47 protein-coding genes and 1 riboswitch (1 of these 48 only partly in view) are annotated in these 57,671 nt (G+C 50.9%); of the genes, 22 read left to right on the top strand and 25 right to left on the bottom strand.

Translation table 11 applies throughout. The features are described from left to right. The first annotated feature begins 66 nt into the window (after positions 1-66). Complete coding sequence (locus tag ACFVRY_RS23135; RefSeq protein ID WP_387502652.1) at positions 67-1,581, top strand: aminotransferase class V-fold PLP-dependent enzyme; 1,515 nt, start codon at positions 67-69, stop codon at positions 1,579-1,581. Positions 1,582-1,664: 83 nt separating this feature from the next. On the opposite strand, the gene ACFVRY_RS23130 is transcribed toward ACFVRY_RS23135, so the two are convergent. Together ACFVRY_RS23130 and ACFVRY_RS23125 are read right to left on the bottom strand one after the other, a co-directional pair. Then, the gene (locus tag ACFVRY_RS23130) at positions 1,665-2,582 is read right to left on the bottom strand and encodes an aldo/keto reductase (protein WP_387502720.1); all 918 of its coding nucleotides are present in this window, start codon (positions 2,580-2,582) and stop codon (positions 1,665-1,667) included. A 43-nt stretch (positions 2,583-2,625) separates the two neighbouring features. Continuing rightward, on the bottom strand, positions 2,626-3,243 hold the full coding sequence (locus tag ACFVRY_RS23125) for a TVP38/TMEM64 family protein (protein ID WP_379466532.1): 618 nt from the start codon (positions 3,241-3,243) through the stop codon (positions 2,626-2,628). Between the two features lie 320 nt (positions 3,244-3,563). On the opposite strand from ACFVRY_RS23125, the gene ACFVRY_RS23120 reads away from it, so the two are divergent. Both ACFVRY_RS23120 and ACFVRY_RS23115 read left to right on the top strand, forming a co-directional pair. Next, positions 3,564-4,409: a DUF72 domain-containing protein gene (locus tag ACFVRY_RS23120; protein ID WP_387502651.1), complete on the top strand. Its 846-nt coding sequence runs from the start codon at positions 3,564-3,566 to the stop codon at positions 4,407-4,409. A 120-nt stretch (positions 4,410-4,529) separates the two neighbouring features. Beyond that, positions 4,530-5,999, top strand: coding sequence for an alpha-amylase (locus ACFVRY_RS23115; RefSeq protein ID WP_387502650.1), 1,470 nt, complete (start codon positions 4,530-4,532; stop codon positions 5,997-5,999). A gap of 158 nt (positions 6,000-6,157) precedes the next feature. Here ACFVRY_RS23115 and mprF read toward each other — a convergent pair whose 3' ends face one another. The 8 genes from mprF to ACFVRY_RS23075 form a co-directional block, all read right to left on the bottom strand. Then, a complete protein-coding gene (gene mprF, locus ACFVRY_RS23110; RefSeq protein WP_387502649.1) occupies positions 6,158-8,809 on the bottom strand; it encodes a bifunctional lysylphosphatidylglycerol flippase/synthetase MprF in 2,652 nt (883 codons plus the stop codon). Between the two features lie 515 nt (positions 8,810-9,324). After that, positions 9,325-10,986, bottom strand: a complete 1,662-nt coding sequence (locus ACFVRY_RS23105; protein WP_387502648.1) for a glycerol-3-phosphate dehydrogenase/oxidase — start codon at positions 10,984-10,986, stop codon at positions 9,325-9,327. A gap of 233 nt (positions 10,987-11,219) precedes the next feature. Beyond that, complete coding sequence (glpK, locus tag ACFVRY_RS23100; RefSeq protein ID WP_387502647.1) at positions 11,220-12,713, bottom strand: glycerol kinase GlpK; 1,494 nt, start codon at positions 12,711-12,713, stop codon at positions 11,220-11,222. A 15-nt stretch (positions 12,714-12,728) separates the two neighbouring features. Next, positions 12,729-13,292, bottom strand: coding sequence for a glycerol-3-phosphate responsive antiterminator (locus tag ACFVRY_RS23095; RefSeq protein WP_387502646.1), 564 nt, complete (start codon positions 13,290-13,292; stop codon positions 12,729-12,731). A gap of 223 nt (positions 13,293-13,515) precedes the next feature. Further along, entirely contained in the window at positions 13,516-14,118 is a 603-nt protein-coding gene (locus ACFVRY_RS23090) for an alpha/beta hydrolase (protein ID WP_387502645.1), read from the bottom strand. Beyond that, positions 14,115-15,065: a ring-cleaving dioxygenase gene (locus tag ACFVRY_RS23085; RefSeq protein WP_387502644.1), complete on the bottom strand. Its 951-nt coding sequence runs from the start codon at positions 15,063-15,065 to the stop codon at positions 14,115-14,117. The genes ACFVRY_RS23090 and ACFVRY_RS23085 overlap by 4 nt, the downstream gene beginning before the upstream one ends. A 17-nt stretch (positions 15,066-15,082) precedes the next feature. Continuing rightward, positions 15,083-15,484: a DoxX family protein gene (locus ACFVRY_RS23080; protein WP_387502643.1), complete on the bottom strand. Its 402-nt coding sequence runs from the start codon at positions 15,482-15,484 to the stop codon at positions 15,083-15,085. Positions 15,485-15,639: 155 nt separating this feature from the next. After that, complete coding sequence (locus ACFVRY_RS23075; RefSeq protein WP_387502642.1) at positions 15,640-16,116, bottom strand: MarR family winged helix-turn-helix transcriptional regulator; 477 nt, start codon at positions 16,114-16,116, stop codon at positions 15,640-15,642. Between the two features lie 361 nt (positions 16,117-16,477). Here ACFVRY_RS23075 and ACFVRY_RS23070 point away from each other — a divergent pair, with 361 nt between their 5' ends. From ACFVRY_RS23070 to ACFVRY_RS23055, 4 genes are all read left to right on the top strand, one after another. Further along, the gene (locus ACFVRY_RS23070) at positions 16,478-17,158 is read left to right on the top strand and encodes a futalosine hydrolase (RefSeq protein WP_387502641.1); all 681 of its coding nucleotides are present in this window, start codon (positions 16,478-16,480) and stop codon (positions 17,156-17,158) included. Next, positions 17,158-18,009 (top strand): 1,4-dihydroxy-6-naphtoate synthase, encoded by an 852-nt coding sequence (locus tag ACFVRY_RS23065; RefSeq protein ID WP_387502640.1) that lies wholly within the window; start codon positions 17,158-17,160, stop codon positions 18,007-18,009. Before ACFVRY_RS23070 ends, ACFVRY_RS23065 begins: the two co-directional genes overlap by 1 nt. Before the next feature lie 437 nt (positions 18,010-18,446). Then, the gene (locus ACFVRY_RS23060) at positions 18,447-19,268 is read left to right on the top strand and encodes a class I SAM-dependent methyltransferase (protein WP_387502639.1); all 822 of its coding nucleotides are present in this window, start codon (positions 18,447-18,449) and stop codon (positions 19,266-19,268) included. A 385-nt stretch (positions 19,269-19,653) separates the two neighbouring features. Further along, positions 19,654-20,325 (top strand): DUF559 domain-containing protein, encoded by a 672-nt coding sequence (locus tag ACFVRY_RS23055; RefSeq protein WP_387502638.1) that lies wholly within the window; start codon positions 19,654-19,656, stop codon positions 20,323-20,325. Positions 20,326-20,896: 571 nt separating this feature from the next. On the opposite strand, the gene ACFVRY_RS23050 is transcribed toward ACFVRY_RS23055, so the two are convergent. From ACFVRY_RS23050 to ACFVRY_RS23030, 5 genes are all read right to left on the bottom strand, one after another. Beyond that, positions 20,897-21,052, bottom strand: a complete 156-nt coding sequence (locus tag ACFVRY_RS23050) for a hypothetical protein (protein ID WP_387502637.1) — start codon at positions 21,050-21,052, stop codon at positions 20,897-20,899. A 135-nt stretch (positions 21,053-21,187) separates the two neighbouring features. After that, positions 21,188-22,261: an ABC transporter substrate-binding protein gene (locus tag ACFVRY_RS23045; protein ID WP_387502636.1), complete on the bottom strand. Its 1,074-nt coding sequence runs from the start codon at positions 22,259-22,261 to the stop codon at positions 21,188-21,190. Next, a complete protein-coding gene (locus tag ACFVRY_RS23040) occupies positions 22,258-23,085 on the bottom strand; it encodes an ABC transporter permease (RefSeq protein ID WP_387502635.1) in 828 nt (275 codons plus the stop codon). The genes ACFVRY_RS23045 and ACFVRY_RS23040 overlap by 4 nt, the downstream gene beginning before the upstream one ends. After that, positions 23,082-23,888 (bottom strand): ABC transporter permease, encoded by an 807-nt coding sequence (locus ACFVRY_RS23035; RefSeq protein WP_066378370.1) that lies wholly within the window; start codon positions 23,886-23,888, stop codon positions 23,082-23,084. Before ACFVRY_RS23035 ends, ACFVRY_RS23040 begins: the two co-directional genes overlap by 4 nt. Beyond that, positions 23,878-25,002 carry an ABC transporter ATP-binding protein gene (locus tag ACFVRY_RS23030; protein ID WP_387502634.1) on the bottom strand — a complete coding sequence of 375 codons (1,125 nt, stop codon included), beginning with the start codon at positions 25,000-25,002 and terminating at the stop codon, positions 23,878-23,880. The genes ACFVRY_RS23035 and ACFVRY_RS23030 overlap by 11 nt, the downstream gene beginning before the upstream one ends. 293 nt (positions 25,003-25,295) lie before the next feature. On the opposite strand from ACFVRY_RS23030, the gene ACFVRY_RS23025 reads away from it, so the two are divergent. Both ACFVRY_RS23025 and ACFVRY_RS23020 read left to right on the top strand, forming a co-directional pair. Then, positions 25,296-26,396: an FUSC family protein gene (locus tag ACFVRY_RS23025; RefSeq protein WP_387502633.1), complete on the top strand. Its 1,101-nt coding sequence runs from the start codon at positions 25,296-25,298 to the stop codon at positions 26,394-26,396. A 311-nt stretch (positions 26,397-26,707) separates the two neighbouring features. Then, a riboswitch (cyclic di-GMP riboswitch) is annotated at positions 26,708-26,798 on the top strand. Positions 26,799-26,901: 103 nt separating this feature from the next. Then, positions 26,902-28,758, top strand: a complete 1,857-nt coding sequence (locus tag ACFVRY_RS23020) for a FapA family protein (protein WP_387502632.1) — start codon at positions 26,902-26,904, stop codon at positions 28,756-28,758. 75 nt (positions 28,759-28,833) lie between these two features. On the opposite strand, the gene ACFVRY_RS23015 is transcribed toward ACFVRY_RS23020, so the two are convergent. Then, on the bottom strand, positions 28,834-29,718 hold the full coding sequence (locus ACFVRY_RS23015) for a DMT family transporter (RefSeq protein ID WP_387502631.1): 885 nt from the start codon (positions 29,716-29,718) through the stop codon (positions 28,834-28,836). Positions 29,719-29,822: 104 nt separating this feature from the next. Between ACFVRY_RS23015 and ACFVRY_RS23010 the strand changes: the two genes are divergently transcribed. After that, entirely contained in the window at positions 29,823-30,704 is an 882-nt protein-coding gene (locus ACFVRY_RS23010; protein ID WP_387502630.1) for a LysR family transcriptional regulator, read from the top strand. Positions 30,705-30,709: 5 nt separating this feature from the next. Further along, on the top strand, positions 30,710-31,684 hold the full coding sequence (locus ACFVRY_RS23005) for an aldo/keto reductase (protein ID WP_387502628.1): 975 nt from the start codon (positions 30,710-30,712) through the stop codon (positions 31,682-31,684). 60 nt (positions 31,685-31,744) lie between these two features. Here the strand turns inward: ACFVRY_RS23005 and ACFVRY_RS23000 are convergent, their stop codons facing one another. Beyond that, positions 31,745-32,926, bottom strand: a complete 1,182-nt coding sequence (locus ACFVRY_RS23000) for an MFS transporter (protein ID WP_387502627.1) — start codon at positions 32,924-32,926, stop codon at positions 31,745-31,747. Between the two features lie 129 nt (positions 32,927-33,055). Between ACFVRY_RS23000 and ACFVRY_RS22995 the strand changes: the two genes are divergently transcribed. From ACFVRY_RS22995 to ACFVRY_RS22985, 3 genes are all read left to right on the top strand, one after another. Further along, positions 33,056-33,973 (top strand): LysR substrate-binding domain-containing protein, encoded by a 918-nt coding sequence (locus ACFVRY_RS22995; RefSeq protein ID WP_387502626.1) that lies wholly within the window; start codon positions 33,056-33,058, stop codon positions 33,971-33,973. Positions 33,974-34,116: 143 nt separating this feature from the next. Next, positions 34,117-35,094 carry a LacI family DNA-binding transcriptional regulator gene (locus tag ACFVRY_RS22990; protein ID WP_387502625.1) on the top strand — a complete coding sequence of 326 codons (978 nt, stop codon included), beginning with the start codon at positions 34,117-34,119 and terminating at the stop codon, positions 35,092-35,094. A gap of 31 nt (positions 35,095-35,125) precedes the next feature. Beyond that, complete coding sequence (locus ACFVRY_RS22985; RefSeq protein ID WP_387502624.1) at positions 35,126-35,608, top strand: DinB family protein; 483 nt, start codon at positions 35,126-35,128, stop codon at positions 35,606-35,608. An 82-nt stretch (positions 35,609-35,690) separates the two neighbouring features. Here ACFVRY_RS22985 and ACFVRY_RS22980 read toward each other — a convergent pair whose 3' ends face one another. The 4 genes from ACFVRY_RS22980 to ACFVRY_RS22965 form a co-directional block, all read right to left on the bottom strand. Further along, entirely contained in the window at positions 35,691-36,782 is a 1,092-nt protein-coding gene (locus tag ACFVRY_RS22980) for a carbohydrate ABC transporter permease (RefSeq protein WP_066378348.1), read from the bottom strand. Continuing rightward, entirely contained in the window at positions 36,782-37,864 is a 1,083-nt protein-coding gene (locus ACFVRY_RS22975; protein ID WP_387502623.1) for a carbohydrate ABC transporter permease, read from the bottom strand. Before ACFVRY_RS22975 ends, ACFVRY_RS22980 begins: the two co-directional genes overlap by 1 nt. Positions 37,865-37,997: 133 nt before the next feature. Next, positions 37,998-39,419: an ABC transporter substrate-binding protein gene (locus ACFVRY_RS22970; protein WP_387502622.1), complete on the bottom strand. Its 1,422-nt coding sequence runs from the start codon at positions 39,417-39,419 to the stop codon at positions 37,998-38,000. 341 nt (positions 39,420-39,760) lie between these two features. After that, positions 39,761-40,765, bottom strand: coding sequence for a LacI family DNA-binding transcriptional regulator (locus ACFVRY_RS22965; RefSeq protein ID WP_387502621.1), 1,005 nt, complete (start codon positions 40,763-40,765; stop codon positions 39,761-39,763). Positions 40,766-41,012: 247 nt separating this feature from the next. On the opposite strand from ACFVRY_RS22965, the gene ACFVRY_RS22960 reads away from it, so the two are divergent. The 6 genes from ACFVRY_RS22960 (at position 41,013) to ACFVRY_RS22935 (ending at position 49,467) form a co-directional block, all read left to right on the top strand. After that, positions 41,013-42,026 carry an LLM class flavin-dependent oxidoreductase gene (locus ACFVRY_RS22960; RefSeq protein WP_387502620.1) on the top strand — a complete coding sequence of 338 codons (1,014 nt, stop codon included), beginning with the start codon at positions 41,013-41,015 and terminating at the stop codon, positions 42,024-42,026. A gap of 407 nt (positions 42,027-42,433) precedes the next feature. Beyond that, the gene (locus ACFVRY_RS22955; RefSeq protein WP_387502619.1) at positions 42,434-43,633 is read left to right on the top strand and encodes a hypothetical protein; all 1,200 of its coding nucleotides are present in this window, start codon (positions 42,434-42,436) and stop codon (positions 43,631-43,633) included. A gap of 31 nt (positions 43,634-43,664) precedes the next feature. Then, on the top strand, positions 43,665-44,312 hold the full coding sequence (locus tag ACFVRY_RS22950; RefSeq protein WP_387502618.1) for a sortase: 648 nt from the start codon (positions 43,665-43,667) through the stop codon (positions 44,310-44,312). Positions 44,313-44,409: 97 nt separating this feature from the next. Further along, on the top strand, positions 44,410-45,642 hold the full coding sequence (pepT, locus tag ACFVRY_RS22945) for a peptidase T (protein ID WP_387502617.1): 1,233 nt from the start codon (positions 44,410-44,412) through the stop codon (positions 45,640-45,642). A gap of 322 nt (positions 45,643-45,964) precedes the next feature. Further along, positions 45,965-47,353 carry an MATE family efflux transporter gene (locus ACFVRY_RS22940; protein WP_387502616.1) on the top strand — a complete coding sequence of 463 codons (1,389 nt, stop codon included), beginning with the start codon at positions 45,965-45,967 and terminating at the stop codon, positions 47,351-47,353. A gap of 176 nt (positions 47,354-47,529) precedes the next feature. Beyond that, a complete protein-coding gene (locus ACFVRY_RS22935; RefSeq protein WP_387502615.1) occupies positions 47,530-49,467 on the top strand; it encodes a glycoside hydrolase family 30 beta sandwich domain-containing protein in 1,938 nt (645 codons plus the stop codon). 187 nt (positions 49,468-49,654) lie between these two features. Here ACFVRY_RS22935 and ACFVRY_RS22930 read toward each other — a convergent pair whose 3' ends face one another. Continuing rightward, positions 49,655-49,933, bottom strand: a complete 279-nt coding sequence (locus tag ACFVRY_RS22930; RefSeq protein WP_175373374.1) for a hypothetical protein — start codon at positions 49,931-49,933, stop codon at positions 49,655-49,657. 351 nt (positions 49,934-50,284) lie between these two features. Between ACFVRY_RS22930 and gdhA the strand changes: the two genes are divergently transcribed. Then, positions 50,285-51,670: an NADP-specific glutamate dehydrogenase gene (gene gdhA, locus ACFVRY_RS22925; protein WP_066378306.1), complete on the top strand. Its 1,386-nt coding sequence runs from the start codon at positions 50,285-50,287 to the stop codon at positions 51,668-51,670. A 138-nt stretch (positions 51,671-51,808) separates the two neighbouring features. Here gdhA and ACFVRY_RS22920 read toward each other — a convergent pair whose 3' ends face one another. Together ACFVRY_RS22920 and ACFVRY_RS22915 are read right to left on the bottom strand one after the other, a co-directional pair. Continuing rightward, a complete protein-coding gene (locus tag ACFVRY_RS22920; protein ID WP_387502614.1) occupies positions 51,809-53,128 on the bottom strand; it encodes a DUF3999 family protein in 1,320 nt (439 codons plus the stop codon). After that, complete coding sequence (locus ACFVRY_RS22915) at positions 53,097-55,664, bottom strand: DUF2339 domain-containing protein (RefSeq protein WP_387502613.1); 2,568 nt, start codon at positions 55,662-55,664, stop codon at positions 53,097-53,099. Before ACFVRY_RS22915 ends, ACFVRY_RS22920 begins: the two co-directional genes overlap by 32 nt. A 202-nt stretch (positions 55,665-55,866) precedes the next feature. On the opposite strand from ACFVRY_RS22915, the gene ACFVRY_RS22910 reads away from it, so the two are divergent. Next, positions 55,867-56,922, top strand: coding sequence for a copper amine oxidase N-terminal domain-containing protein (locus tag ACFVRY_RS22910; protein WP_387502612.1), 1,056 nt, complete (start codon positions 55,867-55,869; stop codon positions 56,920-56,922). Positions 56,923-57,012: 90 nt separating this feature from the next. On the opposite strand, the gene ACFVRY_RS22905 is transcribed toward ACFVRY_RS22910, so the two are convergent. After that, positions 57,013-57,671 carry the 3' portion of a histidine kinase N-terminal 7TM domain-containing diguanylate cyclase gene (locus ACFVRY_RS22905; protein WP_387502611.1) on the bottom strand. Its footprint extends 916 nt past the window's final position, so 659 of the gene's 1,575 nt are visible here — the last part of the coding sequence; its start codon lies off the right edge, out of view — the gene reads right to left on this strand; its stop codon occupies positions 57,013-57,015.

Raw genomic sequence — 57,671 nt, 5'->3', positions numbered from 1 at the left:
TTGGGCGTTAACCTATTGGCGGGGCGGGGCATATACTGAGGCCAAAGAAACTACAGGCTGGAGGGAATGTCCGTGCTGAATATCATCCCCGCCTCTTCCCCGGAGATGCCATCTTCGCTGCAAACTTATTTTGCACCCTTTCGCGAGCACACCATCGGAACAGGATTTACGCTTACGACGCCCTATGGCAGACAGCCTCTCTTGTACGCTGACTGGACCGCCAGCGGGCGTCTCTACGAGCCCATCGAGCGCCGAATGCTGGAAACTTTCGGCCCCTATGTCAGCAACCCTCATACTGAATCCAACACTACCGGGCTGACAATGACCTTGGCCTATATCGAGGCCCGGAATATTATTAAAGCCCATGTCCACGCCGGGCCGCAGGATGCGCTGCTCTTCTGCGGCAACGGCACCACCGGGGCAATAAACAAGCTTCAGCGCATTTTAGGCCTGAAGATGCCAGAATGGCTGCAGGGCAGGAGCCTTAACCCCGAAGACCGCCCGGTCATCTTCGTAAGCCACATGGAGCATCATTCCAACCTCCTGCCCTGGCAGGAAAGTCTTGGCGATGTCGTTACTGTAACACCGGGAGCAGACGGAAACATCGATCTGAATCAGCTTGAATACCTATTGCGTCTATACCGGCACCGGCGCCTGAAAATCGGCGCCTTCACGGCCTGTTCCAATGTGACAGGCATCCGCACACCTTACCATCAGCTCGCCGCAGCCATGCATCGCCACGGCGGGGTCTGCTTTGTTGATTTTGCCGCCAGCGCCCCCTATGAGCCGATTGATATGCATCCGGCTTCACCGCAGGAGAAGCTCGATGCGATCTTCTTCTCCCCCCATAAATTCCTCGGCGGGCCAGGAAGCAGCGGCGTGCTGCTGTTCGACTCCGCCCTTTATCGCAGCCGCCTTCCCGACGAGCCTGGCGGCGGCACCGTGGTTTGGGTCGATGCCTGGGGCGGCCGCCGCTACATAGAGGATATAGAAACCCGCGAGGATGGCGGCACGCCGGGCTTCCTGCAGGCCTTCCGCACTGCACTGGCTATTCATCTGAAAGAAGCCATGAACGGGGGCGGTGAATACATGCTGCTCAGGGAGCGGGAACTGTGCCGGCAGCTACTGGATGGATTGCAGACTATACCCGGCTTAACCATATTGGCCGGAGAGCAACAGGAACGACTCGGAATTGTTTCCTTTACAATGCGCGATATCCACTATAACCTCGCGGTGCAGCTGCTGAACGATCGATTCGGCATTCAGGCCCGCGGAGGCTGTTCTTGCGCGGGTCCTTACGGCCATCATCTGCTGGGGCTCGGCCCTAAGGACTCCGCTGGCTTCATCAAGGCTATCTATGCTGGAGATCAGTCACTCAAGCCGGGCTGGGTCCGGCTTTCGCTCCACCCCATCATGACAGATAAAGAAGTGGCGCGAATGGTCTCAGCCATCCGCGCCATCGTAAAGCATATTGAAGAGTGGAGACAGGATTACAGGTATAACCCCGAAACTAACGGTTGGCAGCACATTACTGCTGCCGCACCGGCGATTAAGGATGCTGCCGGATGGTTTCGCCTGTGAGGAACACTTAACCCCGCTGACCTCCAGCATAACTAACATCTGGACTCCTGATCAGTAAGACAGCCTATTAGCGAAACAGTCTACTATTGGGACTGCCCGTCCTTTACCATGTCCAGATCAGCGGCAGACGCATTGGCAATGACCTGTGCGACATCCTTGCAGCCAGGAATTACACTCGTTACTACGGGATGCTGAAGACACCAGCCCAAGGCCCATTGCGCCATAGGAATGCCTTCAGGCACTTCATTTTCTGCAATCTTAGCAACTTCCAGTAACTGCTTCTGACGCGTATCCGCATTATGATTCGCCCGGACATCACCCGCCGGGAAGGCAGCATCCGGCTTATACTTGCCGCTAAGATAGCCGCTGGCCAGCGGCACCCGTGCTAGCACACCCAGGTTATGCTTGGCGCACAGCGGGAAGACTTCTTCTTCCGGGCCGCGTTCCAGACGATTATATACGACCTGAATGGCTTCTGCCCCGACCGCCTGAGCAGAGGCTGTCTGGTGAACACCTGTGCCAGAGGCACTAATGGAAACTCCTAAATGCCGGATTTTCCCGGCCTGCACCTGTCTATCCAGCATGCTCCACAGTTTGTCGTTCTCGAACTCGGCATCGGTTCCCGAATGGAACTGGTAGAGATCGACATACTCGGTCTGGAGCGATTTAAGCGAATCATCCAGTTGCTTCAGCACCTGGTCGGCGCTCCATAGCTGTTCCCGCTGGAGATGCCCCTTGAATCCGTGGCCGAACTTGGTCGCCACAATCCAGTCCTCGCGTTTGCGGCGAGCTAGATAGTCCCCGATGAACCTCTCGGACAAGTGGTCCCCGTAACATTCTGCTGTATCAATCAGATTGATACCAAGTTCCCCTGATTTATCCAGCATGGCATCAACTTCGTTCTGGGTGAAATCCTTGCCCCATTCCCCGCCAAACTGCCAGGTCCCAATTCCGATCACAGACACATTCAGTCCGGTACTTACAAGCTTACGGTATTTCATAATGGCACCTCTTCCTTTCATATCTAGAGTTTAATTGTTCAATTTATTTGCCACTGCCGCCATCACTGGCTGTTCTGGTAAAATATCTTTCTATGGCTTTGACGCCCCAGAAAGACAACGCTATAAAGAGCAGTACGTATAGTCCTTCCGCGGGACGACGGATAAATCGTTCCAGATCATTGCCGATATAAGAAACCGCAAACACCATAATGGCTTTGCCCGCGATCAAGGCCAGTAGATAGGAACGCAGCCGCATTCCGGCAAGTCCGGCAGCCATATTAATGACGACGAATGGCCCTACGGGAAACAAACTAAGCAGAAACACATAGCTGAAGCCCCGCTGGCGTACCCAAGTCATGCTCTTCGCCACCTTTGGGCGCAAGGCCCATTTGCGCAGGTAGGGGTGGGAAGCAATTTTGCGAACAATCAGAAAAGTCGTTACACAGCCCGCGACCAGACCAATCCACGAATACAAAAAGCCGAGCCACAAACCATATACCGCACCGTTCAAACCAACGATAGCTATGGTAGGCAGGGGCGGCACAAATGATTTCATAAAAGTTAATGCAATGCCCGGAAAAGGTCCGAACGAACGATATTGTTCCAGCATGTGCCGCAGATTATCCTCTGTCAGCCATGATGCGATATCCAGATAGTACATAACGTGCCGCTCTCCTCATCCATCCTATAATAAGTAGCTCCATGCCACCTCAGGTTAATCACCTAGCACTAAGCTTTAATTATACAATACATTGGGACAAAATTGACGCGGCGAATTCGGTACAGTCGCTATCCTCCCACAAGTGGATATCCCTCATTTCAATGTTATAATGCACTTAAAAACCTTGCTTTTGGATGCCCTGCGACTCCCAGCTGGTCATTTATTGGCCGACTGTTTGCGAACTTGTATTTTTAGTTTAAATAGAAGATACATGTATTCTAGCGAACATCCAGAGAAAGCAGCCAAGGAGGAGAAAGCCTTTGATCAAGATAGGGCTGACTGGCTTCGGCGACCATGAGGAATTGTATGGAAAAATCAAACCGGCCGAACGGTTGTCTACATACAGCGCCCATTTTTCCATTGTAGAAATCGACAGTTCCTTCTATGCGGTTCAGCCGGTCAGAAATTATGCGAAATGGGTCAACCAGACCCCAGAAGGATTCCAGTTCATCGTGAAGGCCTATCAGGGAATGACTGGTCATCTGCGTGATAAAAAGAATTACTTCGATACAAAAGACGCCATGTTCGCGGCTTTCCATGAATCCATCCAGCCCGTTATCGAATCCGGCAAGCTGGCCATGACCCTGTTCCAGTTCCCACCCTGGTTCGACTGTACCAAAGATAATGTGGATATGCTGCGCGACATCAGGCAGCGGATGAAAGACGTACCCTGCGCCCTTGAATTTCGCCATGAGAGCTGGTACAGCCCGGCGTTCCGTGACAAGACGCTGCAATTCATGGCGCGTGAGGGCTGGATTCATACAGTAGTGGACGAGCCACAGGCCGGGACTGGCTCGATTCCGATTGTAGCCGTAGCCACCTCCCCGGACATCACTTATGTGCGACTGCACGGCCGCAATGTCTCAGGTTGGAACCAAAGCAACCACCCGGATTGGCGCAAGCTGCGCTATCTATACCGGTATGATCAGGAAGAACTCGGCGAGTGGAAGGAACGTCTGTTAAAGCTGGAGAAAAACTGCCGTAATCTCTACGTTGTCTTCAATAACAATTCCGGCGGCGATGCTACAGACAACGCCAAGGAGCTTCAGAACATGCTCGGCATAGACGGCGGTCTGGCTCCGCGCCAGCTTGATCTCTTTCAATAGCTTGAAAAAAGATCATTGCATCTGCAAATAACTGGTATTCCCTCCCTTTAAAAAGTGAAGAATAACCGAAGAGCCTGAAGAACGATCTGAAAGCACTGCAGCAGCGAAGGAGGCAGAGAGATGAAGAGAAATCATACGATGATGCAGTTTTTCGAGTGGCATGTCGCAGCAGACGGTAAGCACTGGAAACATCTCGCGGAAATGGCACCAGAGCTGAGTAGCGCCGGGATTGACACCATATGGATTCCGCCCGTGACCAAGGCTGTCTCCGCAGAAGACACCGGATATGGTGTCTATGATCTCTATGATCTCGGTGAATATGACCAAAAAGGTACAGTACGCACCAAATACGGTACCAAACAAGAACTGGTCGACGCCATAGCCGAGTGCCAAAAGAACGGCATTGCTGTATATGTTGATCTCGTCATGAACCATAAGGCCGGTGCGGACGAGACCGAGATATTCAAGGTAGTCGAGGTCGATCCCCATGACCGGATGAAGGAAATTTCGCAGCCGTTCGAGATCGAGGGATGGACCAAGTTCACTTTTCCGGGACGCGGAGACGAGCATTCTGCCTTCAAGTGGAATTTCGATCATTTCAATGGCACGGACTTCAATGCGAAGGAGGACCGCTCTGGCGTATTTCGTATTGTAGGTGAGAACAAGACCTGGAATAAGAATGTGGATGATGAGTTCGGCAACTATGATTATTTGATGTTCGCGAATATTGATTACAGCCATCCCGCAGTCAAGGAGGAAATGCTCCAGTGGGGAAGCTGGCTGGTGGATACACTGCAATGCAGCGGCTACCGCCTCGATGCCATCAAGCACATTAACCATGAATTTATAAAAGAATTTGCGGCGGAGATGGTGCACAAGCGCGGAGAGGATTTCTACATCGTAGGCGAATTCTGGAATCCTGATCTTGCCTCTTGCCGCGAATTTCTGGACACGGTGGATTATCGGATTGATCTCTTTGATGTATCGCTGCATTATAAGCTATATTCTGCCGCCCTTGGCGGGCGGGATTTTGATCTCAGCACCATTTTTAATGATACATTGGTACAGAGCCATCCCGGCAATGCGGTTACCTTTGTCGATAACCATGACTCCCAACCGCATGAGGCGCTCGAATCATGGGTCGGTGACTGGTTCAAACAAATTGCCTATGCTCTCATTCTGCTGCGCCGCGACGGATATCCTGTCGTCTTTTACGGCGACTATTACGGGATCGGCGGCCCAGCCCCGATCGAAGGCAAGAAAACCGCGATCGACCCGTTGCTGTATGCCCGCTACCACAAGGCTTACGGGGAGCAGAAGGATTACTTGGATCACCCCAACACGATCGGCTGGGTACGGCTCGGTGTGGATGAGATTGAAGGCTCCGGCTGTGCAGTAGTTATCTCCAATGGTGACAAGGGTGAGAAGCGGATGCAGGTAGGCAAGCACCGCGCCGGTGAAGTGTGGGTGGATTTCACTGGCACTCGCAAGGAGAAGCTTACCATTGGGCAGGATGGCTGGGCGGCCTTTTCTGTGAACGGCGGAAGCGTCTCTGTCTGGGCTCTCCCCCACGAGGAAAATGAAGAGTAGCAGGGGTAAGCTTATACGCAGAAAACAGAAGACCCCATTCTCCACGTAATTGTGAAGAATGGGGTCTTTTTGAATTATCATATTTTATCGTGCTGTGACTTGCTTTCCAGCGATAGAGTGCAGACCAAGCCCATCCTTCCCACCATCGAGCCCAAAGTCTACTCTTCCGCCTCTGGATGCTTGGATACGAGCCGCACCAGATCCAGGGTCAGAATCGGCAGTTGCAAGGAAGCAGGATACGCGAGATAACGCGGCTCCCACTCCGGACTGAACTTCTCCTTGTAGCGGCGCAGACCAGAGAAGCCATACCAATGGCCACCCTTCTTGAAGACCAGACGAGCGAGCTTCTCTTCCCGCAGCGCACCGGCATTCTGACCGACACTTGAAAGGGGGGCATTACCAAGATTGAATCTTTGATAGCCCTGCTCCTTGGCCCATTCCATCAATCGGATAAATAAATAATCCATCGTCCCGTTCGGTGCCTGCTTCCGGTGACGCATCAGATCTATGGAGAGTGTCGCCCCTCCGTCATACCCGGGGACAAGGGTAGCGAAGGCCACTACCTCGCCGGAGGCCTGTCTCAGCAGAGCAATCGGAGCGAGCTGCAGATAGGATTCCTTGAACCAGCCAAGCGAATATCCTTTCTCCGTCCGACCGCTCAGCCACTCTCCCGAAATCGAGCGCAGTTCTTTGATTAGGACGGCTGAATGCGGCTGTTGCGATATTTCAAATTGGTAACCTTCCCGTTCAAAACGGTTGTTGACACTACGCAGGTCGGCATTCTTGCGGCCACTGAGTGTGAACGTCTCCAACGATACCATAGCTTCTTCGCCAAGCTTGAAGAAATGATAGCCCTGTTCATGATATACCGGCAGGAACGCAGGAGTAGCCTGATAAAAGACCACGGACAACCCATACTTGTCCGCCGCCTGCCGGAACTCGCTGATAGCGTTGTTAATAAGCTCCTTCGCGCCCAGCGGATCACCAAGCACAACAAGCTTATCACGCACCCGAGAATAAGGGAGCAGCACTTGCCCATCCTGTGCCCAATAGAAACTTTTGTCGCCCAGAAACAGCATATGGGTTAGGGAGTTGCCAGGCACCTTCTTCAGAAACTGTGTCAGCCGGTCCATGTCCGGAGGGCCTGACAGCTCCTCGGAATCACGGTGAGGCCGGAGCGTAACAAACATCGTCAGCAGGAGCCAGGAGAAGATCAGCCCACTGGCCGCAGTAAAGGCAACATTACTGTGTCGTTGCAGCCACTCCGGATGAATGCCTGGCGGAAGATGCTTCAGAAAACCACGATGCACATGACTGCCGAGCAAGTAATAGATCACGGCGATCACCGAAGTCAGCGCCAACCACCTAGCCGTACTCTGCCGGCTGACCGGCGCACTGACCCGGTAGAACCGCGCTCTGGATATCCAAAGGATCACCCCGACTACCAGCAGGAAGATAGCCTCCTCGTAATCAAAACCTTTGGTAAAAGCAAACAGCGCGCCGCCCAGCAGCGAGAGGCTGGTCCAAATATAGGCCCTACGGATCCGCAGAGAGATGCCTCGTGACAGCAGGATGAGCATAAAGCCGATCAAGACCGACAAATGATGCGACAGCCGCATGATCGGAAATGATAGCAACTCTTCTGTGATCTCCAGCCGGTACAGCAGTTCCGGCGTTGCTGCGGACAGCAGCAGAATGAGACCGCTGGCAAAGACCAGTTTGCCTAGCGCCCATACCCCAAGATCGCTGAGGAAATTGTACTGTCCTGGCCAACGCCAGATTTTCTGCCACAGATTCAGCGAGGGCTCTAGCCCCACAGCGGCGCGTTCCAGCATTTTTCTACCCTGCAGCCCGATCTCCAGCGCAGCCAGCACGAGACCGATCAGCCAAGGTATCAGATAATAGAACAAACGGTAGATTACCAGCACCGCCATAGCCTGATCCGTCTGATAACCCATTTGAGTCAGCCCCAGAAGCGCGATAAGGTCGAACGCCCCGATTCCCCCGGGAGCCATACTGAGAATGCCAGCGATGGCCGCAATCGTATAAATACTGAAGATGGTCACAAAATGTACTCCACCCAGCAGGTGATGACCAATCGACCAGAATGTAATGCCGGCAAACAGCCATTCCAGGAACGACGCACCGACCGAGCTCCCTACCGTGATCCACGGTGTTCGTCCCTGACCGCGGTTAATCCATTTCGTATACAACGCCGATCGCTGCACGAACACAAAGAATGGCAGGTAGAGCGCCATGCCCCAGACTGCGAACACCAGCCAACGATGCTCATGCATCAGTCCCGCCGCGGGAAGAATACCAAAGATATTTCCCCAGGATAACAGGGATAGCCCCGTAATCATAAGTGGTGACAGGAAGACGATCGCTGGTGTCAGAACAGCCGAAGATACGCCGCTCTTCTTATATAACAGTGTCCGTAAGCCTACACCAGCCAGCCCGGCAAAGCCAATCAGGTTATTGAATGTATTGGCAATCCATGCATAACGGAACGTGCTCCATAAACTAACCTTCAGCTTGAAATGGGCACGTATCAAATAATCATAAGCACTCATTACCGCCACCGCTAGCAATGCAATCCCCATCATCTGAAAGATGGATGACGCCGGAACATCCTTCAGCTCGCGAAGCGTACGTCCCAGATGCACCTGCTTCAGTTCATGCTGTCCTTCCCAATATACAAGCGCTATAATCGCCAGCGGAAAAAGAGCGCGTACCGCCCGAATCCGGTAAATGGATACCAGTAGCCTTACAATCTTGAACCGCTCCAGCGCCTCTTTCATTGAATGCATAAATCCACCTGCCCTTGCTACTGCCACATGTTCCGCCGGCAAAACCTACCGCACTGTCCTTGGTCCGGGCAGCGGCTCATGTGCGAGAATTTCAACTTGTCCATTATAACAATACGTAAACCGGCTGGCATGTAACAAACAGCACCGGTAACCATCACATTACCTCTAATATATAAGACTGAATCCAGAGCATATACCCTGCAATATAGCCTTATTTATTTTACCCAGAAACTAGATCTAATCTCCCCTTTACCATCTATCTTAGACGAGTCTGCTTCCATAGTTTACTAAGAGCGTAACCAAAAAAGTACGCCTGTGCAACTTTATGATGGAAACTCAGGTATTGATAGCTACGTAAAAATTTCCCGTTACTTGATTCCAAGAAAAAAGGACGGAGTCAGGGATGTCCCCTTGCTTCCGTCCTGAAACGAACTGGAGGTACGCCCCCTTGTTCAGATTTCCGGCAACATCGACTATTTTACGATCGCCGCTTCTTCTGTTAACCTGCGTTACGCTTAGGCATCCTTAGCCTGAATTGCTTCGGCCAACCGGTCTTTTAATTCTTCGGAGTACTGAACCGTCAGTTCTATCGTCCATCCGAAATATTTTCCCATATAGGTGGTTACAGCATCCTTCCACGACTCTACCCAGGCTATATTGAAGAAAAGCGCACCCGTGCGTCGGATAAAGAAGTCCACCGGCTTCAAAGACATCTCCTCTTCAATGGAATACAGAAGAGCGGCGAGCAAGGATACCGGCATTCCTGCCGACTCTGCTTCAAGAGCGTGCTTCTCCATTAACGCATAAACCGCGTCGATGTTAGAACCGTATCTCCGTACCAGTTGCTCGGCCTCAAGCGGCGACAGTCCCAGCTTCGTTCCATCCGGAATACGTTCTTGCACAAACTTCTTATACTGAATGGAGCCCCCAACATCACCGCCGGAGATCGGCATGTGCACAGTCTGGCATCCAGAAACGGCATTAAGTCCGGCAGCACTCCGTTGCCTTGCGACCAGATCCACCACCGTCTCCGCCATTTTGCGGTAGCCGGTCAGCTTGCCTCCAGCCATAGAGATCAGACCTGAGGCCGAGACGAAAATTTCATCCTTGCGGGAAATCTCGGACGGGCTTTTACCCTCTTGATGTATCAGAGGACGAAGTCCGGCCCAGCTGGATTCCACATCATCGTCCGTCAGCTTCATGCCAGGGAACATCTCATTGGCCGCCTGAAGGATATACACCCTGTCAGCTTCAGTAACCAGCGGATTTACCAGATCTCCTTTATAATTCGTATCGGTCGTCCCTACGTAGGTTTTATTGTCCCGCGGGATCGCGAACATCATGCGCCGATCCGGAGTATCAAAATAAATTGCCTGCTTCAGCGGAAAACGCCCCTGGTCGAACACCAGGTGAACGCCCTTGGATAAATGCAGCATTTTACCCTCTTTGGAATGGTCCTTCTCCCGCAGCGTATCTACCCAAGGTCCGGCGGCATTAATGATATGCTTCGCACGAAGCTCATAAGAACGTCCGCTGAACTGATCTGTCACTTCAACACCCGTTAAATGCTTGTTCTCATAAATAAACTGTTCCACCTTGGCGTAGTTCACAGCCAGCGCCCCGTGCCTCACAGCCTCCTTCAATACTTCAATCGTCAGACGGGCATCGTCCGTGCGATACTCCACATAATAGCCCCCGCCCTTGAGACCTTGCTGCTTCAGCAGCGGCTCTTTGCTCAGCGTCTCCCCGGCACTCAGCATCCTTCGGCGCTCTCCCTTTTTGACACCAGCCAAATAGTCATAGACCCGAAGTCCAAAGGATGTCGAAATTTTCCCGAAGGTACCTCCCTCGTAAATCGGCAGCAGCATCCATTCCGGCGTAGTGACATGAGGCCCATTCTCGTACACAATCGCCCGCTCTTTGCCCACCTCTGCCACCACCCCAATCTCTAACTGCTTCAAATAGCGGAGTCCGCCATGTACAAGCTTGGTCGAGCGGCTAGAGGTCCCCCCGGCAAAATCCTGCATCTCCACCAGTGCGGTCCGCAGGCCGCGGGTTTGTGCATCCAAGGCAATTCCCGCTCCTGTAATGCCCCCGCCGATCACGAGTACATCCCATTCCTGTTCCGTCATTTGATTCAGATATTGTTCCCGTTTGCCTGCCGAAAAAGTTCCCATGTCTGTTTCCTCCCATACAAGTAGAAACGGCTTTGCCGTCCTCTAAGAGGCGGTATCCGTTTCAGTGAGAAATATAAGGATGATTTATAATGTAAAACATATAAATTTCTTATATTTGCAAAAAAAACCACAAACATGCCGGCTGCGATAGCTTGCGCAGCGGCTGTTGTGGTTTCTCCAGTTCTCCAACCTATTGTATTAACTTGTTGAGGTAAGTATACCATGGTGACTTTTCAGTGAAAAGCCTGTGCGGCACGTACCGCTTTTTTCCATCCGCCGTACAGAGTGTCTGCGGCCCCTTCATCCATCGTTCTGTCGAAGGCGCGCTGAATCTGCCATAACGCAGAGATCTCATTCTGATCCTGCCAGAACCCTACCGCCAGACCCGCCAGATACGCCGCTCCGAGCGCTGTGGTCTCGCTAATCACCGGTCGTTCTACCGTAACACCCAGCATATCGCTCTGGAACTGCATCAGAAAGTTATTACGGGCCGCGCCACCACCCACCCGCAGCTTCTTGAGGGAAATGCCGGAATCCTCCTCCATGGCCGCAAGTACATCCCGTGTCTGATAAGCCAGCGATTCCAAAGTCGCACGAATCAGATGCTCCTTCGACGTACCCCGTGTCAGGCCGAACACCGCACCCCGGACTTCACTGTCCCAATAAGGTGTGCCCAGGCCAACAAAGGCAGGCACCACGTAGACGCCTTCTGTTGAACTCACCCGCGAAGCGTATTCTTCACTAACTGCCGCATTCTTGATCATCCGCAGCCCGTCACGAAGCCACTGAATGGCCGAGCCGGCGACAAAGATGCTGCCCTCCAGCGCATATTCAACCTTCCCGTGTAACCCCCAGGCAATCGTAGTCAGCAGTCCGCTTGCTGAGGCAATGGCCTGCTCACCAGTGTGCATCAGCATAAATGCCCCGGTGCCGTAAGTATTGTTCGCAGTCCCTTGCTCAAAGCAGGTCTGCCCGAACAATGCGGCCTGTTGGTCACCCGCAGCGCCCGAGATCGGTACAGCGGCATTGAAGAAATGCTGGCGATTGGTATAGCCGTAAACTTCGGAGGACGACCGGACCTCTGGCAGCATGGAGCGTGGAATATTCAGCAGTGCCAGCAGCTCCTCATCCCACTCTAACTCGTGAATGTTGTACATCAGCGTCCGTGATGCATTAGAGTAATCGGTCACATGAGCGCCCCCGTCAGTTAGCCGCCAGATTAGCCAGGTGTCCATCGTCCCGAACAGCAGCTCTCCGCGTTCCGCCTTCTCCCGCGCCCCCGGAACATGGTCCAGAATCCACTTCACCTTCGTACCCGAGAAGTACGCGTCGAGACGCAGCCCTGTCTTTTGCCTGAAGACCTCATCATGACCCTGAGCCTTGAGATCCTCGCAAATCTCCGTTGTTTGTCGGGACTGCCAGACAATTGCATGATACACCGGCATCCCCGTAGCCCGATCCCAGACTACCGTTGTCTCCCGCTGATTGGTGATCCCGATAGCAGCAACCTCCTCTGGAGAGATGGCGGTTTCGGTGAACAGCGACGAAATGACCGCCAGAATGGAAATCCAGATCTCGTTAGCATCATGCTCCACCCAGCCTGGTTGCGGAAAATGCTGCTTGAATTCCTGCTGAGCAATATGAATAATCGTACCTTTACGATCAAATAGAATGGCTCTTGAGCTGGTCGTGCCTTGGTCCAAGGCCAGAATATACTTTTTATCCACACTGCACCTCCAGGTTCATTTTATCTTATCGTAATGCCGACACAGATCCATCTGGGAAGTCGTCACAGCGGTTGCTCCTGCTGCCAACGCCTTCTCCACGTCGTCTATAGTACGGATTAGCCCGCCAGCAAAAATCGGAATGCCTGTACGTTCCCTCACTTCTGTGATAAGGCCCGGGATGACACCCGGAAGCACCTCAATATAATCAGGCTGTGTCCGTTCTAGCAGAGTATAGCTTTTGTCCAGAGCGCTGGAGTCTAACAGAAATACCCGCTGAACGGCCAGCAAACCATTTTGCCGTGCTTTGAGAATCACATTAGTCCGGGTGGAGATCAAACCGGCAGGCTTGATGCTCTGACATAGAAATTCTGCAGCCGCCTCATCATTCTTCAGTCCCTCTACCAGATCGACGTGCAGCAGCAGCTTCTTCCGGTGCGATTTTGCCAGATCAACAATGTCCTTCAGTTGCCCGATATGGCTCTCGAGCAGCACAATATATTCGTAGGAGGATTGCAATAGCTTCTCCAGATGCTTCATCTTTCGGATCGCAGGTAAAACAGTCTGTCCCTGAATGGACATGGGCGCTGCCCCTTTCCTAGCAAGAGTGTGTCGCTCTATCCGCTACTACCAATATAACATTTATTACAGCAAAAAGAGCAGCTCACGCACATCCATCGCCTCTCCAGAGATTAGCAAATGGATATACTGTTTCTGCTCTCTATTACCCGTTGAAATCATTCCATACGCCGAACTTGTTGGAAAATTTAGTTGTCCGCTGTCACTGTACGCATAGCTCTAACACTTATTGAAGCTTCAGCCAGTCTCTGGCTGCTTCCGCCTCTTCCACATTCAGACGATGCCCCTGATTGCCCCAGTACGTTTTCACAGCTGCACCTGCACCTTGCAGTAGTTCTTCCAGCTCCCGGCTCTCATGCGCCGGAACCATCGGATCATTCATCGAAGTTCCGATAAAGACCGGAAGACCGGTCATATCCGGGAGCTTGAGATCCCGCAGCGGTACCATCGGGTGCAGCAGTACAGCTGCCCGGAAGGCCTTCCCGTAGTGGAACAGCAGGCTACCCGCGATGTTGGCACCATTGGAATATCCAACGACAACCGCTTTATCAGCAGAGAAGCCGTATTTAGCCGCTGCCTCGTCCAGAAACTGCTTGATCTCACTCGTGCGGAAGATCAGATCTTCTTCATCGAAGACCCCTTCCGACAACCGCCGGAAGAAACGGGGCATCCCGTTCTCCAGCACATTACCGCGGATGCCGAGCACGGATGAACCCGGGGAGAGCAGTTCAGCCAGTGGCAGCAAATCCTGTTCGTCGCCACCCGTTCCGTGGAACATAACCATTACCGGCTTGCTCTCATCTGTCCCCTTACGAAATACATGTATCATTTGGACTTCACTCCAATCTCTCGAATGTCAAACGGCTGCAAATTAGCTTCAATCACTGCACGGTTCGGTTCATACCAAGTAGGGAGCATCAGCTTCTCCCCTAGTGCATCCGGGTCCTCGTCGCGGGCAAAACCCGGAGGGTCTGTCGCAATCTCAAACAGAATGCCCCCCTCTTCACGGAAGTAAATGGCGTTGAAGTACTGGCGGTCCTGAACAGGTGTTGGCTGGTAACCGTGGCTCTGCACAAGGCGACTCCAGGCAAGCTGTTCGACATCATCACTGGCACGCCACGCAATATGGTGTACCGTTCCGGTGCCTCCCGAGCCATGCGGCACAGGCTCTGCCTTCAGATCAATAATGTTGCCCAGATCGCCCGCTGCTCTGAAGCGGAGATAGCCATCTCCTTCTGCAATGACCTCCATGCCCAATGTACGGGACAGCGTATCCGCTGTCTTCGCTGGCTCTGTGCTGTAAAGGACAGCCCCGCCAAAACCCTTGATTGCATGCTCAGCAGGAACCCCACCAAAGGACCAACTGCTAAGCCGACCCTCTTCACGCTCCACAAGCTCAATCCGCAGACCGTCGTAGTCAGCAAAGGACAAATAGGACTCGGAGATCCGGCTGACTTTGGTTACTGAAATCTGGTATGCAGCCAGACGTTGCTCCCAGAAGTCGAGCGATCCTGTTGGCACGGCATAAGTGGTTACGCCAACCTGCCCGCCGCCAATTCTCCCCTTACGTCCCATCGACCAAGGAAAGAATGTAATGATCGTCCCGGGAGCTCCGCTTTCGTTCCCGAAATAGAGATGGTACACCTCTGGTGCATCAAAGTTTATGGTTTTCTTCACCAATCGTAATCCGAGAATGCCTGCATAAAAGTCAGCATTCCGCTGCACGTCGCCCACAAAAGCTGTAATATGATGAATACCTGCGCTTCGTAATGTCATAATTATCTGCCCCTTTCTTAGTTAAACCACAGTGCGTCCAGTGAAATCGATCCAGCCCCGGTCAGGGCCACTCCGGCGGCAACCACTAGCAAAGTCAGTGGAAACTCAATTCCGTTAGCCGTCGCCCAGAACCCATTCGGAGCGTGAACCTTCACAATCGCTCCAAGCATGGTGGCAATAATCAGCGCCGAAGCGAGCGGAGTCAGCAATCCGAAGGTGAACAGCACTCCGCCAACCAGTTCCATCACTCCCGCCAGCACCGCCATGGCTACACCAGGCTTCATGCCGATCGACTCCATCCAACCTCCGGTTCCCTTGGGGCCATAACCTCCGAACCAGCCAAACAGCTTTTGGCTGCCGTGCCCGATGAAAGAAATCCCGATCACCAGTCTGAGTAATAATAAGCCTACACTAACCATTTTTACCCCGCTCCATTCTCTTTGATTTAATTATCTTAATATTAAGATATTAGGCAAAAAAATTTGATGCTTCCTGTTTATCTCGACTTCCCTGTTAATAATACTATTCCTTCCCACTTTCTGGCCTTTCGGCAAGGGCCGCAGTTATTGCTGCCCTATACGCCTTTCCCAAGTTTCTTCAGCAGCTGCGTTGCCTGTTCCTTCTCTTCCGTGTTCAATCCGCCCATCAGACGATGCAGGGAAGATACGTGAAGCGGAAAGATATCGTCGAATAGCTCCCGGCCTGCAGTTGTAATCTCAGCATAGGTTACCCGCCGGTCATCGCTGCAAGGAACACGCTTCAGTAAGCCCTTGTTCTCCAGCTTGTCGATATTGTACGTAATACTGCCGCTGGTCACCAGAATCTTCTCACCGATCTGCTGCAATGGAATGCGTGTTCTGTGATACAGCACTTCTAAAATCATAAATTCAGCGGAAGACAAGCCGTGGCTCTTCATATCCTTCACCGCCAGATCCATTAAGGTCTTGTAAGCTTTGGATAAGACGACAAACAATTTCAAGGAAGCCGCTTCATCCCGTTCCTGCTCCGCTCCGCTTGTATCCCCTGATAAAGGCTCTTGTTCAATGCTCATATGTTCCACCTCCCCGCAACTTTATTATGAATAAATCAATTCATAAGTGAGTGTCTAATCATCGGTATCTAGTTGTACTTGGTTTAGGTATGACTTGATATCGCACCTATTCGGATTGAAATCCGCATTATGAAATTGATTCGAATAAGAGAATATTTGTCTTTAAGTTAATTATCTTTAATTTAAGATAAATATACGCCTCATCCTTACCATTGTCAATAATCTTCCGTGGAAATTTTGTCCGAATTGACCTGGCTCGTAAAACGGCGTATTCTTTGTCTTACGAATATCTAAAATGTAAGCCTCTTCATTTCTTAACAAATACCACTATATTACTTTTCGTTTAAAAGGAGGCCTACTCATGACATCTGCTACACCAAATGATGCCGCGGAGCAGGCTGAGCGGCGTGTGCTGATCGTGACTGCAGTCGCGGCAGAACGCGACGCCGTCCTGCGCGGGCTGCAGGGCAGCAGCAGGTTCCACGTTGTGGCTGCGGGCGCTGGCACCGCAGCCGCTGCGGCGGGTACCGCCGCGGCCCTGGCAGCCGGTTCCTACGGCTGCGTCATTAACGCCGGGATCGGCGGCGGGTTCCCGGGGGTGGCCCCGGTAGGCTCGCTGGTGATTGCCAGCGAGATGATTGCCGCCGACCTCGGGGCGGAGACGCCGGAGGGCTTCCGCAGTGCTGCCGAGCTTGGCTTCGGCAGCGTGACCGTGCCGGCGGCTTCCGGCACGGTGGAGGCTCTTACGGCCGCGCTGACAGCGGCCGGCCTTGCGGTCAGCACAGGTCCTGTGCTGACCGTGTCCACGGCGACCGGCACGGCAGAGACGGCCGCCGCTCTTGCGGCGCGCCATCCCGGGGCGGCCGCCGAAGCCATGGAAGGCCACGGGGTCGCCGTGGCCGCACAGGCGCTGGAGCTCCCGGTGCTGGAGCTCCGCGCGATTTCGAACCCGGTCGGTCCCCGCGACCGGGCAGCTTGGGCCATCGGCGAAGCGATGGACGCGCTTGCGGCAGCAGCCGCTATCCTAAAGGAGGTGCTGTAATGAATAACGAGCTTAATATTGCATTTTCCCCTTGTCCAAATGATACCTTTGTATTTCATGCCTGGGCGCATGGGCTGGTGGCGGGTGCCCCGGCACTGAATGTGATGTACGCCGATATCGACATTACGAACGGACTCGCGGCCGACGGCTCTGGACCGGAAGTACTCAAAATCTCCTACGCCGCCCTGCCTTGGGTGCTGGAGAACTACCGTCTTCTGCCCTGCGGTGGCGCCCTCGGCCGCGGCTGCGGGCCACTGGTACTGACCGGAAATGGACCGCTAGCGGTAAGACGTCCGGCCGGACTCGCCGGACGCAGAATCGCTGTTCCCAGTGAGCGCTCCACGGCCTATCTGCTGTTCCGCTTGTGGGCAGCCCAGAACGTTCCAGGCGGTGTGGGAGAGATCGTCGTGATGCCTTTCGACGAGATCATGCCCGCTGTACGCGACGGCAAAATTGATGCCGGGTTGGTGATTCACGAAGCCCGCTTCACGTACTCTTCTTATGGCCTTAATCTCCTGACCGATCTCGGCAGCTGGTGGGAAGAAGATACCGGACTACCGATCCCGCTGGGAGCTATTGTCGCCCGCCGCGATCTGGATGCCGAAGCCATCTCCGGATGGATTCGCAGCTCCCTGCAACATGCCTGGGATCACCCGACAGACTCCCGCGAGTATGTGTTGAGCCATGCCCAGGAGCTATCCCCGGAAGTGGCAAAGTCCCATATTGATCTCTACGTCAACGAATTTAGCATGAACCTGGGCGAGAACGGTTATGAAGCCATCACGTCTTTACTGACCCGTGCTGCCGACGAAGGACTTGTTCCGGCAATAGACCCGAAACTGCTCCGGTAAAACACCCAGAACTACGGGGGAACCCTTTACAACCGTATAGTTCCTGAAGTTACACTGATAACACCGGAAACCTATAGTGAACCCTGCACACCAAATAGTTCCCGGAGTTGCTCGGTAACACAGGAAACCTATGGTAAACTCTCTATAACCATATAGTTCCCTGAGTTGCTCCCTAATACCGAGACCTACGGAGCCTCCCTCCCTATAGTCACGGAACTGCTCCTGTAACACTTGGAACCAACGGGACTTCCCTCTACAAACCATACCATCCCTGGTCATGCCTTTTGGCGCCAGGGATTCTTTATATTTAAGCCATCTGATAATGTGACTTGGCGAAATGAAACTGCTATTCTAGAGCCACGTTGAATCAAAAGGGTATATAGTAACTATAGAATCAAGAATGGATGAGCCCATTCAACCCCAAGGAGGAGAACCGTATGATTCCTGCCGGAAACAGCAAACCGAATATCGACCGTTTTCTTGGCTTTCAGGAGGACTATGATCGTTACCGACCTGAGGCCCCACAAATGGTGTCTGAACTGCTCACCACTTACCTCGGACACCGGCCCGCCCTTGTCGCAGATATTGGTTGCGGCACCGGATTGTCCACCTTCATCTGGAACCACGCCGCCGATAGCGTGGTTGGAGTTGAACCCAATCCCGACATGCTGAGCAAGGCGCAGGAGAAGCGTGCCGAGATGCCAGGTGCTACAACAATCTCTTTTGCCCAAGGTTATTCCAACCTGTTGCCCTTCACTACAGGCAGTGTAGACATCGTTACGTGTTCGCAGTCTTTTCACTGGATGGAGCCTGTAAGTACACTTCAGGAAGTCTCCCGTGTCCTGCGGGACGGAGGCGTCTTCGCTGCTTATGACTGCGATTGGCCACTGGCTCTGCAAGCCAATGTCGAGATTCTCTATAACGATTTGATCGACAAGGCCAATGAGTTATTGGATACGCTGGTGCCAGCATCAGAAAGAGCCCACAAGTGGGATAAGGAGAGTCACCTGGACAACATCAAGAACAGCAGATTGTTCTCCTTCGCCCGTGAAATCGTCTTTCACAATACGGAGACCTGTGACGCAGCACGATATGTCGGCCTAGCCCTTAGCCAGGGAGCCATCCAAACCGTGTGGAAGTTTGGCTCTAAGGATCTTGACGACAATATCGCCCAATTCCAGGCCGCGGTAGAGCAGCATTTTCAAGGAAAAACCCTGGATGTGCTGATCAGCTACCGGATGCGACTCGGGGTTAAATAAAACCTGTTGCCGTGTTCGCTCTGAAGGCTGAAAAGCAGGGATATCAATCTATACTCATTGTTCAGATAGTAAATCGGGCTTAACCAGCGATCGTAAGATCCTCCGAGCCCGTAGCGCCTCTATTCACAAGATATCAATCACCAATCACCAATCACCAATCACCAATCACCAATCACCAATCACCAATCACCAATCACCAATCACCAATCACCAATCACCAATCACCAATCGCTGATTATGGTTTTGAACCGCCAAAAATGCATTAACTAGACTGGTCAAAGACCCGAATTTACCCTATACTGACCAGTAAGAGACGAAGAACGTCCCGATCCCCTCACCCAAGGGGCTTCGGGGCGTTTTTTATGTTTATGAAAGGGTGAAAGTGGTGGGATTTGAAGAAGCGCAAGCATTATTCATGGCAAAACATCTTGCAAGTAGAACCGGAGAACGGCTCTCCAGACTGGAAAGAGGCCATCGTCACGCCGAATCCCTGTTCCTGCGCAATGTCTGGTGGCCGGTACGTGGCGACTTAAATGACTTGCATCCGGAGTATGAAGTCGCTGATTGGCGGGGGAGGTCTTATTTCGCTGATTTTGTGTGGTTGCCGGGCAATCTCAAACTATTAATTGAAATCAAAGGTTTCGTACCCCATGTCCGCGACATGGACCGCCAGAAGTATTGTAACGAGTTGAATCGAGAAACCTTTCTTTGCGCCATGGGTTACCAGGTGATTTCATTTGCTTATGACGATGTGGAGCAACGTCCCGACCTGTGCATCACTCTGCTACGTATGGTGCTGAGCAGATACCAGTCATCTCCGGCACCCGTTTCCCGCATAATGCTTGTAGAAAAAGAAATCTTTCGACTGGCTCTAGGAATGCCTCGCGGACTGCGCCCAAAGGATATAGAGATTCATTTGAAAGTAGATCACAAAACGGCTGTCAGACACCTACGTACTTTGTGTAATAAAGGTTATTTGCTCCCCGTTCGGGGAGCTGATCAACAACGGGTAATGCGTTACGAGTTAGCCCGTGGAATGATCGATTACTTGAGTTAGTAGATTATTGATTATTGATTATTGATTATTTATTAATTAGTTATTAATTAGTAATTACTTAGTTGTTTATGAGTTGCTACCGACAACCACCCATTCTGGACGTTCTAAATTTCAATACAGGTGGGTAGTGAATTCGCTAGCTTACAAATAACAGGAAAAACTCCCGTTATTCTAATCTTTATACGTGTCCGCATGATAATAACCGGAAAAACTCCTGTTAATTCAGCCAAATAACTCTTTCTTAAGAATTTCCCGTTGAAATAACGGGAGTTATTCCAGTTATTCCGATGGTTTCAGGCTTATCGATGACATTAACTGGAGAAATTCCCGTTATTCAATTCGCCCACCCCCATCCCACCCACTAATCCTTCATTTTCCTCTCCTTTCCTCTCCTTTCCTTTCCTTTCCTCTCCTTTCCTCTCCTTTCCTTTCCTTTCCTCTCCGCTTCACTCCTCATCCCACTCCCCTCTTTCGCTCACCGTTCCACTCCTCTGCCCCACGACTCCTCCATTTCCCACTTCACTCCCCCTTCACCTTCCCCCTACCCAGTGGCTAACAGCCGGAGCCATCCTTAACCTCCGGCTAATGAAACTAAAAATAGCGGGTTGCTAGCTATATTTAAACTTAAACTTAAACCTATACCTATATCTATATCTATATCTATATCTATATCTATATCTACACCCAAACCTTTTACCACCGCTCCCCAATTCAAAAAAACGCCCAACCGCGGCACTCGCAGTTAGGCGCTTCTCTTTGTCCATCAGCCTCTCGTAAGAGGACGGCCATTTATTTCTTGTTCACCATCCCCTTATAGGTCGGCCGATTATTTCTTGTTCACTATCCCCGTATAAGCAGCTGATTATTTCTTGTTCATCTTGAACATCAGGAATAGCTCGTTATAGTGGGCAAGCATGCGCTTGCCAAGGTTGTCGTAGACCTCCAGGTGGTCTGTAATATCGGACGACGGGTAGAAGCGGGTGTCCTCCGAAATATCCGGCGGCAGAAGCTTTAGAGCCTGAGCGTTCGGTGTGGAGTAGCCCACGTATTCAGTATTTTTCGCTGCTACATCAGGACGCAGCATGAAGTTGATGAACTTGTGCGCACCTTCCACATTGCCCGCTGTACGCGGAATGACCATGTTGTCGAACCATTTGTTCGACCCTTCCTTCGGTACAACGAAGTCCAACTTGTCGTTGTCGCCCATAATCTCCGAAGCGTCGCCGGACCAGACGATGCCTACCGCAGCTTCCTCATTTGCCAGCAGCATCTTGATCTCGTCGCCCACAATCGCCTTTACGTTAGGCGATAGCTTGTTCAGCTTCGTCAGCGCCTGCTGCAAATGGTCCTCATTGGTATCGTTGACGGAATAATGCAGGCTGTTCAGCGCCATGCCCATGACCTCACGTGCCCCATCCACGAGGAAAATGTTATTCTTCAGACGGCTGTCCCATAGGGAATCCCAGCTGCTGAAGTCTATTCCCTTCGTCATCTCCGGATTGAAGATGATCCCGACCGTTCCCCAGAAATAGGGAACCGAATAAAGATTATCCGGATCAAACGGCAGGTTCATGAACCGTGGGTCAATGTTGGCGAGATTCGGAATTTTACTGTGATCCAAGGGAATCAGCAGGTTCTCTTCCTTCATCTTAGAGATAGCATAATCCGAAGGAATCACGACATCAAAGGTCGTTCCGCCCTGCTCAACCTTGGTAAGCATCGCTTCGTTGGAATCAAAGGTCTGGTAAATAACCGTAATTCCGGTCTCTTTCTCGAACTCCTTCAGCATGGCGGGATCAACATAATCGCCCCAGTTGTAGATGGTCAGCGTGTTTTTTCCCGTGTAGCCCTGGTTGGAGTTCATCCATGACCCTAGATACATCAGGCCAAAAGCGACGATGACAATCGCCAGAAAAGCATTAGCCAGCTGTTTCATCTAGGCACCCCCGCTTCTGCTACCGATTCTGCAACCGGAGCCGCTGAGCGGTTCTTGCGAGTTGTCAGGAAGTAATAACCGACCACTAGCACGATGGTGAAGAGGAAAATCAGGGTCGAGAGCGCATTAATGGACAGTGATACGCCCTGTCTCGCTCTGGAATAAATCTCGACCGACAAGGTGGAGTATCCGTTACCGGTCACGAAGAAGGTAACCGCAAAGTCATCAAGCGAGTATGTTAGCGCCATGAAGAATCCGCTGAAAATCCCCGGCTTGATGATTGGCAGAATAACCTTCGTCAACACATCCCGGCGGCTGGCACCCAGATCACGGGCCGCATCGGTCAGTGTAGGACTCATTTCTTGCAGATGCGGCAGAATCATCAGCACCGCGATCGGGATACTGAAGGCCACATGCGAGAGCAACACAGACATGAAGCCCAGCTTGATCCCTACAATCGTGAACAGAATCAGGAATGAAGCCCCGATGATGACGTCTGGACTGACGATGAGCACATTGTTCAGCGACAATAAGGTGTTCTTCGCCCGGCGGCTGCGGACGCGATGGATCGCCAGCGCACCAATGGTCGCGATCACCGTAGCAATCGCCGAAGACAGCAGCGCAATGACCAGCGTATTGATCACAATAATGATCAGCCGGCTATCCTGAATCACCTCGCGGTAATATTCCAGGGTAAAGCCTTCGAACTTGTGCATCGTACCCCCGCTGTTGAACGAGTAGTACATCAGATACACAATCGGTGCGTACAGTACAGCAAACACTAAAATGAGATACAGATTGGAGAATCCGTTTCTTTTCCTCATCTCTGCACCCCTTTCCGTGCGCCGCCCCACAGAATCATGAACAACGCCATAATCGCAATCAGAAATACGGCTACTGTGGAGCCCATGCCCCAATCCTGTGTAACCAAAAAGTGCTGCTCAATCGCAGTTCCGAGCGTAATGACCCGGCTACCGGCGATGAGCCTTGTAATCATAAACAGAGATAGTGCCGGAATGAATACCGCCATACAGCCGGAACGCACACCTGAAATCGTCAGTGGAAAGACCACCCGCCGGAAAGTTGTCCAACCGGACGCCCCCAGATCACGCGCAGCATCGAGCAGGGACAGATTCAGCTCCTCCAGCGCACTGAAGATCGGCAGAATCATGAACGGAATAAAGATGTAGACCGACACGAACACAAAGCTGAAGCCTGTGAACAAAATCTGCTGCTCACCAATCCCAAGCACATCGAACAGGTTATTGATCGGTCCAAAGGTGCCGAAAATCCCGATGAATGCATAAGTTTTCAGCAGAAGATTAATCCAGGTCGGCAAAATAATCAGCAGCAGCCAAAGCTGCTTATGCTTCGTTCTCGTCAGCAGATAAGCCGCCGGATAGGCGACCAGAAGCGAGAATATTGTGATCAGAAACGCGTACCAGAAGGAGGTCAGCGTCATTTTCAAATATACAGGCGTAAAGAAATTCACGTAATTGTCCAGCGTCAAATGCCCGTCCAGATCAAACAGGGAATAGTAAATGACCAGAAATACTGGAGCAATAACGAACAAGGCAATCCACAAATAATAAGGGATGAGATAAAACGACCGGCCCTTATTGTTCATGACTCTCCACCTCGCCGTAAGCTTCCAGACGTCTGTCGAACTCTTCCTCCGTTTCCCCGAACCGCATAACATGAATCGCTTCAGGATCGAAGTACAGGCCAATTTCACTGCCCACAGTAGCTTGACGTGTGGAATGGACCAGCCATTCATGCCCGGACTCGTCATAACAACTGATCTCATAATGCACACCCCGGAACAGCTGGGAATCGACGCGTACACGCAGCTTGCCTTGCTCCACAGCCGAGATTTCCAAATCCTCGGGACGAATCACAATCTCCACCGCTTCATTAGGCCTTAGACCAGCATCGAAGCATTCGAAGCGGCGGCCGTTGAATTCCACCAGATTGTCTTCGATCATAACACCCGGTACAATGTTCGATTCGCCAATAAAGTCCGCTACGAAACGGTTGATCGGCTCATCATAAATATCGTGAGGTGTGCCGCTCTGCTCGATTTTGCCCTTGTTCATGACAAAGATCCAGTCAGACATCGCCAGTGCTTCTTCCTGATCGTGCGTGACGAAGATAAAAGTAATCCCCAACCGCTGCTGCATCTCCCGCAAAATATACTGCATCTCTGTCCGCAGCTTCAAATCCAGCGCCGACAAAGGCTCGTCCAGCAGCAAGACCTGCGGCTCGTTGACGATGGCCCGGGCGATGGCTACACGCTGCCGCTGACCACCGGACATTTCTGTAATAGCCCGCTGGTCGTAGCCTGCTAGGTTCACGAAGCGCAGCGCCTCCTGCACCTTTTGCGTGATGACATCCTTTTTAAGCTTCTTGATGCGGAGTCCGAAAGCCACATTCTCAAATACGTTCAGGTGTGGAAACAAAGCGTAGTCCTGAAATACTGTATTGACCTGCCGCTCGTTGGCGGGAATGCGGTTAATCACTTTTCCGTTCAAAATAATCGAGCCGCCTGTCGGCTCAGCGAATCCGGCAATCAGCCGGAGAATCGTCGTTTTACCGCAACCGGACGGGCCCAGTAATGTATAGAATTTGCCCCGCTCAATCTCAAAACTGACCTCTTTGAGGACGGCCTCTTCATCGTCGTATTGCTTCGTTACCTTGTCAAAAGAAATAATAGTACCTTCCTGGGTAGCTATAGCTAACAACCTCCCTGCCTTTAGTAATACAATCCTATTTTACCCGCTTTCTGCGGGGAACAATCGATATCGGCATGCCCAGTGCGGATAAGCGACAATTCCTCCCCTCGTTCGACACCTCATATAGGTATAGCATAATAGATAGCTTCATCTTATGCGATAACTTAGATTGTTAACGTCCCCCAGAAACTTAACAAGTTCGTAAAACTTATGAGGATTTTCATCAAAAATGAGGTGATATAATGAAAACGGATGAAAGATAAATTGATGTTTTCTTATTTTTGCGAAAGAAGATGAAGCACATGAACGAGGGGTTATTTGACCGCCTTGAGAAATTTGGTTTTTCCCTATATATGATACGAATTACGCTGGCCGCTTCGCTCTCCTGGGTAGTGGTGCACAGTCTTTATAGTAGTCACTATCTGTACTTTGCTCCGCTAGCTGCCATTCTGATTACCCAAGGTACGGTTAAGGGCTCTGTAGAAAAAGGAATCTACCGCCTCCTCGGCATCATTCTTGGCGGGATCGTCGCTCTGATTGTCGGCAAGTTCTTTAACATAAGCGGGCTCTCCATCCTGCTTATGCTGCTCATCGGCATTGGCATCGCCACCGCCTGCCGCGTGAATATTCAGGCCGTGACCCAAGTAGGCGTCACCTCTGTTATGGCCCTTTCCTTCTATCAAAACGATTATGTACTCTCTAGAATAACCGAGACCTTCATCGGAGTGCTGATTGCCATTCTTATCAATATGATTATCGTTCCGCCGAAGGGGTTCGTCAAGGTAAAAGCCTTGGCACTTGAAGGAAGCCAACTGCTAGCAGAAGCACTGAGAGGTCTTGCCGCTGGCGAAAAAAGTTCGGTAAAGGGCAATACAGTATCGAAACAAGCCGGTGAACTGCTGAAGCGAAGCGGCAAAAAGCAGAAAGAGATTCACTACACGCTATCGCATTACCAATGCCGAAATGAATTGAACAGGCTTAGCACTGCTACTTCTCATCTTAAAACCGTTCATGCCTATGTGAAGGAAATTGCCGATGAGATCGCCCTGCTGCCACCGCATTATGCAGCTGCAGAAGGGATGACTGGTTCGCTGGAAGCCACTGCCGATTGCATCGCACTGTACGGAACGAAGACCCTGTCCGATACCGAGTGCCCCCGTTCCCTCCCAGACGCCCTACGCCATGCACGGGAATTGCAACTCTCTTGCTTCTCCAAGCTTCAGAGTCATTGCCCTCTGACCGCTATGCGCGATCTTGGTGCAGTCTTCTCGCACCTGAACCGGGTGCTGGATGAGGTGGAACGGGCGGAATATGCCACCTGTTCGGCGGTACCGCACGAAGCTAAGCGAGACATCGCCCAAGGTATTCGTTACATGAAAAAAGGACTCTCCCACAAGTTATAACGTGGAGAGTCCTTTCATTTTACTAAAACCATCTTACACGTTATAATTAAGGAAATGTGGAATATATAGGTACTTTCTACGGATTATGTGATCCTGTGAGAGACGTCCCGGGCCATCCGCCTTAGACGCCTCTCTTTTACATGTGAATGGTCTGGGTGAATTTATTTATTCCCTATTGTCAATTCGTTACTTTAGCACTAAAATTAAAAGGATTTAATGCCGACATTTTATATATACGACGTACCGGCGCCTTCTTTTTTTGTCGATTTTAGTCGATTAAAGTGCCTGATGCTGAGTATACATCATTGATCCATTTTTAAAGGCAAACTATTCGAAAGGGTAGGACGCAAAGCAATGGGCCTAAGAATGCACAAGTGCATTTATGGTTGCCAGGCTGCCAATTAGACGCCTACATGGCGGATATCCCTAGTGGATGATCGCACCGAAATAACGGTGCTCTCTATGTACAGATGCCTTTGATTATACAAAGAAGCGAGGTAACCGAATGCCGCACCGCCCTAATCCAAATGAAGTAAAAGAACTTGCCCGGCCTTTGCCAATAGATCCCTCCGAACAAATCTTGAATAGTGTTACAGAATCTCTACCACTAGACGACGCCAACAATAAGGATGGCATCATCATTATTCAAAATAATCAATTTTTCATCACCTCACCCTTATCTGGCGGCAAACCCGCTGTCGTCTCTCCCGTTCCTCCCCTAGTCCTTAGGAAGAACCGGCAGATCATTACTACCCCTACAGAAGTATTGTCATCCGACCGCCTGGAATGGGAGATTGAAGAGCCAGCTCCGTACGAGATCATAGTCTCCGAAGACAAGCTATCTGCCTTCCTTACCGTGCGACGAGTAGAACAGTACGCTTGGCGCCTGAAGAACTGTGCAGCCACGAATAACATCGCGGTCAGTGCGGAGCAGGACAAGAAAGCCCTGCTATCTACACTGCGCATCGAACAGGTCCTTGCCGATTTTGATAAAAAATCCATCTCACAGAATCTCAATATTCCCGCGATCTACGAGGAATTGAACCGCCCCACCGGACGGCCTGTTCGTGTTGCGGAAGGCACGGCGCCCAAACCTTCGATCGGTGCACGAATCGAAATTCCGTTCTCCGAGGAAGCCCTAACAGCAGAAATCTTCCATAGAAACGTGAGCGGACAGGAAGGGCAGAAATATCCGGACATTCCCGAAGTTCAGGAAGGTGACATCATAGCGATAAAGCATCCATCCATCGAAGGAGTGCCTGGATATGATGTGTATGGACATCTGCTTCCTGCTACACCACCTGAAGATATCCGGCTTACCGCCAAGGAACATACACAGCTTGTGTCCGGAGTGAAGGTCATGGCGCTTCGTACCGGCAGACCCCGCCTGACAGGAGTGAAGGGCTCCATCTTTGATATTGCTGCAGCGCACAGGGTTCTGGGGAATGTCAATTCTGAGACTGGGCATATCGTATTCGCGGGGGACGTTGCTGTTCACGGCGATGTGGAAGAGCGGATGATTATTGAGGCGATTGGAAATGTCTATATTTACGGAAGTGTGAAGAATGCGACCATCGCGGCAACCGGAAGTATTTGGATTCGGGGCGATGTGGCGGAGAGCAAGCTGTATTCGGGATATCATGGAGTATTCAACAACCGACTCTATCATCTCTCCAAACAGATCATGGAGGAAGGCATTCTGCTACGGAAGGCAGCCAAGGTATTGTCCCAAAAGCTAGCCAACCGCCAGCAGCCTGTCAATTACGGCCAGGTCATTCAGCTTCTGCTCGATACCAAATATAAACGATTCGCGATTCTGATCCCCGAGCTCCTAAACGTTCTCTCTGACATCAAGCATACCTACCCTCAGGATACGAAACAGTTGAAACGCTTGCTGGAGGTCTTTTTGCAGCCAGATCAGTTTATCGGGTTGTTGAATGATGCGCTTGTGGAATCCTTCCTGAAGTTGCTAAAGGATATGTACAGAGGCATTGTTGTTATGCAGGAGACTAAAGTCCGGATTGATCTTCCCTACAGCGATAGCAGCAGCATTCATTCTGGCGGCAACATCACCCTTTACGGAGAAGGCACTCGGAAAAGTGAGCTGTTGTCCGCTGGAGATATCGCCTACACAAGCAGAAATGCGGTCTGTGAAGACTCCAATCTGGAAGCCAAGGGTGCCATCACAGCACAGACGGTTGGAGGGACAAGTGAAGTCAAGTCCACCTTAAAGGCCGGAAAGAGGCTTGTTCTGCACAAAATGAGCGGTGGTACAATCAGTGTTGGCGGCTACTCGGAAGAGGTTACCGAACCACTGGAGAACGCTGTGATCACACCACAGACGCTACAGCGCCGACAATAAAATAAAAGGAGGTCCCTCGCGACAATGTCAGCAGGGACCTCCTTTTACTATTCGATGTAGGGCATTCAGCCTTGGTCAGTTAGCTGAAAGTTTGGTAGAACGCTTGAATTTCACATTCACCAGAACAATGCTGCACACAATCAGCAGCAGTCCGATGACCAGGTTAAGCGTGATTTGTTCTTTAAGGAAGAAGACACTGCTGCCAATCGAAATTAACGGAATCAGGAAGGTAAACGAACCCACCTTGCCTGCCTCCCCTTCATTAATCAGTTTGAAGTATACGACCCAGCCCATCGCGATCACAAAAATTGAAATAAACAAGGTATCAGCGATAAAAGCACCATTCCACACAATATCTCCCCACCGTTCGGTCACAGACCCCGAGAACGTCAGGATCAGTCCACCAATCGTAATCTGCATGGCGGTCAACCATAGCGTATCTACACGGTCAGATCGCAGCTTCATATAGATTGTACCAAATGCCCAGCTTAACGCGCTGGCAAGGGCGAGGAAGATGCCCCAAAGGGAAATGCTGCCTGTAAATCCACCGACACTTAGTGAAGCTACACCAATAAACCCTAGTAGCAGTCCGGCGATTTTGAGTCCATACATGCTCTCCCCGAGCCATATCCAAGAGAAAATCCCTAGCAGAACTGGCTGTAAGAAGACGATCGACGAGAACAGACCGGCTGGCACATATTGCAGCCCAATGGTCTGAAAGCCATAGTAGAAGACAATGCTGAGAATCGCAGAGACAAGATAAATCCGCCATAGCTGCTTAAAGCGCAGACTCTTCCATCTCGGCAGAGCGAGCAGAATGAGCAGCACGCCGCCAATCAACGTGCGAATCCCTGCGAATAGCAAGGGTGGGGCGTATGCCAGTGCAATCTTAGACAAGGGCCAGTTAACGCCCCAAACAATAACAAGAAATAAAAGCAGCAGTATATTTTTCTTCTGCATAGTTGTTGATTTCATCTCCTTGAATCGGCTTCATGTCAAATGATACAATAATCACACTCATAATAGAAATAAATATTAATCATAAGGGGCATATCAAAAAAGATATGAACAACACTCAAATCACCTTATTTGTCAAAATCGCCGAAAGCGGCAGCTTCACCAAAGCCGGACTGGAGCTAAACATGACCCAGCCTGCTGTCAGCCGAGCCATTTCAACACTGGAAGACGAGCTGGATGTGAAACTCCTGCTCCGTGACCGGCGCAGCGGTTTGGCGCTTACCGATGTGGGAAAGCGCGTCCTTGTCCTCTTTCGTGAAATTCTAGCCGGCTTTGACAAGGTCAATCAGGAGATCGCTCTGGAGAAGGGCCTGGAGAAAGGCCGTATCCGCATTGGAGCTTTTCCTGTGGCTGCCGCTTATTTTTTCCCAAAGATTATCCGTTCAATCGCCTCACAATATCCCGGTGTCGAGATTGAAATGTACGAAGGCTCTGTCACTGAGGTTAAGGATTGGCTGGATTCCCGCTTTATTGATGTAGGATTAATCCTGCCTCCTATTGGTGAATTTGAGACCTTCCCCCTTTTCCGTGAGCAATTATACGGTGTGGTGCAGGAGGACAACCCGCTTGGCAAACACAAGATCATCTCGGTAAATGATCTCCAGCAAGAACCGCTGTTGATCTGCAGAGCTGGCTATGAGCCACCCATAGAGGACCTGTTCCGCCGCAGTGGCAGCACACTGAACCCCAAGTATGTGGTGAACAATTTCTCCACCGCGTTGAACATGATACAGGAGGGGCTGGCCGTTGGCATTATGTCCGATCTGGCGCTGATGTCACTGCCTCCGGGCGTGGTCGTGCGAGAGCTGTCCCCCGATGCCTACCGCGATATCCATATCGCTGTCCAATCGCTGGAGGGTTCATCGATTGCGGTTAAGCTCTTCATTGAGACGGCATTACAGTTATTCACCAATAAAGAAACGGAGTGATGGCTATGAACTATCATCGGCTTGGAAACAGTGGACTGCAGGTATCTGCACTCGGATTGGGTACGAATGCCTTCGGCAAACGGGCAGACGAGGATACTTCCATCGGCATTATCCATGCAGCGCTGGATGGAGGTATCAACTTCATTGATACGGCCAACATCTACGCTGGTACAGAGTCGGAGCGGATTATTGGCCTGGCCTTGAAAGACAGACGTCACCATGCCGTACTGGCCACCAAGGCAGGGCTAATTCGCAGCGAAGGCCCGAATGGAAGCGGCTCTTCCCGTCATCATCTGATGCAAGAGCTGGAAGGCAGCTTGCGCCGCCTGAAAACCGATTATGTTGATCTGTATCAGATTCATACCTTTGATCCCCGTACTCCGCTGGAAGAGACCCTGCGTACGCTGGACGATATGGTCTCCTCAGGCAAAGTTCGCTATATCGGCGCCTCCAACTATGCGGCCTGGGAGCTTATGAAGGCACTTGGCATCAGCGAAGCACGCCACTTCACCAGATACGTCTCCATTCAGTGCAGCTATTCGCTGGCTGACCGGACACCGGAAAATGAGCTCTTGCCACTCTGCCTCGATCAAGGCATTGGCATTATTCCATACTTCCCGCTTGCCGGGGGAATCCTGACCGGTAAATATAAAACGGTCAGCGATGTCCCGCAAGGCTCACGGGTCCATACCGATCCAAGCTTCTCCCGCTTCCTCAGCGAGGACCGGATCAAGCTTGGCGAGACGGTAAACCAGCTGGCGACAGCACTGGACACGACGCCTACCGCCTTGTCTCTCGCCTGGCTGATGAACCAACCAGCCGTCTCCAGCGTTATCGTAGGCGCTACCCGTGTGGATCAACTGCAGGAGAATCTCAAAAGCACCACACTGGTCCTTGATGAGGAGGCGCTCCGAAAGCTAGAGGAAGCCAGTAACGCTTTTCGTTACGGTGAACCATTCGCCTACTACCGTTTGCCTTAAACGTTATAAAGCTAAAAAACAGCAAGTCCCGCATTTCGGGACTTGCTGTTTTCAATTTATTCAAGGACGCGTCAGCTCCGGCTCCCCCGTCACCGCTTCAACTGGGGATCTTGATCCTCTGCCAATCCACAATTGGACACCAATCATCAGAACAATCACGACCATAAGTCCCATCAGGGCCAGCCGAAACTCACCTGTCCAATCATAAATTCGGCCGATCAAAAGTGGACCAGCAGCACCCAGAATATAACCGCCGCCCTGATTCATCGCCGACCAGGAACTGACTTCCTCAGGCCGCTGTGCCTCAATAATCGGCAGCATCAGTGCTAGCGGGAACAAACCCCCTGCCCCGATCCCAAGCAGGATTGCACTTAGGAATGGCGATACTGCACTGATTAGCGTAATGATCCCCACCAGTTCGAACAAGCTGCACAGCACCAGCCAGAAGGTGCGCCGTTTATATTTAGCCACCAGAATCGGGATGATAATGCTGACTGGGATCTGAATTAAGGTGAACAGGGTCAGCAGATTCCCTGCTTCATGTCTGGTATACCCCATGGATGATACAATTGGGGCCAGCCAAGCGGTCAGCGAATAGAAGACGCTGGCCATCATGCCGAAGAACACGGTTAACAGCCAAGCTCGTTTATTGGCAAGCGGCAGCGTAAAATCAGCGCTATTATTGACCGGGACAGGTTTCGAGGCGACCCTCCACCAGACAAGAATGGCGGCGATCGCCAGGATTGCCCATATGGCCAATGATTTTTGCCAGGAGTTGCCGAGCAAGGTATACAGAGGGACAGATAATCCTGCCGCCAGTGAAGCCCCGAACACCAGCGAGGCCGAATAGACGCTGACCAGCGCGGAACCGCCGGGAAAATGGGCTTTAATAAAGCCTGACAAGAGTGGTCCAGCAATCCCAATTCCGATGCCGGACAAGAAAGCTGTCAGAATCAGGATGCCGGAGGAGTTCGTCACTGCCCGGGCCGCTGTAGCTGCACCAATTAAGATCATAGAGTACAGAATAGCCCGCTCCATGCCGATTTTACGGCTGATTTTAACGGCCACAGGAGCAAAAACACCCATACATAATACAGGCAACGTGGTGAGCAGACTAGCGGTTAAACCGCTCATCCCGAGATCACCCTGGATATTGCTTAGCAGCGGAGCCACAGACGTAATGACCGGGCGCATATTTAAAGAGGCCAGAAACAACGCGGCCAGTAAAAGCACGATTGGCATGTGGATCATCTCCTGTTAATAGTAGTATCATTTCTGCTTCCTGAGTATACGGCCCAACACAAGAATTGTTCAATACTATTATTTATATTATTATCATAGATAATAACTATGATTAGTGAGGAGCAGTTCATGGAGACACGACATCTGCACTATTTCCTCGCACTATGCGATGAACTACATTTCACCAGAGCGGCAGAACAGCTAGGCATCAGCCAACCCACCTTAAGTCAGCAGATTCGGGTGCTTGAAGGTGAATTGAATATGCCACTTTTCGACCGTATTGGTAAAAAAATCGCGCTTACGGAAGCCGGGGCCCTGCTCAAAGCTTATGCCTCCCGGATGATTCAGGATGAGCAGAACGCCAAAAATGCCATCAACGAACTTCGCTCTGACAGTCGCGGAACCATCCGGCTGGGTCTGCTTCCCTCTGACCTCGACTATCGCCTCACACCGCTTCTCGTGCAATTTCACCAGGAATTTCCCAATATACGACTACAGGTATATGCCACCACTCAGATAAGGCAGGAGGTGCTGGATAACAAGCTGGATATCGGAATTAGCCTCAAAGGCCCACGAGACCCTATGCTGGTCGAAGAGGATTTAGGCATCGAGCAATACCAGTTAGTCATTCGCAAAGATCATCCCTATGCTGACCGCGAACATATTGAATTATCCGAGCTGCCTAATCTCCCTTTGGTGATGTATCCCAGAGGCTTGCTTGGACGGGAACTCGTGGAGGACTGCTTCCGGGAAGCAGGACTGCAACTCACGCCCCTTATGGAGACTGGATCGGCCACCTCTGTACTTCAGTTGGTCAAAGCAGGGATTGGAGGCACGATCCAGCCTGCCAGTCTGCTCAATCATCTGGAAGATCGCAGCTTCTGCTCTATACCGATTATTAATCATCCGCCACAGCGTGAATTAAGGCTTATTTACCGGACGGATCGATTCATCAGTCATGCCACGGGTATTTTCATCGATCGACTCAGAGACTTCCTAATCAGTGACCTTACCGAAGTAAAAACAGAACCGGGTACTGAGAAGTAGAAGCTGAAATATACGGTGGGACCCTTTCAAACAGCAGGGTAGCATGGTTGTATGAATAGTCAGGAAGGCCTTACGATTATAGACACAAAGGCCCCTCCAAGTTAGTATTAACCTATATATAATGGAATCAGGAGATCAATGAAATGCCGACAATTAAAGATGTGGCACTGAAGGCCGGTGTTTCAGTGACAACCGTATCCCGAGTGCTGAACAACAGAGGTTATCTCAGTGAAGAACTGAAGAAAAAGGTCTACGATACCATGGAGGAGCTGAACTATCGGCCCAATGAACTGGCCCGTTCATTAAGCCGCTCCAAATCCAACATTATTGGCCTCATTATCCCTTTTGTCTCACACCCGTTTTTCGGTGAATTGACAAGCCACATTGAAGAGTATGCCTACCGGAACGGGTATAAGCTTCTGCTCTGCAACTCCCAATTGGACAAACTCAAGGAGTTCGAATATATCGACATGCTGCGCTCCAGCCGCGTGGATGGCATTATTATGGGGAGCCATACACTGGAAGTGGAGGCTTACCGCCAGATTCACCTGCCGCTGGTCACCTTTGACCGCCAGATTTCACCGGAGATCCCCTACGTCTGTTCCGATAACTACCGAGGGGGCGCACTGGCAACAGGCCTTCTGGCCGACAAAGGCTGCCGGAAGCTAGCCCACATCGGCGTTCATCCACACCTTAATTTGTTGTCCCATCAGAGATATGTCGCCTTCCGTGACGTTGCGGAGCAGCGCGGAATATGGCATACCTCGCTGCACACAGATGTCAATGGCTTTAAACTGGAGGAATACGAGGCTCTACTGGAGCAATTATTCCTGGAACACCCGGATATCGACGGAATTTTTGCCAGCAGCGATATTCTGGCGGCGTATGCCCTCAAGGCTTGCCAGGACAGTGGCAGACGGGTTCCGGAGGATGTCCGCATCATCGGCTATGACGGCATAGCTCAGCGCAAGCTGCAAAACCCGCTGATTTCGACCATCCGGCAGCCGATTGAAGAGATTAGCAAACGCGCGGTTGAGCTAATTATTGAGCAGATGCAAGGCAAGGCTGTCTCCTCCGAGCATATCCTGCCGGTGGAGCTGGAGGAAGGCGCCACTACATAGACAGCGGGTCCGCTCCGGTGGGGGCCGCTGTATGAATAAGGAGGTAACAACGATGACCTTGAACGCTGTTCCATGTATAGAGGTGCTGCTGCAAGAAGTGCCGCAGGCCTTTCGAAGCCTCACTCTTGCCGAGGCGCTAGAACCACTAGCACCTGGCAAATGGTCTCGCCTGCAGATTCTGGGCCATCTGTGTGATTCAGCTATCAATAATGTATCGAGGTTCATCCGGATTTCGTACGAACCACAGCCCCTGCTACTCTTCCCTTATGAGCAAGATCAATGGGTAGCTGCACAGCGTTACAGCCAGACCTCCGCGGAAGAGGTACTGAGTCTCTGGCTTAGCCTGAATCAGTCCATATTACGGGTAATCTCGGATCTGAAGTCCGCTCAGTTATCCTTGTCCTGTAAGCTGCCTAACGGGGACAACGTCACCTTCCAATGGCTGATTGAGGACTATCTGAATCATATGGTGCATCACTTGAAACAAATATTCCCGGATATTGATTTCCTGTGACACCCACAAGGCCCCCGTCACTTCCACCAGGGAAGTAGGACGGGGGCCTTTTTAATCTCATAGCGTTATCTTATCACTGCAATTATCCTTTGATCGATCCACCCATGAGACCTCTGACAAAATACTTTTGCAGCAGGAAGAAGATCGCCAGTGGCATCAGCATAGAGATGAATGCGGCCGAGGTAAGCAGATGCCAATCGTTACCGCGCGAGCCGACAAGGTCGGCAATCTTCATGGACATGACCTGCACGGATGGCTGGCTACCAATAAAGATCAGCGACACCAGATAATCATTCCACACCCACAGGAACTGGAAGATGCCGATTGAAGCCAGAGCCGGAACGGACAATGGCAGAATCAGTCTGCTGAAAATCGTAAAGTGACTGGCCCCGTCCATAAAAGCCGACTCAAACAGGTCTTTAGGCAACTGGCTAATAAAATTGTACATAAAGTAAGTCACCAGCGGCAGTCCGAACGCAGTATGTGCCAGCCAAATCCCTAGGTAGCTCCCATTCAGCCCAAGCGCGGTATAATCCTTCAGTACCGGAATAAGCGCCACCTGAATCGGGATTACTAGCATCGCAATAATGGTGACGAACAGCGTCTTGCGCCCCGGGAACCTGAGCCAAGCGAAAGCGTAGGCGGCAAAGGAGGCGATCAGCACCGGAATCACCGTGGCCGGCACGGCAATCGTGAGCGTATTCCAGAACGCCTGCGACAGACCAGAGCCTTTTTGCACCTTTTCACTGCCATCGGCTTCCTTCAGCTTGTATTCCTTGCCGGATAGTACATTCTTGTAGTTCTCAAGCGTCAGATCTGGCGTAGTCTTCCAGCCTTGCTCCTGGATGTTTAGAGTGCGTGCCCGGCGGTTCTCCCACATTAGGCGGTTACCATCTACCGTTACTCCCGCTTTTAACTGGTCATCTGTATACGTCTTACCTTTGACCTCGATCGGCTGGCGCAGGTCCACATCCTTAGAGAGTTGGATGCTTTCCCCTGCCGTCCATTCCTGATGGGGGAACACCTTCCACCAGCCGGTCTGCAAAATATCCGCCGCCGGTCGAAAGGAGGAGATGAAGAGGCCCAGCGTCGGCAGCAGCCAGATGAAGCATATAATGCCCAGAACGATGTTAACAGCCGTTTTGCTGCCTTTTCTCTTCTTGTTACCTACCATTAGAATCCCCCCTGCTTGCGGAACTGACGCAGATTAATGAAAATCACCGGCAGGACTGCTATCAGCAGGACAATCGCCAGCGTCGAGCCGTAGCCAAAATTCCGGTACATGAAGAACTGTCTGTAGAACTGCGTGGCTACTACTTCTGTATCGTATTGACCTCCCGTCATCACCATGACGACGTCAAATATTTTCAAAGTAAAGACGATAATGGTGGTCGTGACCGTCAGGATCGTGGTTGAGATGAAGGGAACAATAATGCTGAAGAAAATTTTGATCTCACCTGCACCATCCACTCTCGCCGCCTCCAGAATATCTTCGGGAACCCCCTTGATCGCTGCAGAAAATATGACCATAGCAAACCCCGTCTGCATCCAGACCAGGATGATGATGAGGAAGAAATTGTTCCACGGCTGAATCATACTCGTCCAGGCCTGCGGCTCACCGCCAAAATAAGTCACAATAGCATTCAACAACCCGATTTGTTCATCGCCCGGCTGATAATAGTACACGAACTTCCAAATGACACCTGCAGCCACAAAAGATATCGCCATGGGCATAAAAATAATCGCTTTGGCGATTTTCTCATAGCTGCTGCGGTCGGCCAGAATGGCTATCAGCAATCCCAACGCTACACAGGCCAGTGTTCCCACGAACACCCAGAGCAGATTGTTTCGCAGTGCCGTCGCCAGTAGACGGTCATTGAAGATTGCAGCATAGTTGCTAAGGCCAACGAATTTCTCCGAAGAAGCATTGAAGAAGCTTAGGTAAAGCGTCCGCAGTGCAGGCAGCACCAGCAGCCAGCCCAGTATCAGCACCGCAGGTCCTACAAAAACATAAGGGAGCACCCTCCTGCGAATATGAGCGGGGTATCTCTCAACCGCCCAGGTCAATGTATAGTAAATCAGATAGACGCCCAGCACGCCCCAAAGCACGGCAAGAACGGCGGTCACCAGTGGATTCAGCGTTGAATCCCGGAAAAATAGAAAGATCAGTCCATTCACAACGATATTGGCCAGCAATACACCGAGGGACAACAACACCGCCGATACACTGATTCGTTGCTTTGCTTGTGCACCCATGTTTAGCTTCCTCCTATAAGTTCTGCTGAGCAAAACTCTCTTCGCAAGCAAGAAAAAGAGAGGCAGCTTACGGTGATGTGTCCTGCCTCTCTTCTTCTTGTCATACAGTCAGTCCTGTGACTATGTGTTCCGACTAGTTATTCCATCCCGACTGGATTTGCTCCAGCGCTTGATCCAGTGTAGCCGTGCCGCTTACATAATCGGTCATACCTTTCCAGAAGGTGCCTGCACCCACTTTGCCTGGCATAAGGTCGGAGCCGTCGAAGCGCAGGGTTGATGCCTCCTGAACAAGCTTCGCCATGCGTCTGTCGGACTCGGAGCTGTACCAATCCAGGGAAGCGTCATTCATCGGGGCAATCATACCGCCGGATTGAACCCAGCTCTTGACCGATTCACCTGTTGTGAAGAATTCGATTACAGCCCGGACTTCCGGACGATCATTGAACATCGCATAGATGTCTCCGGCTACGAGAACCGGCTTACCGTATTGAGGATCAATCGACGGCAGGTAGAACCAGTCATAATCGACATCCACCTTGGCAGTTTCAGGGAAGAAGCTGGTGATGAAATTGCCTTGACGGTGGAACCAGGCTTTGGGCGGATTATCGAACATCGGTTTTGGTGCATCGCCAAACGCCGTGGTTACAATCGACTTCGTACCGCCGTAGACATAGTCCTTGTTCATCCAGATCTTCGACATTACCTCCACGGCATGCTTCACTTCAGGGGAAGTGAACGGCAGCTCGCCTTTGACCCATTTGTCATAGTTCTCAGGAGAAGTGGTACGAAGCATAATATCCTCCACCCAGTCCGTAGCCACCCAGCCGGTAGCCGCTCCGCTCTCGATGCCAATGGTCCAGGCAGGGTCACCGTCCTTGGCGATCTGCTCCGTGAGGGACATCATCTCATCCCATGTCTCAGGGACCTTGTAGCCGGCTTCGTCAAATTGCTTCTTCGGATACCACACCAGGCTCTTCACGTTACTGCGATTCCAGATACCGGCCATAATCTTGCCGTCCTTGCCGTCCATCATAGACATATCCAGCCAGCTCTTGTTGTAGTTGGTTTTCATCTTTTCCTGGTCCAGCACATTGGTTAGATCAATGACCTTCCCAGTTTTGGCGATGGCGGCAAGTAGCCCCGGCTGCGGGAAATCAGCAATATCAGGCGCGTTACCACCGTCTACCCGGATGTTGATCGTCGCTTCAAATTCTTTGGAGCCCTCATATTGAATATCAATGCCGGTCTTCTCTTCAAACTCTTTGATACTATTCTCGAATTTCACCTGGTCGGCATCGACGAACGGTCCAAACACGGTGACCTTGGTCCCTTTATATTCACCTTTCATCGCTAAATCCAGCGGTGATCCTGCCGCGGTGTCCGTACCTGAATTTGTTGAATCCGGGGTGTTATCCGCCTGATTGTTGGTTTTTGCCGGAGGATCTGTTGATGCCGCTCCGTTATTGCTGTTGCCGCCACATGCGCTTAACATCATAGCGAAGGACAAACAGAGTACGAGAGGCAGAGTTACTTTGCGTGTTGAAGACTTTTTCATCTTTGCATACATCCCCTTTTAGTGGTTTAGAGAACTTTCTGCTGTCAATCATGCCGGTAGCCAAACGCTACCAGCTTTCCCGGATCACCTCCTTGCAAAGGTTTTCAAAATATGGTTATTACCGCACACAAATAGCCGAATTACGCAGTTATCAATATAATAGCGCTTACATTTTGAGATTGATTTATGATGAGAGCGCTCGTAAGAAACTATTTATTAAAAATTCTAAAGTATATTAGGGTGTAATTCATGGTGGGGTAGGAGAAGAGAATGCCATGCGTATAGTTTTGGTTATTTATATGAAAAGCTTTTCAAAATGGACGAAAAAAGAATGTCACCATTCATTTTTCCCTTGAGGATTCCCTCACGATCAGTCTGTGATCCATTCTTTCTCGCAGAATAGCAACCGAACCGGTCACCAGCAGCTCATGCAGTTTCTCGGCGGCACGATACCCAAGCTCATAAATTGGCTGTGCTATGGTGGTCAATTTCGGAATGAACATACTAGACATTCTGAGGTTATCAAAGCCAACAACGGATACCTGGCCCGGAACATGAATATTCCGGTCTTTAAGATAAGAGATGGTCCCCATCGCAAATTCATCAGCTACGCAGAAGACGGCGGTTAACTCCGGATATGCCGTGAACAATTCATGTGCAGCCTCATAGGCATGCTCAAAACGATGATTGGCGTATCTGATTTTGCCGATATTCTGCTCAAGACCATATTCCGTTAAAGCCCTGATGAACCCTTCATAGCGTGGTGGACCGGCGATGGAATTATCATGGTTGAAGCCGATCATGCCAACTTCCTTGTGCCCAAGCTCAATGAGGAATTTTACCGCATCATAGGCAGCCGTTTCGTCATCGACCTCAACAGAGGGAATTTCATAGTCGTAGGTGTGGGAGGACAAAAGGACAAAAGGGATACGGCAGCCGACAAGCTTCTCGTAATACTCGGGGTAAAGAACATCACTGGCGAACACAATACCGTCCACCTGCTTCTCATAGAAGTTATCAATGTAGGACAACAGGCGTTCCTTGTCACGGTCTGTGTTGCAGATCATCAGGCTGTAACCCAGCTTAATGCATGCATCCTGCATACCCCGGATAATTCCTGCAAAATAGAGATTTTCGATATCCGGTATTAGCAGGCCCAGTGTGAAAGATTTCTTGTAGATCAGACCGCGTGCAAAAGCGTTGGGCTGGTATTGCAGCTTCTGCACTGCATCCATAACCCGCTTACGCTTGCTCTCCACCACCGAATCGGGGGAATTCATCACCCTGGATACGGTACTGATGGATACTTCGGCCATCCTGGCCACATCTCTGATTGTTGGCTTCATTTTGGATACTTCCTTTTTAGAAAACCTTTTCAAGGGGATTATAGCAAGGCTGTTTAAAATTGACAAGTACATTTGTTAATCGCTTTCAAAATATGTTTCCTAACAAGTAGTGTATGGAAACCCCGAATTTCAAAAAGCAATTAACTTACTTGAAGTGTGTAAATTATAATTAATCATGGTATAATGTCCTGTGTATCTCCGCACAGCATTGCAAATACTGTTATCAATAGTATGGGAGGGATTATACTTGAAAAAACTTCAGGACGTTCGTATCTCTGTGCTGGATCTGGCCCCGATTGTTGAAGGCGCCTCAGCACGCGATTCTTTTCATAATTCACTCGACCTGGCTCGCCATGCCGAAGATTGGGGTTATCACCGCTATTGGCTGGCCGAGCATCATAATATGCCCGGTATTGCCAGCTCCGCGACATCGCTTGTGATCAGCCATGTGGCAGCTGGTACTAAGACGATTCGTGTCGGTTCAGGTGGCATTATGCTGCCCAACCACGCCCCTCTCACCATTGCCGAGCAATTCGGCACGTTAGAATCCTTGTACCCAGGCCGTATTGATCTTGGCCTCGGCCGAGCCCCAGGCTCGGATCAACCCGCTTCCCGCGCACTGCGCCGGGGACTCGGCAGCGACGGAAGCGATTTTCCCGAGCAGCTTAGCGAGCTCCGGGCCTACTTCGACCCGAATGGCGCGGAGTTCCGCCCAGCAGGTGTGCGGGCCGTTCCTGGCGAAGGGCAGAACATTCCGATCTGGCTGCTGGGCTCCAGCGGTTTCAGCGCCAGATTGGCTGGTCAATTGGGTCTGCCATTCGCCTTCGCCAGCCATTTTGCACCAGAATATCTGTTGCCTGCATTGCATCTGTATCGCAGCAGCTTCCGGCCGTCTGAAGTACTGGAGAAACCGCATGTTATGGTCGGTCTCGGAATTTCGGCAGCAGATACCGTGAAGGAAGCCAAGCGGCTTGCTACTTCCCAGCAGCAGCAATTCCTGAATCTGATCCGCGGACGCACCGGGATGCTACAGCCACCGGTCGACAGCATGGATGAGCTCTGGACCCCGCACGAGAAGGCTATACTTCTCGACAAAGGGAAATATTCCATTGCAGGAGATAAATCTGCCATCACGGAAAGACTGCAGCAAATAATCGATGAAACGGATGCGGATGAATTGATCATTGCTGCTCAGATCTATGATCATGCTGCACGGCTACATTCCTATGAGCTGGTGGCAGAGGCCATCAAGGAGAGCTAATATCACCAAGAGATCCGTTCTCAATAAAATACACGTTAGCTGGAGGATTTCCTAAAAATAAAGAGATAACAAGAGGAATCTGCAAATAAAAGCATATAGTGATTTAAAAATGACCAATTTCAGGTGTAATACTTGAAATTGGTCATTTTTCTTTATATCGCATTTTGATTATACTTTAATTATTCGCTATAACGAACAGTCGTGTTCATTATGTCTTCTACTCTGTGCATCAAAGGATCACAGACATGAACAACGGGTAATTCCGTTCGTTTATAGTGGTTCTATAAAGAACTACCTTTTGACAAAGTGTGAGGATATATGCGTTAAGCAACAGCGTATTTTGGCGGGTACCGACATAGTTTGTCTATGCACATGGCAAAGGGCCCCAAGTGAGAGGAGCGAAGACTGTGATCAAGAAATATCGCTCGGCCTTTATAGCTGCCTATGCCCTGATTATTCTGGCAGGTGTAATCTGGCATGCGGGTGGGGCAAGCGCGCAGGACACCATAAAACTTAAAGTGAATTCGCATACGACGAGCACAGCAACCATGAGCAATATGAAGCCTGGCGATCAGATGCGCTCTGACTACACGATTATTAATGAGGGTAATGAGGACTTTGATTATTATGTAGACTTTAAATTCAAGTCCGGGGACGCTGAATTGTACAAAATCCTGCAAATGACCCTAGAAAAAGAGGGAGTAATCCTCTATTCCGGGGTGATGAGCGAAGCCGCCGGAAGAGTGGCAGTAGGATCGCTGGCTGGAGGCGCTCAGGAATCCATCATCATGGATGTCACGTTCCCATGGGAGGCCGGCAACGAATACCAAGGGAAGCAGACTACGGTGGCTTTTGAATTCACAGCTTCGGGGACACCGGAGCCAACGGCTTCGCCTGAGCCGTCTACCGGACCGAGCCCGACTCCATCTGCTACGGCCTCACCTGCACCTTCGGCAGAGCCTAGCACTGGACCGACGCCTACAGCTTCACCTGAACCGTCTACCGGACCTAGCCCGACTCCGTCCGCTTCGGCCTCACCTGGACCATCGCCGGAGCCTAGCACTGGACCGACAGCAACAGTTTCACCTGAACCGTCTACCGGACCTAGCCCGACTCCGTCCGCTTCGGCCACTACCGAGCCTTCGGCTGGACCTAGCACCGGGCCGACAGCTTCAGCTACTAATGAGCCTACATCCGGACCTCCAACTCTGCCGACAGCCACCGCTTCTCCGGGTATACCAGGTGTCATTGTAACGCCTGGACCGTCGGTCGCACCAACGCCAACGGCAACGCCGGGGCCAAGCAACATTACCATCACCGACGATCCGGTCCCATTGGGTGATGGCGGGCACAATAGCGGTACTGCCCCAGAAGCTTCACCGGGCGCAGGCATCACTACTGGCAGCACAGCTAAGCCGGCACCATCACCGACTATGTCTCCGGGTAGTGATGTCACCTTGGCCGACGACGAGCTGCCGCTGGCTGCTCCCGTTGCCGGAGATAAGCTCCCGGATACCGCGGAGCCCTGGTATAACCTGATTCTCATCAGTTTGGCTGTCGCTGTGATCAGTATCATCATTCTGCGCAGATTGAGATCGAAGAGGTAAACTGAATTTCCCTAAGTCTGGAGGAGAGAGTATGAAGAAGAAGCATTCCGGGGCCGTCATTGCCGTGAAGCTGATCCTCATACTCTCTTTGTCTGTGCTGCTGTATGCTGTGGTGCAAGTGATTAAAGCCCCTATTGAGGCCAGGCAAGCCCTGCAAGCCTGGGAGAAAAAGAGGGAGGAAGCTGTCAATCCCTCCCATATTGAAGAGCAGCCCCTGCCCGCAGGGATGATTAATGCCCCTTCGACAGCGCCCGGCTCCAAGCCGTCTTATACGGAGGGCGAGGTGATCGGGGAGATTTTTTTCCCAACCTTAAATAAAAAAGTAGCCATCTTGGAAGGGACGGACAGTCCACAGCTGAAAAAAGGAGCCGGCCACTACGCAGGCAGTGCGGCTATAGGCGCCGACGGCAACAGCGTACTAGCTGGACATCGTGACACTGTTTTCCGCAATCTCGGGGAGCTGGCCATTCATGATCCCATCGAGGTGGAGACCGCAAGTGGAAAATTCACGTACGAGATTACGGGTAGTGTGATTGTCGACAAGGACGAACGCGGGGCCATCAAAACCAGCGAACAACCTATACTCACGCTGATTACATGTTATCCATTCTCTTTCGTCGGTTCGGCGCCTGACCGGTATCTGCTCACTGCCAGACTGGTGGAGAAGGAACCGCTCTGATCTTTTTGAAAGACGGCCTGAGGATGAGACCGGCGATGGAACGTGATACTATAAAGAGAGAGGAATTGAAAATGTTGTGATGAGGAGCTGAGACAAGTTGAAGCAAGAAGTGATGACACGCTTTATTTCATATGCAGAGATGGATACACAGTCTAATGAAGACAATGATACCTGTCCTTCCACACCAGGTCAGATGGAGCTGGCCCATAAGCTGGTTGGAGAGCTGAAAGAGCTTGGCATGCAGGAGGTGACGGTGGACGAGCATGGCTATGTGATGGCTACGCTGCCGTCCAATACGGACAAGGAAGTGCCGACCATCGGCTTTTTGGCCCACTTGGATACGGCAACGGATTTCACCGGAGCGAATGTAAAACCACAAGTCGTAGAGAATTATGACGGCGGCGATATTGTCCTGAACAAAGATCTCAATGTGGTCTTGTCCACGAAGAGTTTCCCCGAACTGGCTGAATACAAGGGACATACGCTGATCACCACAGACGGAACGACCCTGCTTGGGGCGGACAACAAAGCGGGGATCGCTGAGATTATGACGGCCATGAACTATCTGCTGCAGCATCCAGAGATTAAGCACGGAAAGATCAGAGTGGCCTTTACCCCGGACGAGGAAATCGGACGCGGACCGCATAAATTCGATGTGGCCGCTTTTAACGCTTCTTATGCGTATACCGTGGACGGTGGACCGCTCGGTGAGCTGGAATACGAAAGCTTCAATGCAGCTGCGGCCAAAATCACCGTGAACGGCGTAAACGTCCACCCCGGAACGGCCAAGGGAAAGATGATCCACTCTTCCAAAATCGCCATGGCCCTCCATCTCAGACTGCCTGCGGGAGAAGCACCCGAGTTCACAGAGGGTTATGAAGGCTTCTATCATCTGATCTCCATTCAGGGATCGGCCGAGCAGAGCAAGCTACACTATATCATCCGCGACTTTGACCGCCACCAGTTCGAGGCCCGCAAGGCGCATCTGACGTCCATTGTGGACGAGTTCAAGAGCACCTACGGTGATGAGAATGTACTTCTGGAGATCAAGGATCAGTATTACAATATGCGTGAGAAAATCGAGCCGGTGCGCCAGATCGTCGATATCGCGCATGAGGCGATGGTGAGCCTTGGCATTACACCGGTCATCCGTCCGATCCGCGGCGGAACCGACGGCTCGCAGCTTTCTTATATGGGGCTACCTACCCCCAATATCTTTACCGGGGGAGAGAACTTCCACGGGAAGTTCGAGTACGTCTCCGCCGATAACATGGTGAAGGCGGTTCAGGTCATTATCGAAATAGCCAAGCTATTCGAACAAAAAGCATAGCATGGCGAAAAGCCGGACAGAGAAGATTATCCTCTGCCCGGCTTTTTTAATGCCTGCACCAATTCACTCATTTAAAACCACGCAAACACCATTCGCCTACTGCCGTTCTTTCCACATAAATACCCATATTTATAGTGGACAAATTCATCCGCGGTTATTTTAACCAGTTTATCCAAGCAATTTTCATGAATTTTCGGAGAAAAGATGCTGCATTTTCAGAAAACCTGTGCTAATATTACACTTTGTTTGAAGGATAAAAAAACTATGTTGAGCGAACTTACACGATATAAGTGTATAAATATATAAACTAAGAAGGTGCATCATGGAAAACAAAAATCATCAACAATTCAATCTAATGAAGCTGACCTGGCCGATCTTTCTAGAGCTCTTCCTGTTCATGCTCATGGGTAGTGTCGATACCTTTATGATCAGCACCGTCTCAGACGATGCTGTATCCGGGGTAGGCGCAGCCAATCAGATTATCGCCATTGCCATTCTGGTTCTCAGCGTGATCGGCAACGGCGCATCCATCGTCGTCTCCCAGTATCTTGGTTCCAAAAAACCGCGGGAAGCCGCAGAGGTGACCGGGAATGCCATTACCCTCAACCTGGCGGTAGGGCTAATCTTGAGCGCTCTCCTGTTCGGATTGGGCAAACCTTTGCTGCATGCACTTAATGTTCAGGGCGATATTTTTGATTACGCGCTCTCCTATATGAACATTGTTGGCGGGCTGATCTTCTTCCAGGCCCTAATCAACGGACTTGCCGCTACCATCCGTACACACGGATTTACCAAGCAGACGATGGTAATTTCCCTACTAATGAACATTTTCCACGTAATCGGCAACTACCTGCTGATTTATGGGCATTTCGGTCTTCCTGCGCTGGGTGTGGAGGGTGCCGCCATCTCGACGGTTGCAAGCCGTCTGATCTGTCTGGCCCTGTTCTTCTGGCTGCTCTACAGAATTATGGAAGTGCGGGTCAAATGGAGATATTACACTCACCTGTCCAAAAACTATGTGATGCAAATTCTCAAGATCGGCATTCCATCTGCTTTTGAATCGATTATCTATCAAGCTTGTCAGCTTGTATTCACACTCTATATTACGTACTTGGGCTCGGAAGCCATGGCTACACGCCAGTATGCGCTCAACATCTCTAACTACATCTATCTATTCAGTGTAGCTGTATCCATGGGTACCTCCATTATCGTGGGCCATCTGGTGGGTGCAGGACGTAAGGAAGAAGCGTATAAGCGTGTATTCTCCAGTGTAAAGTGGGCCATGCTGGTCACCGTTATTATTGACGTCATCGTTATTTTATTCCGGGTACCGCTGTTTGGACTGTTCACCAATAATGAGAGCATCATTATTATGGGTGCCCAGGTTATCCTGCTGAGCATCTTCCTGGAGACAGGACGCACAACCAATCTGGTGATCATCAACTCCCTGCGTGCTTCTGGTGATGCAAAGTTCCCTGTTTACATGGGTCTGATCTCCATGGTCTGCATGAGCTTGCCGCTAGGTTATGTGCTCGTATTCAAACTTCACCTTGGTCTTGCTGGCGTGTGGATTGCCACAGCAGCAGACGAATGGTTAAGAGCGGTAATCATGTACTTCCGCTGGAAGAGCCGGGCTTGGGAAAAACACGCGCTGCTCGAACCGGATCGTCCCGAATCATCCTCCAGTTCAACGATGGCAGCTGTACATTAATTTATATTCGGAAAAAGGGCCGTTCTTCGCGTCATTCAGACGTCAAGAATTGCCCTTTTTATTTATTTTTTTTAAAAAATGAGGACTATTTTCTAAATTTTAACACATACTTTTTTAGACAAGCTTCCTATTATAATGTAAGCGTTATCAAACATATTTAAAAAGGAGGAATTTCAATGATTCAGCACTCTCGCAAGCGTAGACAGAAGCAAGCCCGGCCCAGGCCGCTCTCCAAGCTGATGTTAGCTGCAACCGTACTGTTCACCTCTTTTGCTATACCGTTTCAGACCCCTACCGCTCAGGCCGCACCAGGAGTTGCCCAGGTCTATTTCAGCTCCGAGTCAACCACAGGTTCACCGGGGAGCAGTATCTGGTACAATAACCCCGCTGCCGCCTCTGCCGGTATCCAGTATGCCACAAGCAAGCAAGCCGATATTCCCCTCACCAATCCCACAAGCTCCACTGCCACAGCCATTACCGTAAATCCCGAGGTTCAGTACCAGAACATGCTGGGATTCGGCACATCACTAGAAGAGTCTACTATTTATAACCTGTCTCTGATGTCCGCAGCCAAGCGGGACGAGGTACTGCGCAGATTGATTGATCCCGTGAACGGAGCGGGTATGAATCTTTTCCGGATCACCTTCGGGACCTCTGATTTTACCAGCCGTAATTTCTACACTTATGAGGATACCAGAGGCAGCTTCTCCATCCAGAAGGACATCGACTATAACATAGTCTCTACGGTGCAGCGCGCCATCGCTATCGGCAACGAAACCGGCAATCCGGTCAAAATCTTCGCCAGCGCCTGGACGGCACCGGCCTGGATGAAGACTAACAACAGCCTGATTGGCGGCTATTTGAAACGGGAGAATACAAATGATCTGGCGGTCTATTACCGTCGCGCCATTCAGGAATATCAAAGCCGGGGCATCCCCATCTACGCGATGACCCTGCAGAATGAACCTCTGTATGCTGCGCCTGATTATCCCAGCATGCTGCTGACCTCTGCCAACGAACGGGAGCTGGCGATCGCCTTGAAGTCCCAGCTCGACACCTACAGCATCTCCACCAAGCTATGGGCGTACGATCATAACTTCGGCGAGGTCTGGACACATCTTCCCGGTGTCCTGGATAACGCAGCTGCGAATGCCGCCATTGAAGGGGTGGCTTTCCATGACTACTCCGGCGATCCTACGGCCATGACAGCGGTGCGCAACACCTATCCGAGTAAATCCATGCAGATGACCGAACGCGCCGTGTGGGGCACAGGAGGAGCCGACAGGATGGCGCAGTATTTCCGCAACTGGTCCGGTTCTTACACCAACTGGGTCACGATGCTGGACCAGAATATCCAGCCCGAGAAATGGACAGGGACACCAGGGCCGACCATGCTCATCCAGAGCACGTCGAACCGCAATACCTATTGGGTAGCGCCAGAAGTGAATTTCATTGGCCAGTACGCCAAATTTGTGAAGCCGGGGGCCAAACGGATCGACAGCAACTACGGTTCTGCCGCTACGGTCACCAATGTGGCTTTCCTCAATCCCGATAACAGCATCGTGACGGTCGTTATTAACCAGACCAGTTCCGCCAAGAGCTTCAAAATCCTCTCCGAAGGACAGCAGCTCCTGGGGACTCTTCCCGCCAAAACTGTAGCTACGTACATCTGGACCCGCGGCGGCGGAGACGGTGGCGGCACCGGTAGCGTACCTATCGGTTCCACCATCGCACTCCAATCCATGGCGAACAATCTGTATGTATCAGCGGATAATGCAGGCGCAAGTCCACTGATTGCCAACCGGACGACAGTCGGCACATGGGAGAGATTCCAGGTAGCCGATGCAGGGGGCGGCTTAATCTCTCTGAGAGCACTGGCGAACAACAAATATGTGACAGCGGAGAACGGCGGCGCCGATAACCTCATTGCAAGCAGAGACACCGTTCAGGGCTGGGAGCAGTTCCAATGGATTGACAATGGGGACGGCACCATCTCACTACTATCGAATGCCAACAATCGGTACGTGACGGCTGATAACTTCGGCAATAGTCCGCTGACTGCCAATCGCACAAGCATTGACGGCTGGGAGAAATTCAGATTCAGCATCCAATAACCATACAATCTTTCGTATCCGAAAAACAGGTAACAGCCCGCCCCTCCATCAGGGGCAGGCTGTTCTTGGACAATACCCGTCACACTTCTAAAATTAAGCAAGCATAAGTGCACGACTTATGCTTGCTTAATTCATAGAAACAGAGGACAATATTCAGGTACCTGCTATACATCAACAAAACGGAAGTTTAATCGATGTATCCTGCCAATCCCTTGTCCATCAGATAATCCATCTCGGCATCGAGAAGGGTCTCCACGGTCAGCTCGTCCAGCTTCACATCACGCTGAGCTGTGATATAATCCACTAGATCATCATTATCAATGTCTACCTCACCCTTAGCATTAGCTTGGGCTTTATTAATAAAGGTCTGCTCATGCTTCAGTACCAGCCGGATCAGTCCGGGGTCCACTTTAGTCTTGGCGGACAACACCGCCACCAGTTCCTGTTCATTCACCTGTTCGCTCATGGATAGTCATCTCCTTACAAGTTGCTGCAAAGCCATTGTAACACAGTCTGCCCTGAGCCGGGAGATTTAACTTCCGCACAAACTGTGCGAAAGCGTTCAAATTCGGGAATTGCCCGCATAAATATAGCGAAGAACCCTTGTTTTGTCTTGTATTTACTCCCATATACGTATAATTATCCACCCCTCTCTGCAAAAAAACGTGTCATTGAGAGTAAACTTTTTTCAAAAAACAGTTGTTAGCGGCGCGTTCTTATGCCAAAATAATAAAAAATATATCCCAGCGTGAAAGCAGTAACGCGAAGAAGCATTAAACCCGAAGAAAAATAATTATACGTAAAGGCGGTTGAATTCATGAGCTTAGTACCTTCGATCGATACAGACATCTCCCGCAACGATGCTCAACTCTATGTTGAGAAGGTCTACAACAACGTTGTGAAACGGAACCCGCATGAGCCTGAGTTCCACCAGGCCGTTAAGGAAATTCTGGAATCCCTTCTTCCTGTTCTGGCAGCTGAGCCTAAGTACCAGGAGAATGCCATTCTCGAAAGAATTGTTGAACCGGAACGTCTTGTTCTCTTCCGGGTACCTTGGGTAGACGATAAAGGTAAGGTTCGCGTGAACCGCGGCTATCGTGTACAGTTCAACAGTGCCATCGGACCTTACAAAGGCGGACTTCGCTTCCACCCGTCCGTGAACTCCAGTATCATCAAATTCCTCGGTTTCGAACAAATCTTCAAGAACGCCCTGACTGGCCAGCATATTGGCGGAGGTAAAGGCGGCTCCGACTTCGACCCTAAAGGCAAATCGGAAGGCGAGATCATGCGTTTTGCTCAAAGTTTCATGACAGAACTGCACAACTACATCGGGCCACAAGTAGACGTTCCCGCTGGCGACATCGGTGTCGGCGCGCGTGAGATCGGCTACATGTTCGGACAATACAAACGCATCCGCGGCGGCTACCCTGCCGGTGTATTGACAGGTAAGAGCGTAACCTACGGCGGAAGCCATGCCCGTCCTGAAGCAACAGGTTACGGAACCGTGTACTTTGTCAATGAGATGTTGAAATCCAAAGGCCTGTCCTTCGAAGGTAGCCGTGTGGTTGTCTCCGGCTCTGGTAACGTTGCTATCTACGCAATCCAGAAGGCTGTACAATTGGGTGCGAAAGTGGTCGCATGTAGTGACTCTTCCGGTTACCTATATGACGAAGATGGTATCAACCTTGACACTGTCCGTCGTCTGAAGGAAGTAGAGAGAAAACGGATCAGCGAATACGTGAAGGAGCATCCGAACGCTGTATACACCGAGGATTCCTCCCAGATCTGGACGATTCCTTGTGACATCGCGCTGCCAAGTGCAACCCAAAACGAAATCGACGAGACCCTGGCGCTGAAACTGATCGAGAACGGGGTTAAAGCGGTTGGTGAAGGTGCGAACATGCCTTCCACTTTGGAGGCTATTGACCAGTTCCATAAAGCTGGCGTTCTGTTCGGACCGGCCAAGGCTGCCAATGCGGGCGGTGTAGCTGTATCTGCACTGGAGATGGCTCAAAACAGCATGCGCTTGTCTTGGAGCTTCGAAGAAGTGGATGCTAAACTACATGATATCATGGTCGACATCTACAAACAGTCCGTAGAAGCAGCTGAGCAATATGGACATCCGGGCAACCTTCTGGTTGGCGCTAACATCGCCGGCTTCAAGAAAGTAGCAGATGCTATGATCGCTGAAGGTGTAATCTAAAAAGACTAAGACTGGCTGTTCAATAGCCGATCACTGACGGAGGGACCCTGCAATTCAAGGGGCCCTCTTCTATATCCACAAAAAGTCCCGTATCCAGTCAAAATGGCACTCGCCGCTGGATACGGGACTCTTTTCAACTTATTTCCGATTTAGCTTACGAATTAGCACAAGAATTAACAACAGCGATACAATAATAATTACAGCGTTAAACCCCAAAGCACCCGTCAGCCAGCGCCACCCGGTAGAAGATATAGCTGACACCTCTGGTAAGGCGTTCTCAGGTCCCAATCTGGCTGTGCCTATCTTCTCCCCTTCAATATGACTCTTGAAGCTTACAATGTCATACTGGGGCGCTACAGCCCCACTGTTCCCGTACACTAACCGGAAAGGTCCTTCCCCATCAGCGGGGAACACCAGCTTATCCACCAAGTATTCCATATGGACTCCCTGGAGCGAAATTGGAGCATCATCCCGGTTCTCAATGACGATTGTGAAGTAAAGCGCAGTTGTGGGCTCCTGAAGTATAATATCTGTTCCAGCAATTCGAGAATCCTTGAAATCAAGCCGATATAGCTTGCTCCCCCCTACAGTTCCAAGTTCCCTTCCACTATCATCGTACAACGTATAAGTACGTGAGAAATTCCCGGTCGTCTCCAGCCGGATCAACGACACTTTCAGTCGGTTATCATTACGGATGATAAGCTGCGTCTTCTGACCATCCTGCTTCATCTCATAGACAGGATCTCGCTGCCGCGTAAAGTCTTGGACATTCACTGTAGCTGTCTTGTGTATCAGCTTCATTAGACCGAATTCCAGCTTCTCGGCGTTATTCGGGACTACCAGACGATAGTAGGTGAATTTGTAATTCGAGCCCAAATCAATACCACTCTGTGCAAACTCTCCAGCCCTATACAGATCACCCTTGACCAGAGGTTCCCACGTATTCCCGTCATACCCGCCGTATATTTGGACATGCTTCAAAAATGCTTCGCCGGGCAGACCGAACTCCAGCCTGCTGCCCTGAATATCCCGGTTCTCTTCATTCGGGATCACCCTGTAATCAAAGGTCGTCTCCAGGTTCTTATTGAATTTAAGGGTTAATTCGGTCTTGTAGCTAATATTCTGCTCTTTCTGTTCCGCCTCTCCTGATTCTCGGAAGTAAGGGACGAACTGTCTTCGGCTGTCTTCAATTCGCAAGTCGCTCAAATTAGTGTTGGCGTGCTGATACACCTCTTCGTCAAGAAAAAAATCCTGATATGCCGCATCACCACTTGGCTCAATAGCCTTGGTGAATCGCCATTGGTCACTGCTGTCTGCCTTGGATGAAACTGCTTCTGCAACGCTTACTCCGCTTGTCTTGACCGGCGGGAGAATAACTGCTCCCAACCCGTTCAGTCCCAAACAGCTTAAGAGGAGCAGATTAATACTAACCTTGCGTATCTGTCTTCGCCTCCGCATAAGCCTCCTCCATTCTGTTGGATACTTTTTGATACAGGTAGGAGATTCCGAGCAGACAGACACCGAAGCTGAAATACGCGATGATCTTATGACCGGCGCCCAGCAGGCTCAAGTCATATAGCAGCAGCTTGCCTGTTGCCAAGAGTGTGAGCCCAAGGCCGAAGCGGCGGATATACACATACCGTCGGCTGAAGCCATATAGAATGAACAGCACCGCCAGCAGAAGATAGACCAGACTGAAGATCAGACCGGCATCATGTAGTTGAAGCTGCACACCTAGGAATGCAGTAATAATGCCGAGCAGATAAATGCCCATAATGACAGGGTACAGCTCCAGGCTCCGATATTCCCGCTTTAGAATGGCGACCAGCACATCGCGGCTGCTGAACCAGACGAAAATGTTGAAGACTACAAGCAGACCCAGCGCGATATAATCAGCTGACGTATTTTGCACCAGTTCGCCTTCCAGGCTCGGTAGCCCCGCCGTAATTCCGATACAAATAACATAGCCCACGCCATATAACAGTATGGCGAAATACCTGACTACAGTATCAAACAGAATCTTCACTTTCGGCAGTACATACGCCACAATTATCGAGATCACAGCGGCCAATACCCAGCGATAGAAGACCGTATGTGTGAAGTCATCGGGAACCACCCGCTGGTAGAGACGGCCCGACACGTATAGCAGAAAGGCCCAAACATTCAGCAGAGCAGCATACTTAAACCAGACGGCTAACCGGATTTCCATTAATCCGCTCACTGCAGACGTCTCTTTGTTTTGGTGCCTGACGGCATACCATACAGCAATAATCAGCATACCGGTAGTAATAAAAGCATATTTCAAGGCAAAATAGGGATCACCTTTAGGCAGGGCCGCATTTTCCATGATCACCTGAATCGGTACCGACAGCCCGAAGAAGGCTCCCAGGCAAAGAGCCAGAATCCCCCAGCCTGCCCGTTCCAATCCCTTGAACCGATGCTGACTGCCATAGACGGTAAGTACGACGGCCTCCACCAACCAGCCAATGGACCACCAGGCTGCACCCAACTGGAAGGGAATCATCAGCACGGCGAAGGTTAATGAGGTGGCATAGAATAGCAGCATACTCTGCTTCTCCTGTACCATCAGCTTCTCTAGCATTCGGCCAAGCCCCAAATACATGAGGCAGAAGAGCAATGCCAGGGCACCCTTGTAATCACCCAGGCCCGCATCCAGCAACAGCACATACAAGGTGATACAGCTAACCAGCGTATTGCAGCCCAGCAAGGCGAAGTCCCACCAGGATAGCTTGGAGCGATACTTGAACGGATACCATAGCGTAATGCCCAGATACATGACGAAAGTCAGCACTGCATACATCATACTTACGCCATTACTGCCAGACAGCACAATCAGGGTGAGCATGGTCGGCGTATTGAACAGGAAGCTGATGTAATTCACGACCACCCAACGCTTGCGCAACGAGATCAGTAGCACCGAAAGGTTCAGCAGGAATAGATAACCCATCGCGACATAGACTGCGCTCCCCTCCAGTCCAAACGCCAGTATGTAAGAAAAAAGAGGTAAGTATCCGCCGACAAGACCCAGCGAGCAGATCGTCCGGGACTCATACCTCAGTGACAACAGCACTGCCGTTAACGTCACAAGTATAGAGAGGGACAACCCAACATAGATATTTATAATCTCCAGTAGAAAATAGCTGTAAAAGATGGAGCCATAGAGAATGGAGATCCCGCCGCCGAGCAGACCCAGAGCGAATGCATTCCTACCCTTGCGGAACAGCCATTCTCCGGCGCTCAGCAGCAAGGCCCCCAACAGGAAAAAGGCGCTGCCCTTCATGTAGTCATTAAACCATGTGGAATAGCTGTATCTGAATCCTGCGCCGACAGCGAGGATCAGGAGCAGAATACCCAGCCGGTTGATCCAGTTCAAGCCGATCTTCATCTCAATCTGATTCTGCTTCCTTCTACGCTGCAGAACCTCCTCACTGACCCCTTCAGCCTCAAGCTCGCGGTATTTATCCCCCAGCCCGGCCTGAAGAATCTGCTCAGCTTCCATCTGGCGCTCACGACGTAGCTGAATACTCTTGTTTAATTCAGCAGCAAGGCCTCCCAGCCGGGCAGTGATTGCTTCTTTTTCCTCACCCAACTGACGATTAGCGGTACTGTACATCCGCTCCAGACGGTATTTGGCCTCCTGCTCAAGAGCCGTCAGTCGATCCGTATAGCCACGGCTTCGGGATGCAAAATAAGTATGCAGCTTCTGCTGTGAAATCCGTAGAATGTTGCGCTTCTCGTCCATCATTTGTTCTGCGAGAGCAATGCGCAGCTCGGAGTTCTCTATCTCAAGGCGGGAAGCCTTGACTTTGAGTTCATCCAGAACAATAAGATGCTCGTTATATTGCTTCTTCAGCGTTTCATGCTCATGCACCAAGTCATGACTTTCATATTCAGCCATCAGCTTTCCATAGTCTTGCAGAAGCTCATTCTGCCGCTCTTGCACGGACTTCATCCGTTCTCTGAACTTCTCCATAGCGCCTCCCCATGTCATAGATTGTTAATATTTTCATTTTACTACAAATAAACGGGTGTTCGATGTATTTGCCTGAAACTACAGAGGTTTTTCACCCTCCAATTTGCAGGTTTCGTTTCATCAGGTGCAACATTCTGGAAGAACGCAGCGTCAGATAAGTAACAATGGCCTAAAATACTCATGATTAAAGGAGATTCACAACATGAACAACATACTTAAGACCAGCGCAGTCCTCTTAACGCTATCCATGGCATTGACGACAGGCTCAGCTCTTGCCAAGCCCGCATCAGCTAACCAAAATAACAGTGTGCAGCCCTCTGTGACGAGCGCAGGACAACAAGTCTTCACGATTGAAATTAACGGAACTTCCCTTACAGATACCGGCTATCAGCTTCCTGGAGGCAAGGAACCGCTGGTTCCCTTACGGGCAATGACAGAAGCTTTGGGCTTCAAGCTGGAATGGAACAGCAAGACCAAATCAGTCGAGCTGAGCCAAGGCAATATTTTCACAACCGTAAAGGCCGGCGAAGACCGCTATGTCATCAATAGGATGTACACAACGCTTGGCACCGCCCCCGTGCTAAAGGGAGACAAGCTGTATGTTCCGGCTTCCTTCGCCAGCGAAGTGCTGCATCAATCCGTTTCGGTGAAAGGAGCTTCGATTCTAATTCAAACGAACATTCAGGATCAGGAAGCTGTGATCGACACTGGTGTTATCACTTCGGTTTATCAAAGCGAAAGCGGCAAATACAATTCTGTGCAGATTCAAGGTGCAGGTACGGACGGGATGATTCTTACTGTCGGCCCAGATACTGTCTTTAAGTCGGCTGACGGAGGGACGCTTGCGTTCACCGATCTCCACATCGGGATGACCGTACAGGCAGCACATTCCATGATCAGCACGTTCAGCCTGCCGCCGCAGACACCTACGTATTCCATAACCGTTTTGGATAAAAAGAATCAGGGTGACCTGCTCGGAACCGCAGGCACCGCGGAGGAAGTGCTGAAGGATGCAGATGGTAGTATCAGTTTCCGTCTGAAAGGCGACCCTCTCACCGACCTTTCGCAAAGTGAGATTGTACTTCGCTTGGCTAAGGACACCGTGGTGGTTAATGGAAGAGGCGAGGCTATGGACAGCAGCAGCCTTGTAAAAGGGGCCAAAGTGATCGGCTTCTACACTCCAATGATGACTAAGAGTCTGCCACCGATCGGCACAGCCGTCAAAATCGTCGTGCAGCCTGCACCTGCTAGGCCTTAAAGCAATCCTGTACCAACAGAAGCACATATCATAAAGAAGGCCTGACTCCAGTATGGAGCTAGGCCTTCTTTATGGTTTATAGTTTGAGTGTTAACCCTTCAAAACCTCGCTGACTGGTGGTTGACCACCCAAAGTAACTTTATCCTTACCTGTGGTCTTGGACAAGTACAATGCCTCGTCCGCCTCCCGGTACAGTGTCTCAAAAGTGACATCACCCCGCTGAGTGAAGGCAATCCCGATGCTCACGGTCAGGGATATGGTATGCCGGTCATCCAGATTCACGACATGATCCCTGATCATAGTCCGGAAAAACTCTGCTTCCTCCAGCGCCGCCGCCTCACTGCTGGCAAAGAAACACACGGCGAATTCTTCGCCACCTACTCTTCCCGAGATACCGATGTCTTTGTATACACTCAGAATTTTACTGGACAGATCGACCAGCGCCTGATCACCCGCCAAGTGACCATATGTATCGTTGATTAATTTGAAATCGTCAATATCGAACAACAGCAGTGCCGTGCCCTTCCCCTCCTGCAATCCATGCTTCTGTACCAGCCCCATAAAATGTCTGCGGTTATAGAGCCCGGTCAGGTCGTCCACCGTAGCCTGATGCAGCAGCTCCCGCTCGTACCGCTTCTTCGCACTCTGATCGCTGAAGACCAGCAACATGCCTGTTGTCTCAAGCTCGTTAGGCTCTGTTACAATCAGCGAGACCCCGTAGTATGAGCCCCCCGGGCCAGAAGCTTCGA

The organism is Paenibacillus sp. NPDC057934, from assembly GCF_042887565.1.
Lineage (GTDB): Bacteria > Bacillota > Bacilli > Paenibacillales > Paenibacillaceae > Paenibacillus_AQ.
This window is presented reverse-complemented; position numbering and strand designations above follow the sequence as displayed.

Coding starts and splice junctions, on each gene's coding strand:
- ACFVRY_RS23135 (WP_387502652.1), top strand. CDS start 67: ATGTCCGTGCTGAATATCATCCCCGCCTCTTCCCCGGAGATGCCATCT.
- ACFVRY_RS23130 (WP_387502720.1), bottom strand. CDS start 2,582: ATGAAATACCGTAAGCTTGTAAGTACCGGACTGAATGTGTCTGTGATC.
- ACFVRY_RS23125 (WP_379466532.1), bottom strand. CDS start 3,243: ATGTACTATCTGGATATCGCATCATGGCTGACAGAGGATAATCTGCGG.
- ACFVRY_RS23115 (WP_387502650.1), top strand. CDS start 4,530: ATGAAGAGAAATCATACGATGATGCAGTTTTTCGAGTGGCATGTCGCA.
- mprF (WP_387502649.1), bottom strand. CDS start 8,809: ATGCATTCAATGAAAGAGGCGCTGGAGCGGTTCAAGATTGTAAGGCTA.
- ACFVRY_RS23105 (WP_387502648.1), bottom strand. CDS start 10,986: ATGGGAACTTTTTCGGCAGGCAAACGGGAACAATATCTGAATCAAATG.
- ACFVRY_RS23095 (WP_387502646.1), bottom strand. CDS start 13,292: ATGTCCATTCAGGGACAGACTGTTTTACCTGCGATCCGAAAGATGAAG.
- ACFVRY_RS23090 (WP_387502645.1), bottom strand. CDS start 14,118: ATGATACATGTATTTCGTAAGGGGACAGATGAGAGCAAGCCGGTAATG.
- ACFVRY_RS23085 (WP_387502644.1), bottom strand. CDS start 15,065: ATGACATTACGAAGCGCAGGTATTCATCATATTACAGCTTTTGTGGGC.
- ACFVRY_RS23080 (WP_387502643.1), bottom strand. CDS start 15,484: ATGGTTAGTGTAGGCTTATTATTACTCAGACTGGTGATCGGGATTTCT.
- ACFVRY_RS23075 (WP_387502642.1), bottom strand. CDS start 16,116: ATGAGCATTGAACAAGAGCCTTTATCAGGGGATACAAGCGGAGCGGAG.
- ACFVRY_RS23070 (WP_387502641.1), top strand. CDS start 16,478: ATGACATCTGCTACACCAAATGATGCCGCGGAGCAGGCTGAGCGGCGT.
- ACFVRY_RS23065 (WP_387502640.1), top strand. CDS start 17,158: ATGAATAACGAGCTTAATATTGCATTTTCCCCTTGTCCAAATGATACC.
- ACFVRY_RS23060 (WP_387502639.1), top strand. CDS start 18,447: ATGATTCCTGCCGGAAACAGCAAACCGAATATCGACCGTTTTCTTGGC.
- ACFVRY_RS23045 (WP_387502636.1), bottom strand. CDS start 22,261: ATGAAACAGCTGGCTAATGCTTTTCTGGCGATTGTCATCGTCGCTTTT.
- ACFVRY_RS23040 (WP_387502635.1), bottom strand. CDS start 23,085: ATGAGGAAAAGAAACGGATTCTCCAATCTGTATCTCATTTTAGTGTTT.
- ACFVRY_RS23035 (WP_066378370.1), bottom strand. CDS start 23,888: ATGAACAATAAGGGCCGGTCGTTTTATCTCATCCCTTATTATTTGTGG.
- ACFVRY_RS23025 (WP_387502633.1), top strand. CDS start 25,296: ATGAACGAGGGGTTATTTGACCGCCTTGAGAAATTTGGTTTTTCCCTA.
- ACFVRY_RS23020 (WP_387502632.1), top strand. CDS start 26,902: ATGCCGCACCGCCCTAATCCAAATGAAGTAAAAGAACTTGCCCGGCCT.
- ACFVRY_RS23015 (WP_387502631.1), bottom strand. CDS start 29,718: ATGCAGAAGAAAAATATACTGCTGCTTTTATTTCTTGTTATTGTTTGG.
- ACFVRY_RS23010 (WP_387502630.1), top strand. CDS start 29,823: ATGAACAACACTCAAATCACCTTATTTGTCAAAATCGCCGAAAGCGGC.
- ACFVRY_RS23005 (WP_387502628.1), top strand. CDS start 30,710: ATGAACTATCATCGGCTTGGAAACAGTGGACTGCAGGTATCTGCACTC.
- ACFVRY_RS23000 (WP_387502627.1), bottom strand. CDS start 32,926: ATGCCAATCGTGCTTTTACTGGCCGCGTTGTTTCTGGCCTCTTTAAAT.
- ACFVRY_RS22995 (WP_387502626.1), top strand. CDS start 33,056: ATGGAGACACGACATCTGCACTATTTCCTCGCACTATGCGATGAACTA.
- ACFVRY_RS22990 (WP_387502625.1), top strand. CDS start 34,117: ATGCCGACAATTAAAGATGTGGCACTGAAGGCCGGTGTTTCAGTGACA.
- ACFVRY_RS22985 (WP_387502624.1), top strand. CDS start 35,126: ATGAATAAGGAGGTAACAACGATGACCTTGAACGCTGTTCCATGTATA.
- ACFVRY_RS22980 (WP_066378348.1), bottom strand. CDS start 36,782: ATGGTAGGTAACAAGAAGAGAAAAGGCAGCAAAACGGCTGTTAACATC.
- ACFVRY_RS22975 (WP_387502623.1), bottom strand. CDS start 37,864: ATGGGTGCACAAGCAAAGCAACGAATCAGTGTATCGGCGGTGTTGTTG.
- ACFVRY_RS22970 (WP_387502622.1), bottom strand. CDS start 39,419: ATGAAAAAGTCTTCAACACGCAAAGTAACTCTGCCTCTCGTACTCTGT.
- ACFVRY_RS22965 (WP_387502621.1), bottom strand. CDS start 40,765: ATGAAGCCAACAATCAGAGATGTGGCCAGGATGGCCGAAGTATCCATC.
- ACFVRY_RS22950 (WP_387502618.1), top strand. CDS start 43,665: ATGAAGAAGAAGCATTCCGGGGCCGTCATTGCCGTGAAGCTGATCCTC.
- ACFVRY_RS22940 (WP_387502616.1), top strand. CDS start 45,965: ATGGAAAACAAAAATCATCAACAATTCAATCTAATGAAGCTGACCTGG.
- ACFVRY_RS22935 (WP_387502615.1), top strand. CDS start 47,530: ATGATTCAGCACTCTCGCAAGCGTAGACAGAAGCAAGCCCGGCCCAGG.
- ACFVRY_RS22930 (WP_175373374.1), bottom strand. CDS start 49,933: ATGAGCGAACAGGTGAATGAACAGGAACTGGTGGCGGTGTTGTCCGCC.
- gdhA (WP_066378306.1), top strand. CDS start 50,285: ATGAGCTTAGTACCTTCGATCGATACAGACATCTCCCGCAACGATGCT.
- ACFVRY_RS22920 (WP_387502614.1), bottom strand. CDS start 53,128: ATGCGGAGGCGAAGACAGATACGCAAGGTTAGTATTAATCTGCTCCTC.
- ACFVRY_RS22915 (WP_387502613.1), bottom strand. CDS start 55,664: ATGGAGAAGTTCAGAGAACGGATGAAGTCCGTGCAAGAGCGGCAGAAT.
- ACFVRY_RS22910 (WP_387502612.1), top strand. CDS start 55,867: ATGAACAACATACTTAAGACCAGCGCAGTCCTCTTAACGCTATCCATG.